Raw genomic sequence first — 57,671 nt, 5'->3', positions numbered from 1 at the left:
GTGCGTTCTGAAACACTTACTTCTAAATTTCCTGAGCCTAATTGATTAACCCCAAAATCTATTCTGCCGGAGCCACCGAAGCCATCACGAGTGCTGTAGAAAAGTGCCAGAGTACTATCATCAATAGTTAATCCAGGTATGGGAATATTCAACGCACCTGTCGAATATTCGACTTGAAATCGCAAATCATCACCTTCCAGTATTATGGAAATCGGAATGTTAGCCAAAAGGGGGATTGTTGGACTGATCTGGCCTTCGGCATACAATCCACCATTGCGCAGTTCGATTGACGGAAAGCTTACTGGGCTGAGGTGCGTAAAACTCGTATTTAAACCTGGAATTTCTCCAGGGGATGCACAGTAGGGACCGACAGCTTTCAGGGGTATAGTGACAGGTTCATCGGTTCTGAAATTGTTGGGTAAATTCCAGGTTGCCTGAATACTACCGACATCATTTCCTTCAACGCCCTGTTCGACGTTGCTGTTCAATTCAAACCGATTGATATTAAGGCCAGCCATCGCCTCTCTTAGGCGTCGATTTGCTGGTTCGAAATTCAAATTTGGATAACGATAACGAGCTATTTCAATTCCACCTGGACCAGAAGCCAAAACAAAATTACCCGAGCTTCCCTCCAGCCGTGTAGCTGGCGCGGGCTCTATCACATCCAAATGAGCCCCTTCCTCTATTTCTGCACGCGTCCACCAATCATTATCATTTCCATCCCTTCCCTCTCCTCGAACCATTTCCGTAAATGTAATGGTATGATTTTGTAAAAATGCTCTCCGTCTGTTTGCTTTAGTTTCGGAAGATAAGGTAGAAAACGCAGGATCTTGCGCCTGTAGAAAACCGTAAACCTTTTCATAAATTTTTGTTTTAATCGTAGCTCCTGAGCTAGCGTTAGGTGCACCCTTTAATAATTCGAGATTGCCAGCGACATTACCCGCGTTCCCTGTCGTGTCCCCATAAACCTGTAGTTCTATCATATGATCAACCTGAAACTTCTGGTCTCGCGCCGTTAGATAGTTCCCTCTCCTGTCCCAATCGGGGATAATTAACTGGTTTCTAATGCCTCGCCACTGTCCGCTAATTACCTGCCCACCCGGCAAAGAAAAACTGACGTGAGCATGAGAGGACGTAGGTATCGTAAAATCAGATTGAGGATCTGCCCTCTGCATTTCTGCACGAATTTTCTGAGCAATAGTATCTTCTGTAAGCTGTACATCACGTTTCCATACGTTTACCTGCTCTTCACTAGTATTTCTACGATAACCAGCAGCCCGTCTTGCACCATGTCCCGTGTATAGCGCGGCATGGCGGTGCTTTATTGGCGGCAACTCAAGCCTGCTCAATTCATTCAATTTTGTTTCTGCCTCAGATCCGGGTGTAACAGCAGGTCGTGGGTTTACCTCTCGAAAAACTTTCCTGGCAACATCGCCCCCCTGCTGAACCACATGCGTCAACTCATGCACCAGCAACTTCCTCCCGGCTTCCGTCGTAGGCGCATATTCACCGGCGGCGAAGAAGATGTCGTTGCCTACGGTGAAGGCGCGGGCGCTGAGTTGTTTGCATAGGGCGTCGGCGTCGCCGCTGGTGTGGATGGAGACGCGGGAAAAATCGGCGTGCAGTTTGCCTTCCATTTCCTGGCGGATGTCGTCGGCCATGGGGTTTCCCTGGCCGCGCAGGGATTCTATTTTTTGTTCAGTTTCGTCGGCGACGACGGGTGTTTCGGGTGATGCGGCTTCTGTATCGGTTTCGGTCGTCGCGGGCTCTTCCTCCTGTCGATAAAGTTTTGTTTGTGCGGTAAGGTCCTCTTCTTCCGTGCGTGCAGCTTTCGTATCCAAATTTTCCGCTTCCGCACGGCACAATTTGGTGTGCGCAGCTTCCGGTTCTTCTTGCATCCGGGAAATTTTGGTTTGCAGGGATTGTGGTTGCTCTGCATTATTCTCTGGCTGGGATGAGCCCGGCGGTGCTGTTTCGTCGACTGCGCGTGCTACACCTTTCGGCATACGGCTGACTTCGTCGGCTACGCGGTCGGCTTCCTGTTCCTGGGTGTCGCCCGGTGTACTGACGGCCATCTTGGTTTGCAGGTAGGCTGAGCGCATCACCTTGCGCTGCGCTGGCGACTCTTTTTTCTCTTCGGCCTGCCGGTTGGCTGTTTTATTGTCGTGGCCGCCGGATTTTCCTGAACGCTTTTTTTGTGCAAGTGTTGCCATGGTCGGCGTCCTTTACTGTGTTGCCAATGATTGCGCCAGATGTTCAAGTTTGGTGGGAATGGCTTTACCCAGTTTGCGGTATTCATCCATCAAGGCGCGCAACAACATAGCAGGAGGAATCGTTTGATTTTCCCTCGTATTGATGTGTGTTGCTGCGGTGAGCACAGCGTTGCGAATAAAGCCGCCGGGCAGTTCTGAATAGCTGGCGAGCAGTTGGCAAAATTGTTCGCCGGGATTTCGCGCACCGAGATGGGATTGCCAGATCAGGTAACGCTCGGCTGCTGCCGGTGGGATAAATTCAATAATGGCATCCAGGCGGCGGGTGAACGCTGAATCAATACGGGAACGGCCATTGCTGGTCAGGATTGCAATGCCGGGATGGGTTTCGATGCGCGTGAGTAGATAATTGGTCAGCATATTAGCAAAACGATCACCCGCGCCACCTGTGTCCGTGCGTTTGCCGAATAACGCATCGGCTTCGTCGAGCAACAATATTGTGTCACTCGCTGCTGCTTCATCTAACAACAGGCCGAGATTCTTTTCTGTCTCACCAATGTATTTGTTCATTACCGAGGCCAGGTCTACCCGATACAAGGGTGCACCGAGTTGTGTTGCAATGTAACTGGCGGCCAGCGTTTTTCCTGTTCCACTTTCGCCGGAAAATAACACTCGAATTCCTAAATTTACCGAGGACTGGGCCGTGCAGCCCAAATCCTGCCATAAGGTTTCGCGCTTTTTACAACGCTGGATTAATTGGTGTATCTGTTGGTTCACGCCCGCTGGCAACACCAACGCATCGCTATCCACCTGACGCAACACGGGCTGTGCCAATTGACGTAACCGATGATTCCCCTGATGAAGACGTGAGCTCAGAATATGCTGACGCTTAAGCGGTTGTTGTTCGCGGGCTGCCTGGACTTGTGCCATCTGTGACAGCGTCTGGATGCTTGAGCCGTCGATCAACGATGATTCCGCCAGTTCCTGCGCAAGCTCTGGCGATGACAAATAGTTCTGCCACAACATCTGCCGCTCCTGCAAAGTAAAGCCGGGAATATCCAGCTCTACCGGCGCTCGCGCCTGCACAATACCCTCGTGGCCACAGAGCATCACTTGCGCCACGGTGGCAGCATCGGGCACTTGATAGATCTCCCCTGGACCAAGCACCGGTTCAATAACGGGAAGCCATTTGCCGTAGGTGGCGGCAAGGTGTAAAGCTTTGTCACGCGCCCATAAATCCGGAGTGATTTTAATTGGTTGAATATTCAGATAACGGGCCAGCTCGCTGGCAACATGGACAGCGGTGGCACGCGCACCACGTAGTACAATTGTATGGGCACGACCTAACCGAATGTGCTGCGCAATGATCGCAAGCGATTGTTGCAAGGCTTCAGGCACCAGCGGCTCATCACTCGTAAGCCGAGTCGTACCGGGCCAGGACACTCTCGCCCCGGTCAATAGCGACCATAATAATCCATCAACCTGCAAATGGCGCAAGGGCCAGGGTTCATCGCCAACGACTTGAAGCAAGCCCGCGTTGACCAGGGGATGGTTAACAAGCTCAATCGGCGAGACATCTGCATCAAATAAATCATTTAACAACTCACACACAAGATGCAGGCGGGGACGCGGATGCTGATCCGGTGTTTGTAGTTCTGCGAGCGCCAGGTTAAGCCAGTAACTGTTTTCTACTTCGCCGCACAAGCCAAGTAAAAACAGATCTGCCAAGCCAAGCTGATAATCCTTCAGTACCTGTTGCAGCGGTTCAGATAACCTGAGGTGCTGAATGCGCGTATGAGAACGCACCGTTGCCCAGTCGTAACGGGAAAGCTGCCAGTAGCTTGCCAATTGTTGCGCGTGTTCCGATTGTGTAAAGGTAATGGATGGCGATGCGAGGCGCGTGCGGCCGAAATCACTGATGCCTGCCAGAATCCACTGAGAAAAAAACGATTCATGCTTTGACCGCGCATCGTGCGCTGGTATGGATGAAATCCTGACAGTGCTGTTCATGGGTTTGGGTCTCACATAGGATTTAACGGTAAGAGATCCGGATCAGTGACATAGTGATACTTGACCACCTGCCCCAGCCAGGGCTGCCACCCGGGATTGATATCCAACCCCAGCAGACGCAAAGGCAGTTGTATCGACGACACATGAAAATACACATTGATGTACGGCAGGCGCTGCTCGATACGCGCACGCAACAGAAAAAAATCCGCATTCCACTGCAGGTGTTGATGAAAACGGTGTATTACCTGCGGCGTCAGCTTTTCGGCAAGATGCGCTGCGGATTGTAAAGCGCCCTCTTCTGCGGGCGTTGCCAACTGGCTGTCGAAAAACTCCATTAACCCCGCATCCTTACCGCACCCCAGCATATGCGCCATATGCTGGATAAGCTGCCAGGGGGCCACCTGGTTTACCTGGATTTCGTCAGTACATTTAGTCAGTAGCAAGGCATTGATCAAGAAAAAAATACCGCCGTATTGGGTCAGGTAAATGTCATGATCCGGCAAAACGATAGTTTCAACATCGGTTAATGAGGCAGATGAACCTGTAGCGTCGGGAGAAAAAACCTGCTGTGCTTGGCCAGCAACATTTTTGGTTGTGATCTCGGCGTTTTCCAATCTGGCAGCGGGAATACAGTTCCCTTCCATCTCAACCGTTTGAGCGGCGTATTGCGTAACGTGTTGCTTATCCACAGATTTTGTATCGTCTTGAATAACGCCACAAAACCATTGTTGCCAACGCACTGAAAAATGTCGATCCGGTAATTTATGCGGGTAAATTTTCCAGGCGCAGATCAATGAAATTAAAGCGATGACATCGGCATTATCCAATGCATCACGTTTGAGCGAGATCAGGGTGTCGGCCCATTCAGAGAAGACCTTCTGGCTCTCTACAGAAAATTGTTCCTGCGAAAAATTATTACTGTTTGATGCGGTGGGCGAATGTCCCTGCCACTGTGTGACAGCACAAAGTCCCCGGTAAATATCGCGAACATTGTCAGCTCCCACTGTTTTAATCAGTGCGGGGAAATAATGCGCACGATTCAGATGGAATAACACATCGGGCAAATCAAACACATTTTCCTGCAAGAGATTACGCAATATAGCTGTGGGCGTTGATGCAGGGTGGATAAATGTCTGCCAATACCAATGCTGATAGTTATTGCGTAAGAGATCCAGACAAAGGTAAACCACTTGTTCAGTGCGGTGACGAAAATAAATAATGTCCGCCGTTTGTGCGTCCGGCTGCGAGATATGCACTGCGTTAGCCACCAGCTGGCGAGCCATGGCGGCAGCATCCGCACCCAATTGCCACCAGGGGCCGCGCACGTCAATGCGCCGGATAACCATCAACCTTTCGTCATCTTCTGCTGGCCAGGATTGTGCTTCCAGAGAGTGCAGCAGCGCCTCCCGGTGATGAATTGCTCCGCTGAGCGTCATACGTTGAATGGCAACACCACGAGCGTCCATTCCACGTTACCTTTTCTTGCCCGGCATCATATAGCCGGTAACGGTGTAAGCCGTGGAAGGTACTGCATCTTGCGTTATCAGTTGGGTCAAGGTGGCTACTGCACCCTTATCATCAAAATCGTCGATCCTCAGCGTGCCGATCAGGACATTTGCCGGGCTCACCATTTGCAATAAAGTACCCGGCAAGGCTTCCTTGTTGAGCGTTAAACGCAGCGCCTCACCGATAACAAAACGTCCCGGCACCGTTGCCAAATTACCACGTAAAATCTGATCGGGATCATCCGCTGCGGCGAGCATCAAGGTCGCGCGAATTAAATTGCGTACGGCGGAATGGCTTGTACTGCTGGCGTTAGTGGTGAGTTGCCGCCACCACCACTGGATTAATTCTACCAGCGTGCGAATACCGTTAAGGTCTTTGGCTTCCGCCTGCCCGATACCCGGCCATTGCGTGGGTTGCTTTACATTAAGCGTATCCAGTTCAGCGGCTTCGGCCCATTGCAAACGGATAGACGGCGCAACCTTACGCAATTCTTTCAACAGCGAGTGGGTAGCCTGGTCCAGTTTATTACGCTGGGTTTCAGCCAACCCCCGTAGCCGATGGGGTGGACCATTCAACAAATCTTCCAGCGAAATCAGTTGTGCAGCATTGCGCTGGTATTCAAGGATGGATGCGCTGGGAATAAACGTTTTGTGAAGTAAGTCGCTCATCAACATCTGGTTCTGGTTGCGCAAGCGGCCCAGCTTTACCGAAACCATCTTGCTGTCTGCCTGGTAACTCTGGTTGATGCGATAACCCAGGCGAGCCTGGCGCACACCGAGCATACGTTGCAATTGCGGACGGGTTGGCAAGAGCGTGTACTGGTTGTGCAGGCTCACCCAATCATTCATGGAAATATCCAGCACCGCTTCCATAAACACCTGGAGATCTTCCGGCAAATCGATGTCTTCCAGGGGATAACCCGGCACCAGGTCATCCAGACTGCCGTAGCGCAGGGGCAAAGGCGTTACCGGGCGGAGGTTGATCGGCGTTTCGCGGACGCGGGCGTAGAACAAACCTTTATGGTTGTTGAGAATACGGGCGCGCTCAGCGTAGGCTTTTTCAACATCGGCCCAGTTTTCGGCCACCAGCAAGCGTACGACTTGATAGTCGCCTTCGCTGCGGATACGTTGCCGGTTCAGGTTAGCGAGCGTCTGGTGGTGTTGGGGAATCTCGGTTTCCACTTTGCCCAAGGCGGTGCGTTTTTCGGCGAGGATTTTTTGTTGGAATTTGTGCAAATTGACCAATTCGCGCCGCAGCCGCTCGATTAACAGAATATCTTTCCGGATAATCTTGCCTGTTGAAAATAACGCGGTATGGTTGTTAACTTTCATTCCTTCAGCTAATGCCTTAGGATCTAGAGGTGGTTTTCCGGGCTCATCGTACGCTTCTAAATTTTTATAACTTTCCCAAGGATCATCCCTTGGCTCCAAGCTCTTGGATACAAAAGAAAAGTTGTAAAAATTATTATTCTTGTAAACCCAGCTATCTTTTATTTCGTCAAAAAACTTTTTTAGTTTCCCGACAATGGTTTCTTCTTTATTTAAATCAAACTCTCCACGTAAATCATCAATTCCATTCTTTGCGTTCAAAAAATTTATATCGGCAACATTAATATGGGAGATCGTACCGAACTTTTCATTCGGCTTTTCAAATACCTCACTGTCAAAGAATTTTGCGGTATATATCGGACTCTTATTTAGTACTCCAATATATTCATTGATACTCTGCCCTTTGTCTGTCGTCAGGTATTTGGAATCAAGGTATTGCGTGGACGCTTTATATTCAAACACCTGAGTGGTTTCAGCTGTTCCCTTGATTGCACCTAACAGCAAATTGTTCTTTTTACTGATTGCCATAACACACCCCTACTGAGGTTCAGGTTCGTCATCTTTAATGAAGGCTTTATAATCAATGCTATCGCTCCAACGCATCAAATTAAGGCCGCTGCCGTCACCGATAACACCACTGGCAAGCCCGGCAAAGGAGACAGTAATCGAATCCAACTGTTGACGTTGAAGCAACAGGAAGTCACTGACCTCATCAATCAACTCAGTACTGCGACTGATAAAGTTCTCAATGGTCTCTATTTCATACAGCAAGTTTTCCCGCTGGCGATACAGGCCATCACTGACTGCTTGCTCTACGGGGAACGCCGGCTCCGGCGATGTCAGGAAAAGCTCGTCCCAATTCTCATCGGATATCCGCGCACTGATAGCACTGTAGGGGCGCGGTAAGACTTCCGATTCTTGCATCTGCAAACGGCGCTGGGATACCAGCTCTGAAAAATAACTGAGGGTGGCTTGCGGCGCCGGTTGGCTGACAGGTAAGTCGGCGAGCCTGCGCTCTTCACTCGTTAAATCAAAATAATCGTTAACGGGTCCGGCGACTTTGTAAATCTGTTTAAGCACCGCTAGCTTATCTTCTTCGGTAAAATCGCTCGGGGTGCGGGTGATGTTTCCATACAACAAAAAATATTCAATGGCCCAGGCGTTGTAATCGGAGGCCGCTTGCACATAGCGCTCGTGCAGCTCATTGAGCAGTGCCATATCAATATCCGGCAGGTCCAGCAAATCAGCGCGGTAATCATCCGGTTCCACCGCGACCATAATGCGGATACGGTCCTGTTGGTTATGTACAAGGTCAATCACCCCGCGATGTAATTCATGCTGGATAACACCGTCAACACTGTTGGCCGGCACCGCCACCAATTCCATTTGCAAATCGCGGGGATTGAAATGCAAAACCGGCCGCTGCCAGAGATTGCTGTCGTCTTCGCTTTCGCGCCCGGCGATATCGGTGATTAAATCCTGGGGAAAGGGGCCGGCAGCAGGCAGATAATCAACGCCGGTAATGGTGGCCAGGTTATCCAGCGTTTCTCCATCCGTATGATCATGACGCAGTTGGCTTTGCAGAACCTGCCAATATTTCAAGATGTTCTGGTAAACATTATCCGCTTCCGCATCGAAGCGCCCTACCCGGTTTTCCGCCCATTGCAACTGGTCGTCGACAATCTTTAGCAGACAGACAGGGACTGCACCGGTATCGATATCGAAGGGTGAATCGGACAGGGAACGAACCAACACGCGCATGGCTGCGCGGTTTTTTTCCATGGCCATCCAGGAAGCCGCCTTGGATATAAAATGTAAATCCAGGGTCGCGAAGGCTTCCAGGCGACTGTCGCGCAATGGATTAGGCTCTGTGCGTGAACAGGGATCAGCGCCTTCACTCTCATCCAGCAATGCAACTTGCCGCTTTACCGTCAGAAAATAAAACCCCTCAACCGGCACCGATTCATGATCTTCCGGTGTAATGCGGTTTTTATATTCGTCAATCAGCGAATTCCAATCGAGCCGAATAGGGAAATTAACATGCACAGCCCGACCATCGCCCCCGACACCCAAACCGGGGCGCACGTTGATATCAATACTCTCGTCCGTTTCGGTGATGCTCACATCAAGGCCGTAGACAATGCCCGGCGGCGCGCTGCGCAATAAATCCTCGCAACGCTCGTCGACATATTGCTGCATCAGGTCAAATTCCTGCTCTGACAGATAACGCCCGGCAAAATAATGCAGGCGCCGGGTATTGTTGTCAGCGATAACTTTATGCAGTTGTAAGCCTTGGGTTTCCATAATCTGCTCCGACGGTTTACTCCAACAGTTCGCTCGTCAATAACACTTGCTAACCACACTATTCCGATTCAGCAAGTTTTCTCCATTGCTCCATCAGCTGTTGATCCAGCTTGAATTGCTCGCCGGTCTTCGCCATCAGTTCAGGCAAACGGGTATCGGGATTTTTCTCGAATAAAGCCAGCAGATCGGACAGTTGTTCTTGTTTTGCCACAATGGCAAGCGTCGGCCAGTTCAGTGCATCGTAGCGGGCGGGCATCACCAGCAAGGCATCAACAATCGCGACCAGCGCGCGGGGGTTATCCTTGGTATTTTCGTGCAATTCCTGCGCAGCTTTCCTGGCTGTATCGTCGTTTACCGGGCGACGCTTGAGAATGTCTTCAATGGACACCGATGGACCGCCATTACCGGATTCCAACTCCTTGATCCGTTGTTCAGCCTCGGCCAGTTTCTTTTCAAGGTTTTCCTGTTCTGCGAGGATATTCTTATTTTCTTCTTCCAGTTGGCTGACTCTTTCGCGCAGGGCGGCGGTTTGATCATCGCCAGTTTCCGCAGCCTCCAGGGCTTCTTCAAGTTCCTCAATCTGTTCATTAAGATCGTCGATCAGAGCCCTGGCTTCGTCGAGACGTTCATCCGGCGTGCGATTCAGTTCCAGCAGCAGGGCTTCGTTGTCTTCCTCCAGTTCATCAATACGTGCTTCCAGTTCCTCCACATCCTGCGGTAATTCAGCATCAATATCCGGCAGGTCTTCGTAGCGTCCTGCTGCCAGAACGATGGCGCTGACCTGGGTCTCTGCCACACGCGTTGGTCGCCTCACATAGAGAATATTTTTGTCACCGGCCCAGATTGCATTCCAGATAGCTGAATCGGTATTTTCCTCGTGCGTAGTTTCGCCATACGCGCGCAGTGCATAATCATCCAGATGGGGCGGGTGGAGGAATTCACGTTCGCTTTCCGACAATGAACGCGTGTGCTGGAGCTGCCGTGCGCGCAAAGAAAATTCGTGGTCGCTCAGCGGCACCAGGATGACGATATCGACATCAGTATCTTTTTGCAGGTCGATGGGTTCCAGCGCCTTGCTCTGCTCAACAATCGCATTGATGTCGTCGAGTCGAACCGGCGCAATACTGACCTCAAAACCTTCGGGAAAGTAACCCTGATAACCATTGACGGGATCGACACAACGTTTGGGGATTGAGCCAAAAGGTGGCATCAGATCAAAGTAATGCGCAGCGGGAAAAGGATCTTCGCGGGTGCTTTGCTGGCGCAACTTTAATACGTCCTGTAAAAGTTCCTCGTAGTGATAAAACAAATCCATTTGCAGGTTGTAGCGCGACTGGGCCGGCCGGTGTTGCCGACGCAGCAGGCCGCGGTCCAGCCATTGTGGCTTGCCATTTTCGACGGCGAGTAATCCCAAGGCTACACCATTCTCGGACAACTCCGCTGGCTGGGTGCGATGCGTCACAATAAAATCCCGCACCAAGGCCGCTCGCGATACCACCGAGCTGTGCAACCGTTGCCCCGAGGATTTGGTTGAATACACGTAGCGGGTGGGCAATGCCTGCAAGGTCAAGACAACACCTTCCGCATAAACATTAAAATGAAACCCGCGCTCTGCTTCCAGGTCGCGCGGATACATTTCCGCACTGCCTTCGCCCTTCTCCGCGTAGGCCAGCACCACGGCATACAATCCCCGTTCCAGATAACGAAAGCCGGGATTCAGTTCGGCCATCTTTGCCGGATCGTAAAGATTAATTTCAAGGGTTTCTTGTTCAAGCTCCAGGATACGCCCGGAGGGAGCAATGGCTAATCCCGGTGTGACCAGCAGCCGTCCTTCGTCAGTGAGTTGGATATCGAGCCCCCGGACAATACCCTGTCCGATGACCCGACCCGCTTCTCGCAGGCGTTCATCCAGATAAAGTTGATCACGAATTAAATCCGAAGCTTTGAGTAAGCGGCCATCGTAATAGTTGGTACGCGACAGCTTGGGATCGATACTGGAAATATTGCGCGCTTTATCTTCAGCCAGCGCAAAATTTACCGGATTAAACGGACTTTGAAAAAAACTCATGACGTAGGCTCCTGTCTGCTCAACCACGCCAGCTGGTTTGCCGTGCTGACGAAAGGACGCACAAGGTTATTAACAGTAATGCGGGCGGGATCGATATCGGGTTGCAGGTCCGCCGTTAGCGGAATGCGTACTTGTGCCAACAAGGTGCGGGATAAATCCTCAATATCACCATCAATCTCCAATGCACGATTGGTCGCTGGAATGGCGTAAATCAGGCGACCCTTGTCCGCATAAAATTGCGCTTCTGACGTATGGGCTGCTTGCATAAACGCCGTTTCTGTCGGTGTGAAATCCGCTTCCGGATCAACCGTTTCCAGATTCAAACCGCGCCAGGGATTTTCTGTACCGGAAGGTGTGGGGCCGGGAATAATTTCCAGCAATACACTGTCGCGTGCACGGCTGGGTTGTACCGGGTCGGTTCCGGCGTTGATCTTGCGGGCTAATACCGGTTGTAATCCAGTGGCGCAAGCGTGGTATCGCATGGTGATCAATAAACTCAATACTGTGTCACCTTCGATAAAACCATCGCTCAATAATTGATTGCCTTCGGGTTGCTCAATCTGCGCCACCAGCCAATCGCGCAGATTGACGCAATAGGGTTCAAAACTCATCACTTCACGACCCAAACCATCAACACCAATACCGGGTGTGACAATCAAACGCACACTGATATTGGCCGGTTCCTCGCCGGGTTCTTCTGTTTCGCTGCCTTCCGGCGGGTCCAGTTTTACGGCAAAACCCACCAGGGTTCCTGCACCGTGAAACCAGTAATTGTGACGATTGATGCGCAAGCGATGGTAAGCCTGTTCCGCGCGCGTCGCATCGATACCTAACAACATCCCCGCTTCAAAATTCACGCGCTCCAGCGGCGTGTGAAAATCGGCGTCCTGTTGCAGGTGTTCTTCAAGTGTGAATTGGCTCATCAGTGTTCTCCCGTAAAACCGCGATTGCCATACAACAGGTCGGTGGGCGATAAGGCCGCATGATTACGCATGACGCCTTCGCGGCCCAACCAGGTATCATCCAGAATAACCTCACGCCAGGGCATGGGATGTTGCAAGTAAGTATCAATGCCCAGCAAGGGCGAGAGCCCCAATACAAACGGCAAGTCACTTTCAATAATTTTCCATTCCAGATGCGCCGGAATCTGTTGCACCAGACATTGTTCAATCACCTTGCGAAGCGGCTGTGCATCGCCGTGCAAGACAATGGACAGGCGATAAGCGTAGCGATCAAAAAACGCTGTAACAGCTTCTTGCTGTTCGGAGGTTTCTGCCAACTCCGGCGCAAACAGCGCAAGGAATTCCTGCGCGGTTTCGTCCGTCAGGATCAGCGATTCACCGACAATACTGTTACCGCTTTGGCCGGTGCCCAGGGTCAGCGGATGATCGTTATCATCCAGGTCAATACCGATAATGGTCGCCAGCGTGCGCCGCAGGCGATAATTTTCCACTGGAATAATCTGGCCGCGACTGACGGCGCCATCGGTGGCGACATCCAGCGCGAGGCAAAGGCCTGCATAGGTGCCTTTGATTTGTTGCAGATAACCTTCCACTTCCAGCCAGCGCCGTTTACGTGCTGTTGGCCAACTCGCGGACATGGTGGATGCGATGGTAGCGCCCAAACGCATCAGGCGTCGTTCCGGTGTGGTTGCCGGATACAACCAACATTCGGCGTTAACGATGGTTTCTTCTATCGGTGTCATCAATCCTTCAAAACTGGCCAGCATTCGTTCACGCACATCGGCACCATTAGCCGTGCGTTGATCGTTAATGTCGATGTTGTCCTGCTGATGAAAATGTTCCGGCAAATAATGCGCTTGCCAGGAGAAACGCGGGTAATACACCCGCATGCTCGCAATGGCTGGTGTATGCCGCCCGTCACCGCGCATGGAAATCTTTAATTTCAGGTAACGACCGCGAATTTGCCGCACGGCGCCGCGCTCGCGTTGTAGTTGAATTTCAAATAGCCCCTCGTGATCCTGATCCGGCTCGAAACGTCCGCGATAAAAAGGTAGTTCAGAATGGCGCGACGACCAGAGCGGTGCTGGCTGTTGTTGCCAATCGGAGCCCTCCTTATCAAAATCATCAAATGCCTTTACAAAAATACGCAATTCGCAACCCGGTGGAATACAGGCTTCCATATACATCCGGTGCCACACCGTATCGTAATTGCCGGAATCGAGCGTTTGATTGAGGATGGCACTACCCTCGCCTTTAAACCGCGCTTGCGACAAGGGATACAATCGTTTGGGCCCCTGCTCCGACAGATAGCGCACCATGCCCCGTTGGCCGGTAACAAAGCGCACACTCTGTTGGCTGTGTTGCGGATAACGGCGCGGTTCAAGCGTAAAAGTGCCACCCTCGTGCAGGAGCATCACTGGTAAATCCAGCGCGGGATCGGCGGTATTTTCCTGCGGGACCATCAGCACGATCTTGTGCGGTGCCAGCACAGCAACGTCAGTAAAGAAGGGTGAATCGGGTAAGTGCCAAGTGGACAGTACCGCAGCGGGGTCATCATCCAGGCTGCGCACCATGAGTAATTGTTTGTCGGTACTCTGATTCATCAGCAACAGGTACAGTTGTTGCTCGTCAGCGCAGACGGCAATAATCCGCAGGTCATCCGGCAGGTTTTGTTGCCAGTGAAGTTGCAGCGGGTGAGGATTTTCCTGCAAAGGTTCAAAGCGATCACGGCGTTTTTGATAAGCCTGGGGTAAAGGTTCGCCCTGACATAACCCCAACCAGTTATTGCCCACAACCCAGATACGATTCAGGTAGTCCACCCACACACGTTGCGCTTCATGTTCGATATCCAGGCGCAATTGCCAGCGTCGTGCAAGATGCACCACTATCAAACCGCGTTGCGTTGCGCCTTGAAATACCAGCGCAACACGGCCATCACCACCCAGATGCACATCCATAAACTGAGTGTTTTCCGGCGCATCCACCGGATCAAGGCTGATAGCAGCAGCGATGTCACCGACGGTACCCTGGCTACTCGCCAGCACAGGGCCTGCTGTTGCGCTTGCATCGCCTGCATCAAATCGCTGTTTTTGTTGCCAATTGAGTGCGTAAAAAAGTTGTTGGCGGTCTTCGCTTAAAAAGCCTAACTGACCAAACGCATCTTCAACTAACGGCCGCGCTTCCTGCCATTGCAAAAATGCGCCGGCGCGATTGATGACCGACACGCGCGGCACCTGCTGAACCGCAAGGCGAAATAAGGCCACGGACTCATCCCAGACACAATGATCAAAGCCGCCGGTGCGAAAATCACCGGCGCTGCTAAGTAATTGAAATTGTGTTCCGTAACTGTCCATTCGTTTTAAACCTTATGAATTAACATAATTCCGGAATGATCGGGACGGCGATTGCATCGTCGTCATCGTCGCTGCCCATGCCGCTGGTGATGGCTGGCGGCGGCGGCAAGGCTTCGCCTTCGTGTGTCTCCACTGTCATCACTTCCGGTAGCTGGTATTTCTGTAACGACAGCTTGTCTGTTTCTACCCAGTCACCCTGTTGTGTTTGATAAAACAAGCGGACATGATTTACCGCCAACACGCCATTCACGCGGGCTGCGACGGTAACCAATTCATTCACTTCCAGCGCGCGTCCCATCGGCCAGCCTTGCGCCAAATGTCCGCCGGGTGCCAAAGCCCACAGGTAAATCAACAGTGCCTGATTCACTGCATTCAGGGTTTCTGTCAGAACACCGGGGTCAATCACTTCGACGCTCAGGGACAGCGCGACAGAAATAAATTCCGGGCTGAGTACATACAATTCGGTGCCGAGCAATTTGCGCTCGTCCATATAGGTGTACACATCGCGCAATAAACCCACGGTCGGTTTGGGCGCAGCAGCAAACGCGGGTAATGCAGGCGGCATGACGAATAAACTGACCACGCCAGGTACATTAAAACGCACGCTGGCCAGGCTGTTGTTTGGCAATAAACCGGGAATCATTTCAGCGCGACCGACAGGGGCAACCGGGTTATCGCGAGCCAGTTGAATAAAATCCTGTTGGGTCACTGCGCGATTGCGATGTTGCAAATGGGCTGGAATACGTTGTTCTGCTTCGGCGACGGTTTCTGCATCCAGGCCGTGAGCGGTGCGCCACTCGTGACGCAATAAAAATTGTGTGCTGGCGGGTGTAATCAACTGCTTGATATTGCCCGCCGGTAAATTGCCTTGCCTGCCGCCACCGTAGCGATAATAAGCCGCACGAATTCGCGCATTGGGTGCGGGACGGCTGCCACGAATACCATCGCCGAATTGCACGGTTCCGGTCGCGCTGTCAAAACGGTAGACGCGGTCGTCCGGCCTGCTCGCTGCGAAATGGGCAACCGGTTGCCAGGGCACATAGGTGCCGTGCTCGCTGACTTCAATCTGTAAGCTGGCCGCGTCTACATCGGTACGATTCAACATCGCCACCTGGCCTACCCGACCATCGCCGATGCCGATCACCTGATCGCGCGCAATCCCTTGGGCAATCACATCGACGGCGTTAATGCCCAAATAACCCAGCTTGAGATCTGTCTCGCCCGGTGCACTTAAACTCAACCAGCACACTATCTGTTCCGGCGGAATATCGGCGGGTTGTTCCGGCGGCGTATTAGCGAAGCCAGCGTATTGTGGATCGCCCGCAAATTGGGATTTCAATACCCCAACGCTTTTAGGCAAACGCAAACGCACCACGCCAGTTTGTCGCCCACCTTTAGAGGTGTCCTGAATCACCTCCAGCGGCAGGTACATGGCTTTACGATCAGTGGCATTTTTTTGCCAGATGATGTGCCACTGTAATGTGCGCGGCGCCAGTGACTCCGCAATCTCCGCCGGTTGATCATCCAGTGGTGCAATACCGATATTAATAATTTGTCCGGCCAGGTTTTCACGGAATTTTTCCATGATCGCCGGCGCCGCGAGCTTTTTATCCGGCAGATGCAATAACAGATAAAAACGTTTGTCCTGGCTGTGCGCCAGGTCCAGTGTGTCCTTACCGGCGCTGAAGCTGCGCGGGCGAAACGCTTTGGTTTTCACACCGTAGATTTCGCGCAAACTGTGCCGCGGTATACCGAGTGAATCCAATTCTGAATCAGAGACGCTCTCTTTGGTCATCACCGCCATCGCCAGAGGCGTGGACTGTAATTCACCGAGCGTGCTGAAGATCACTTCGCCTGCCGCCAGTGTACTTTCGCTGCGCAATAGCGGCGGTAATCCGGGCCCTGTCGGTTTGGTATCAATTGAAACGATACCGCGCGCGGCTTGTGCGGGCCGCATGGGCAAATGCAACAGATTTAAAAAGGCTTGCCGTTGACGTTCGGGAATCAGGTTTGCGCGGTAGATGACGGACTCTGTCATCCATGCGAACACGTCAACCAAGGCCAACATGGGATCGCCTTCGACCAAAGGCTGCATCTCGGGCAAATGCGTTTGCAAACGCCGCCGTGCTTCAGCCACCAGGTCGTCGAAACTTCGATTATCGAGTGATGTAATGGGTATTGGCATCGTCTTAACTCAATTGCAGTCCCAGTTCCAGGTTGTCTTCCTCGGCGGTCATCTTGATTCGGTAACGTAAACTCAAAATAACCTTGTTCAATTGCGCCGGTTCGGTGCTGACGGTTAATTCCAGGATATCGATACGCGGCTCCCAGCGTTGAATGGCTTTGAGCGCCATATCCGCCATTAAACGGCGCGTGGTTTCATTGTTGGGTTTATGGATAAATTGTTTTAATCCTGCCCCGAAATCCGGACGCATCAATCGCTCACCGGGTTGCGTCAACAAGATATTCCAGATCACTTCGCGCACGCTCTGGTTGCCTGTCGACCAAGGCAAACGTTTGTTATCAAAACCGCTCAACGGAAAACTGATGACCGATGGCATCGTCATGATCCTTGCTTGCGACACAAACGCGGCAGTTGCAGGAATGCCCAAGGCAGCCAGAAAAAAATCAGGTTCAACAAATTCAGGATGATCATCAATAAGATCATCGCGCAGATGGTGATAATCGGAATACTGAAACTGATGCTGAAACCGAGGCATGCATCAAGGCGATTTTTTTTGTTTTGTTTTTTGAATTCCATATCCGGTACCACGCTGTTCAGCGCTTCTGCCATGGATCTGGGCGTTAAAAAGGTGACGCCTTTGGCAAAGCCGCGTTTGAGATCCTGGAATTCAGGCAACTGAATCACCACCGGGCGCGCTGCTTCCGCATCCAGCGGACTAGCCACGCGAAAGGATTGGCTCGGGCTACCCCAGGCGATGGCTTCATCACCGCAGTCGTTGCGATAGCGCACAAACGGCACCACAAAGTAATAATCGTCTTTGCCCTGGGTATAGCGTGGCAGCGGCAGGGATTTTTCAATTAATTGTTCAGCTTGCTCTGCGCGCAGCACCAATTGCTCACGCAAATTGGCGGCCTGGGTTTCACGTATGTATAAATCCTTATTGATGCCCGGCAACACAGAAAGCGCAGGTGGAGCCAGATTTTGTTTCGCATGCAGAATGTCTTGTCGATCCAGTTCCGCCAGCCACATAAACAAGTCATCGCAATGTGTCTGCAGGTAATGCAACAGCGTCTCCACTACCGGACGACCTAGTGTCGACGCATCACCAGCCACACCCACATTCACCACAATGCCGTCGTAAAAATAAATCTGGGATAAGAGATAACGCAGGGCTTCGTTGTCTTCAATGGATACATCAAACACTTGATAGCGTTGCATTAGCGTGCGTAACAATCCGACAAATGCGCGGGTCGGTATGCCGTTGTCCACCTGCAATCCGGTTTCCTGGTGCCAGTGGAAATGTTGTGCAATTTCATCAACCACTTCTGACAATTGGCCGCTGCAATCGCAGACAGGTTTATCGTTGTTAACATCCCAACTGCCGAAGGGCCATTCGTGCTCCGCCAGTTGTCCGGCGGCGGACACTTGTGTAGCGCCTGCCGGTGATGTTGTGTTGTCCTCCACATCGCTGGCCAAACTCGCCTCAACAGAACCGCTTAAAGGTAAATAACCAAACAGTAAGGTGTGATTACGACTGTGCTGCTCTGTTTGTTGAGCGACAAGTTGCGTATGCAGCGGGTGAGTTTGTTCGCCACTGTAAGGCGGTGTTTTCGGTTTACTTTTTATAAACCCGCGTTTCAGCAAACGACGATAATGATCCGGTTCCTGCTCATGATCGATGGCATTGGCGGGGCGCCAACCAATGGCCACGCCGTCGCGTACCTGCCAGGTCTGGTAATTGTGTGGTGTGCCTTTGCGCACCACCAAACCGGCAGACACAATGCGCGCGGGATCTAACGCGGGCTGCCCCTGGCGATCACAACTCACCTCGCAGGACACCACATAAAACGTGCGATGAATCGGCAGCCGCAACACCACGCGATCCTTGCCAAAGCGATCATCAGTCAACCAGCGTTGTGCGCTGCGTCCTGCCAGTTTGCCGGTGCTGGCTTCGCGCTGGAAGCGATCAATGAATTGATCATCCAGATAACGGTGCAACATGGTTCCGTCACTGCTGGCAGCGTAATAAGGCGCCGTAACACGAATGCCGTGATGCTTTACCATATGTTTCCTGCTCCCGGTGTATAACTGGTACCGACCACGGAGGTGGCGATCAGGGTATCGCATTTCACCACGCCCGAAAATTGGCTCATCGCCGCGTCCACTTTTACCATTCCCGCACTCACATTCACTTGCGAAGCCTGCACCTCAACCGTTGATGCACTGACAATACTGATGCCCGAGGTAGACAGAGTTACCGACTCACTACCCTTTTCAATCTTGATTTCGCCACCGCTAGCTTCAGTGATCGTCAGGTGATAGCCGCTGCTGGTTTGAATGTTGACTTTCGGCCCATCACTATCATCAAGAATCACCCGCGTACCCTGGGGCGAAATCAAACTGTATTTATCTTCCACCGCTTGCGCATCGCCGGGATGACTGCTGCCACCACTCCAGACAGCGCCCAGCACTACTGGCAATTCCGGACTTAAAAAAGCCAGCACCACAATTTCATCGACCTTCGGTAAACAACTGATGCCATAACCCTGGCCCGCACTGCTGGTCATGCAGGTGGCCCACAGTTGCATGCCGGTATTTAAGATCTCCACCTGCAACCGTCCACGGGTTTCCGGATCACTGTTATCCAGTACCCGCCCGAGGTGTAACGCCTGTAATACACCGGCCTGATGATTCATAACAATTAATCAACCACTCCAGCCACCACGTTGCACTTTCAGGTGCGTGATATAACCGCGCTGCGCATCAAAACAATGCTGGCAATCCACCACTTGATATTTGCCTTGCAAGCGTTGGCTTACACCCTGTAATTCCACTTCGCGACCGACTCGCATACTGGCGATGCCGCTGCATAAAATATCGCCGTATAAAAAACGTTTGGCTTTCTGGTGAAAGCGCCCTTTTGCCCAATCCTGGGCTTCCAGTTGTGTGCGCGCGAAAGGTTGCGGAAAAATCTCCGTTTGTCCCCAGGATAAATCCTGCAATATATCCACCGCCGTGGTGTCACTCGCACCGGGAAATTCATTGTTCTCACTGTCAGAATCCGCATGGGTACCCAGATCAAATCCCCTGACGTGCGCATGCGTGGGTTGATGATTAAGATCAGCGGCAATGCGCAGGTGCTGAATATTATTTTGCGGGTGCAGCGGTTCGGGTCGTGCATCCGGCTCTTCGGCTTTTGCGCGCAACCTGCCATTGTCAATGCGCAGGCTCACATCATAGGGCGCCAGTAAGCGCGCAATAAAAGCCAGGTTGCTTTCATTCATCTGATGCCAGGTACTTTGTAACTGACTGACCTGGATATCCGTGTCCAGCCCAAGGTCGCGCACCAGCGACGTGATTACGTCATCAAGGCTCATGTCCTCAAAGACACGGTTGTGCCGACTCCGCGCCAGGTGATGCAACACATCTTCTGCCAGCAGCACCAGCTGCGGAGCACCGTCACCGTAACGTTCTTCGATAGCGGTTATTTCGCCACTGAACAAGGGTTCTGTATCGCTGTCGCCCGCCAGGATCTCTAAACGGTCGCCGTGTTCGATGGATTGAAAAGCAAAGTCCGCATCGCCGTCCGCACTGTTGCTGCGCCAATTGACGAAGCGCACTTCCGCATTGGCCATACCACTCAAGGGCAAATTAATACGCATATCCAGCAAGGCTGAATTTAATTCCGGGCGCAATTCGTTTTGCAGACGAATACGCGGGCGCGCGTTGACAGTGGCAATATTTTCTTCAGTCAATTTTCAACCGCTCCTCACGTTCCATACTGAGCGCCAGCGCTTCCATCACCTGTTGCTCCGCTTCATCCAGACCGGTTGCGGTTGCCGATTGTGTCGCGTGATCGGCCGGTGCTTCAACGTGGGTAACCAGTTCATTGATAATCAACGGCATGAGTTACCCCTCCAGTTCCGTGTGCGCATCGAGCCGCAGTGTCACATTGCCCTTGATGGTTTTTTCTGTTTTCAATGAAAAAGCGCCGGGAATACCAGTGCCCAGCGCAGCAGATTTTCCCACATGAAAACCGAGCCCTGCATTTGCTGAGATGCCAACACTTGCGCCGAGGCTGACGCCGGGAATTGATAAACCGGACTGAGCACTGAGTCGTGGATTTTCCATGCCATTAAACAACGCGGTCTCGCGCCATTGTTGAGGCTTTTTATTAGCAGCGCGGGTGGCGCTGGCGGCGCTCACATCTTCACCGCCGGGGGCAAACCTGGGTTGGTTACGGCCGCTGGCGGTTACGCTCGGATCAGTTTCAAATTGATAGCGATCTTCTTTGAGCGTCAGTGCCAATGTCGCGCGCAAGGGCACACCTTCCGATGAAAAATAATCCAGCGTTTCGTTGTAGCTACTGACCATACCGACAAAAACAAAAGCACCCCATTGGAACCGGCACCGCTTCGGCGCACTGGGTCGTTCCGCTTCAGGATTCTGCGGTTGCATGAACACATCGGCAATGGCTTTGGTCAACAAACGCACATCGGTGTTGGCTTCATGGTTAGCCTGGGCGGCGCGCGTTTGTGTTTCAGTTTTTGGCTTACCGTTGGCACTGTGTGAACCATTCACCGCCCCCGGCACACTGGTATCAAAAAGTAGCTGCACTGCCAGTGTCGATTCACTTTTATCAATGTACTGCGCTGCACTGGAGGTTTCACCACCGGCATTATCCGCCTTGAGCGTGTTCGACAAGGTCACGCGCAAACTCGTGGGATTAAACTGGACGATGATATGCTGCGTTTCATCGGTTTCCGGTTGATCGCCATTCATAGGAATCAATACGGCTTTGGTCAAGGGTGGGCTAGTACTCATGTTACTGACCCTCCGTTTGCAGCGACAAACCTTCGTGAACCAGATGCAGTTCTTCGATAGCGACCTGGCTGCTGCTGGCCGATAAATCCGGACCTTTAAATTTGGTTGCCATGGCTCGTTCCAGTTTCCAGCTCAACACCGGTTTAATGTCCTGAGTAAAGCGGTTGTTGTCGTACACTTCGATAATGCCGGTCATACGGTAGGCATAGTTCGCCTGGCGAGTCGTCACATCAAACCAGCTGTATAAATCGCGCACCGAGGTTACGCCGCGTTTTAATACGATGGCCGGAAAGGTGGTGTTACCGGCCAACTGGATTTCGCCCCAGTTACGTCCGCCCTCCTTCATTGTTTTGGGTGTCATGGTCGATTCAAAACCGGAGACTTCGCTGAACGCGCCCTGACAAATGGGCGAGTTTTTATCGCCATCAATAGCGTACAAGCTGACTACAAAACGAAACGGAACGAATTCAGCCACGGCTTATCTCCAGGCGATCCTGTTGCAACCGCAAACGAATGGTATCGATAGGAAATGCCGGGGCGATATCAATAGTGAAGATCAGAGTCGAAGGATCGTTGTCGCTTAACAGCCGTTGAATAGTAAATGCCTGGTCAGCCGTCTTGCCACGCAACGCGCCCAGCTGATGTAATCGATTAAAAAAATCCTGTAACACAATTAACGGCTTTGGGTCAGCCGGGTCGACATTGAACAGTAACTGATGACCCAAGCGTTCAAGTTCGCGATACACCCAGCCCAGAAAGCGGGAGATCTCACCACTGCGGGCATGTTCGGTCTGATCGCCAAACACACCACCACACAGGCGCTCATCATCAAGCTCTGTTTTTTGCAAGCGCGAACGCAGCACACCAATCGCTTTGTCGTTGCGCAATACTTCGATGTGTTGTTGCGACAGGCGCGGAAAGGGTTCGTAATGTCCCGCCAGTGGAATGCCGGCAACAGATCGCCAGGCACCTTTACTGGCCACAATTTCTGCCATCTTCCCTGCCAGCAACCCCGTTGCGGTCAACAGGCGACGGCGGTAATCGCGCACGTACGGGTAAATTATCTGCACGCGATGCAAAGCATCCGCGAGTTGGCTTTTCTGCAAATTGTTTACATCCGTCAGCGCACTGCGCGATTCCTGCGGTACCTCGCCAAGTAGCTCGCGATCAAAGGGTAAACTGATCAACAAACGCAGGTCGGGGCGGAAACGGGAAATCGATGCGAGCATAGGCCGCAAGAGTGTGCCGAAAGCACGCGGCTCCGGAGCCTGCTGCATTTCTTCGCTGTTACGCCGCTCGCGCACACCGTCCTCAAGGTTGGTACTGCAGGGTAAAAACTGCGGTACCGGGTTCGCAATGCGCAGGTGTGGCACGCCTTCAATCTGTGCCGGTATTTGTAAACGCTCCAGGTCCGGCATCACCAGTAAACCTGCGCGGGGCAACGCCAGCGCGCGCATAAACGCATTACCCGCACGAGTATCCAGTGTGGTGTTCTGCTCGTCGGGCATGAAGGCATGTTGCGCCAGCATCTGATCAACGTTGATGATCCACAATTTTTTAAGCACATGGCTGCCGCTGTAACGAAAAAAATCTTCAACGGCTGCCGGCAACCATAACTGGCTTCCCGCAAGGCGGCTGCGATACACAGTCGCCGGATTTTCGCGCGGGAATAATTGCAGGAATTCCGCCAGGGAATACAGCGGGATGGGCAAGTTGTACAACGGATCTGGTTGATCGATATCTTTCTTTAGTGCGTCCAGTGGTTCGGCATAACCCAACGCGGCTATCTCCGGGGCCATGGTTTGATGAGCAAACAGGACACGCTTGTCTGCCGCACCGGGGCAGTGTCCGATCATCACTACCTCAAAGGCAGCCTGACGGTCCACCACCGGTTCCGGATCGAGATATATGCGCTTGCCATCAAAATTCATTGCACCCGTTCCCTGCCCGTTTGCACGTTAAATACATGCATGGTTTATATGTTTTAAATCATGCGAACCCTGTGAACACGTATCAGGACTCCTCAATCATCTCCACCGACAACACCAGCTCTTCCATGGCGACATCGCCGCCGCCTTTGGCCGTCAGGGTGGGTCCGGTCCACTTGATGGGGGTAACACCATGCAGTGTCCAGGTCACCACGGTTTGCTGGCGATTTTCGCTGAGCAGTTTAATGGTGATGCCATCGCGCTTGGCTGTTATCTCGCCGTCCCGGGCCTGGTTTAACCATTCCCAGATATTTTCTGCACCGATCACGCCACGTTTGAGCGTCACATCACCGCTTTTGTGGATGCCCAATATTTTGCTGACGTAATTCACTTTGGCATTACCCGCGCGGTATTCTGCCACGGTGACTTCTGCATTTAATCCTGAAACTTCGGAGAATCCGCCGATGACTTCTTCTTCGCCACCGAAGCCGGTATTCACCAAAAAATTAAACGCTGAATAAGGTGTTTCTCGTGAAATAGGCATAATCAATTCCTTTCTAGGGGCTGAAGAAATTAAGCATCAGCCGTTTTCTGGCCGACCCGGAAAACGACAAATTCAGCGGGACGCAACGGCGCCACACCCACTTCACAAATCAGCCTGCCATTATCAATATCGTTTTGAGTCATGGTGCTGCGATCACAGCGCACAAAATACGCGGAGGTGGGTTTGCTACCGAGCAGGCGGCCATTTTTCCATTCATTGAATAAAAAGCTTTCCACCGTAGTGACTACGTTCGCCCAGAGCTTTTCACCGTTGGGTTCAAACACGGCCCACTGGGTGCCTTTATCAACGGAGCGTTCGAGATACAGGAAATAGCGCCGCACGTTCACGTATTTCCATTCCGGATCGCTGGATAAGGTGCGCCCGCCCCACACGCGGTGACCGCGACCGGCGAAGGAACGCAAACAGTTTATGCCGTTGGGATTGAGCAACTCCTGTTGGAATTTATTGATATCCTGCTCGAAGCGCAGTGCACCCAGGACCGGTGTATTGGCGGGCGCTTTGTGCACACCAAAGTCAACGTCGGTACGTGCATAGATACCGGCCATAAAACCGGAAGGCGGTAGATTAATCGTTTGTGATTGTCCGGTAGGATCAGAGGTAACCACCCAGGGTGTATAGAGCGCGAGCCGGGAATCGTCAAAGTTATCGCGGAAGGCGCGCACTTCAGACAAACTCATATTTTCGCGGCTGTCCACCAGCCCGATGCGGTAACGCATCTTCACGCAATGCTTGAGCAATTCGGACACCACTGCCTGGTGATTATCCGGATCATTCGCTGCCGCCGGTGTCATCACAATGGCAATGTCTTCAATCTCCTCCAATGCCGCCAGCCCCGTTGAACCTTGTTGTTCATCGGTCTCACCGGCGTAATCAATGGCAATCGGCAAACTGCCATCGGTGCCACCTTCCAGCACGATGATGTAGCGCGGATCATCGAAGGAATCTTCGCCGGGGTTTAATAAATCGGAGTTAAATAAAGTGAAGAGCGCAGTGTGTAACTGCTCAACAGTACCTTCAGCTTCCACGGCAATCGGTTGGGTTAATCCATCCAATTTCTTTTCCGGGTTTTGACGCAGCACTTTGGAGACGAAATTTTTTTTATCGCTATCGAGCGACAAACCAGCGGCCCGATAAACCACCTCACCTTTACCGGGAATCCCTTCATCCTCAACACCGATTTTACGGCGGATAACGTCGAGGGAGAACTCCCGCAGGACGTGCAACGACTTCACCGCGTTAGGCGCTATAGCAAGTACGGCAAGGTCAAACGAATTATTTTCTGACTCTATATCCGGCAGAGTGAAAACCAAACCATCCGCATCCACCAATCCGCGGATAATTCTGTTGCCGCCCAGATTAAGCCCGGTAAATCCGACAATATCTACCGCCTCATTAAGCACTAGCTCGGCTGGCGTATTATCAGCTAAAGGGCCACTGGCAGGCTGGGCTGCATAAGTCACCCTGAACTGATCAAACCGCGCGGTAGCGACGCTATCGGTAACACCGGTTCCTAAATCAGCTACATCAATAAATTCAGTCACCGGATCGGCATCTCCTGCCGCTGCATTGGTTACTTGCGCGCTGGTATCCTCAAGAAAGGTAAATCCCGTTGCCGTTTTTTCAGCTAGTACTCTCAGTCGCAGCAACGGAAAATTCCCACCGTCGTGAGTAACGGTTCCCTGTAACTGACCCGCCTCTATATTTTCCAATACCAATAAACCGATTGAACCTTCGGGGATTTCATCGACGTCTGGATAATTTCTACTTTTCAGAAGATTCTGCGCATCTTCCCAAATCACCTCGACATCAAAGTTGCCGCCTGAACCGGGAAAGCGTGCCTCAATATCCAAGCCGCCCTCTGCAACACCAGCTGTTCCTGCCGAACTGCCGGAACCATTAGCGTCGGTATCGTTACCGCCGTTAACCACGCGGGTAACAAACAATTGCTTGCCGCCGTTTTCAAAGAAAGCGCGTGCGGCCAGGGCGGTATAATTCAGATGGGTTTCGTCACCAAAGGTCAGGGAACCGGGGTCACCGTATATCCGCTCAAACTCGTTGTAGCTGGTGATAACTTCCGGCGTACCACGCACAGGACCATAACGGGTTGGCCCCGCGATGCCGGCCACACTGGTGCCTACACCTTCGATAGATTTTGAACGGAAACTGACTTCTTCGACAAACACTCCAGGAGCAAGATATTCCGGCATGACCAGATTCCTTTTGCGTAGGTTAATGGGGCCGTAACGGCATGTTCAGGTAAAAAATGTCTAACCTTGTCTGAGCACAACAAAGGGTTGATCCCGACTGACAATTCGCATCGTGTTACCCGGTGTTATGGCGAACTCGATGGACGGTAAAAAAGTCCCGGCGTCAGTAAAACTTTCAATGTTTGCATCAATAACTTGATCCGGGTCTATCGCTGTTATTTCGCCAGCAGTCTCGGCTTGTTCTTCAACCTGTTCCGGTATCTGAACCGTCAACACGGCAGCATAGTTCGATGCAGGTGCGTCTTTAGCCAGGGCCGGCATACGGTTTAATGGCAAGATAAAATCGCCGTGCGCATCCGCCTGTGCGATGAATCGTAGCGGGTTACCTACTGTCGGTGTAACCACTGCCGTGACCAAAGCCCAGGCGGCGGGCGTAACAGGTTGATCATCCTCTGCATCAAACATCAGCGTGCCGGTCAGCGCACCGGCAGACGGAATTGCTGTACCCGAAGGTGAGCGGTAAAGCGCTAGCCAATGTCCTGCGCCCTGCCCTGCATTGATGGTAAAGCGCCGCGGATTAAAATAACGGCGGACCGGCGAGATGAGTCCACGCAATAAATAAGTGTCGGTAGCGGGCCGGGTAAAATCTGTTTCATCCTTTTTTGCAATGCGTTGCAGCGTTTCCGGTTCCCGGCGAAACAACGTAGCTTGATGCGCTTTGTGAAGCACGCGTAAATCGCGTGGTGCCTGATGCAAGGTGATTGCCCAGTTATCATGCACCATGGGGCGATGATCCGGCGCTGAAAAACCGGTGGCGTCGTAGCAGTGAATGTAATCACTACCATGGCGCAGGGGAATTTCGAGCAATTGCGACATCAACATAAAAATTCCTTTCAAGGATTCCGCTTTTGTCTTCAGGTACGCCAACCTTTTTTTCTTAATCAGCTGCCTTTTATCACATGCATCGGCGTGACAAGGGTTTGTACCCGTGGTCCGTTGACTCGTTCCGGCACCGGCAACAAGCGCACCGTCTTCACCAGAAAAGGCACTGATAATTTGTAGCTTCTTGGCAAGCCATCCCATATGCGCAGCAAATCTTCGGTGCTCATTTCTTCCGGAATAATCTGCACATTTTCATGGTCCTGCCAAAATTCATCCGCACCGCCGATATGGGAGATATCCAGCTCCAGCGAGGCACCTATGTGTTGCAAGCCCCAACTGATCAACGCACTTTCGTTTTCACCGGTATCGGTCCAGGCCACCAGCAGAAAATGCAAATTGATCGGTAGTTCCGGCTGCATGGGCTTGGTGGTGTTAGTGGAATTCAGGTACCGGTTCCTGCCGAATGGATCTACCGAAACACGGTGCAAATAAATGCCGAGATGATTACCCGTCGGTTCCGCATCCAGTTCTTTGGTCCCCAGGATGACAATACCTGGCGAGGTAATGAAGCTGGCAAGATCTGCTTCTGCGCGCAGTTCCAGGAAATTCCTTAACGCTTCCAGAATGGCTGGAACGGCTCTGAACGATGCCACTCTGTGATGCCTCCACTTCCCGTGAATTTAACCTTTGTAATCCATTGAGCAAGCTCTATGCCAGTTGAAATGTGTTGAATAACCCATTGAAAATTAAGTTATTTTTTTGTTGGCGTGATGTAAGGCGGGTAAAAAAATACGCACCAGGTTCTGTCCGATAACCGGCGGAAAACCCTATGGTTACTGTGTGCGGCAGCACACGAAGTGATGGGTTATTTTGGCCCGCGCGGGTAAAAAATTACCCGCTTTTATGGGCACATTCGTGCCGCCAACAGTAAAGCCGATAGTTTGTACGGGAGCACGCACCTCCTTACACGAACCTCCTTATTAAGGTGGGCACGCACGTCTTGTAAGATGAGTACGCAACTGCGGGCCACAAGAAAAGCTTTTGTCCTAACATAAGATCGGGTAAATTGGCACAGCAGCATTTCGGTAACCTCATTCGCCTCGCATTACGACTAATGATTGAGAGGAGTTTGTTATGTCCCATGACCTGTCTACCTTTCAAAGTACGCATTTCTCTCCCGAACAATCCAGCCTGCATCAATTGATCTCCGAGCTTCTGGAACAGGCTGATATCAAGATCAACGGTTCTCGTCCCTGGGATATCCAACTACTGGCCCCCGGTGTTTTTGAACGCGCGTTTTCACAAGGTAACCTGGGTTTGGGCGAAGCTTATATGGATGGCGATTGGGAGGTTCAGCAGCTGGATGAATTTTTTTGTCGGTTGTTGCGCGGACGGGTTGCACAACGGGTCAAACCGCACAAGTTGATTTTCCATGCACTGCGTTCGCGTTTACTCAATCGACAAAATACCAAACGCGCCTGGCAAGTGGGTGAAGTGCATTACGATTTGGGCAACGATTTTTACGCAGCGATGCTCGATCCGCGCATGACCTATACCTGCGGGTATTGGAAAGATGCCGATAATCTTGCCCAGGCCCAGGAAGCCAAGCTGGATCTTATTTGCCGTAAATTGCAGTTGCAACCGGGTATGCGGGTATTGGATATCGGGTGTGGCTGGGGCAGTTTTATGGGCTACGCTGCTGAACACTATCAAGTGGAGTGTGTGGGGGTTACGATTTCCAAAGAACAGGTCAAACTGGCGCAAACGCGCTACAGCGGATTACCGCTGGAATTTCGTTTGCAGGATTACCGCGAAGTTAATGAAAAGTTTGACCGCATTGTCAGCATTGGCATGTTTGAACATGTGGGTCACAAAAACTATCGCACCTATATGAAAGTGGCCCATCGCTGTTTAGTGGATGACGGCCTATTTTTATTGCACACCATCGGCAAGAATCGCCGCCGCACCACGCCAGATCCCTGGCTTGATCGTTATATTTTTCCGAACAGCGAACTGCCGGCAATCAGTCAGATTGACGAAGCGCTGGAAAGTTATTTTATTGTGGAAGATTTTCATAATTTTGGTGCAGATTACGATAAGACGCTGCTGGCATGGTACAACAATGTGGTAAATGCCTGGCCGCAGTTTTCAGCCCAACTTGGCGAACGTTTTTTACGAATGTGGCGCTATTACTTATTGTCGTGCGCCGGTTCGTTTCGTGCACGCAATATTCAATTGTGGCAGTGGGTGCTCAGCAAACGAGGCATTCCCGGCGGTTATCATCGGCCGGAATGAGAAGTGCAGCTTATCTCCATTTATCTGTTATAACCTCGCCATACTCTGGCGTGCCGGGGAAATTTTTATACAAAGGGTGATGGTGCGAATCTGTTTATTGTGATATTTTTCACACGAAATAAACATTGGCGCATAAAATAATCTAAAGCGGAACTCAATACCGAAAATAATAGCCAAGCTGAAGTAATATCTATCATCACCATCAATAATAAACGTGAACAGAGAAAATTTTTCGCGATGTATTAAGGGGCTTTCTTTTAGTTTTACCTTTTAATTACGACTAAAAGATTATTGATACATTACGATTTGAAGTAAGGCAAACGGAAAAACACGCAACTATAAGCAAGTTCAACCGTACACTAGCAATGTGAAACAATAAGTAAGTAGCAGTAAATATTTTATATATAAAAATCAATAATAAACGCAAGTTATCAGTGCGTTCCACACAGTTCACATCGACGTAAACCACGGCCACTGTTCGATATTTTCGAATAGCTGCGGTGAGTTTTATTTTTTCTTTGTTGCCTGTCAGCCAGGTACATCACGCCTGCCCTGCTGTCGTCTGACGACCGCGCTACGCCGTGTTATCGCTGACTCGCACCGGAGAACCCTCAACATTGAACAAATTCAAACGCCAGCCTGATTCATCAGGGTGGCGTTCGTCTGCCATGGAGCGACCAACAGGCCGCGCAGCCTGAAAAAGACAACAGGGAAGACACAAGCACGTAATGAGGTCCCGCAGCTCTAGGGTATTGCGTGTGAACACACAAAAAAGAGCATGAGCCATAACTTCTTAAATCATAAATAAGATAGGAGCTAACAAATGTTAACGGCAAATCCAAAGGGCTTAAGCCTGGCAGTGGCCGCGCTCAGCATTGGTATCGCTGCGGCGGGTTACGGCAACTCTGCCGAGGCCGCCGTGTGTAGCCATGTCATTAGTAACGAATGGAACAGCGGCTACACTGCCGCCATTCGCATTACCAATGATGGCAGCACCGCGATCAATGGCTGGAACGTGAGCTGGCAATATAATGCTAACCGCGTGACCAGTTCCTGGAACGCAAACCTCAGCGGTAGCAATCCTTACACGGCAACCAACCTCGGATGGAACGGCACAATTCAGCCCGGCCAGACCGTCGAGTTCGGCTTCCAGGTTAATAAAAATGGCGGCAGCGCTGAGAACCCTACCGTTAACGGTGCGGTTTGTGGCAGCAACGGCAACCAGTCATCCGCTGCGAGCAGCACCGTGAGCTCCGTGGCCTCCAGTTCAAGCCCCAACAATAATACGGGCGGGCAATGTAACTGGTACGGCACCTTGTATCCCCTGTGTACCACCACGCAAAGTGGCTGGGGCTGGGAACAAAATCGTAGCTGTATCTCCCTCAGCACCTGTAGCAGCCAGCCGGCGCCTTACGGTCCGGTTCCGGGAGGCAATTCTTCCAGCGTGGCGTCCAGCGCTCCTTCAAGCGTTGCATCAAGTGCACCTTCAAGTGTGGCCTCGAGCGCTCCTTCGAGCGTTGCCTCAAGTGCACCGTCAAGTGTTGCGTCAAGCGCACCCTCGAGTGTTGCTTCAAGTGTCGCTTCGAGCGTTGCCTCCAGCGTGGCCAGTTCTGTCTCATCCAGCACGCCCACCAGCGGCCGCTGGCGTGTAGATTCAACCGGTAAGATCACCAAAAACGGCAGTATCTTCCCCGTTCAGTGTGGTGCCTGGTTCGGTCTTGAAGGTCAACATGAGCCAAACGATGCGGAAAACAATGCAGGCGGCGCGCCGCTGGAAATGTACGTCGGCAACATGTGGTGGGCAGACACTGGCCGTACCATCCAGCAAACCATGACGGAAATCAAAAACGTTGGTATCAATGTGATTCGTGTGCCTATCGCACCACAAACACTTGATCCGACCGATCCGCAAGGTATCGGTGATATCCGTGCTGGTGGCGTATTGAAAAACCATCCTTCTGTACGTCAAACCAACGCTCGCCAAGCGCTTGAAGATTTCATCAAGCTGGCGGATCAGAACGATCTCGAAGTGATCATCGACATCCATTCCTGCTCCAACTATGTGGGCTGGCGTGCCGGCCGTCTGGATGCAAACCCACCTTATGCGGATGCGACTCGCGAAGGGTATGACTTCACCCGTGAAGAGTACTCCTGTGGCGGTGGTGCACCAAATGATGATCCATACAACGAGCAACTCTGGCTGGAAGACCTGCGTACCATTGCAGCGTTTGAGCAGTCTCTCGGCGTAGACAATATCCTCGGTATCGACATCTTCAACGAACCCTGGGATTACACCTGGGACGAGTGGGCTACCCTCGCTGAAAGCGCTTACCAGGCGATCAACGAAGTTAACCAGAACGTCCTGATCGTAGTGGAAGGCGTAGGTTCCGTGAAATCTGACGGCACTGAAGTTGCCCACGGCAGCATGGACTACAACCCGAACTGGGGTGAAAACTTCTTCGGTTTCGCTGAGCGTCCGCTCAACATTCCGAAAGAGCGTCTGGTACTGTCTCCGCATACTTACGGTCCATCGGTATTCGTTCAACGTCATTTCATGACCGGCGAATGTGCTGAGCTGGAAGGTGATGAAGCGGGCCGCGCTGACTGCCAGATCACGCTTGATCCAACCAAGCTCGAAGCTGGCTGGCAAGAGCACTTCGGCTACTTGCGTGACCAGGGCTATGCGATGATCATCGGCGAGTTCGGTGGCAACATGGATTGGCCACAAAATACGCGCGCTGCCGAACAGGAAATGTGGAGCCACATCACCACTCCTGTGGATCAACAATGGCAAAACGCGTTTGTTGATTACATGATCGAGAAGGATATTGAAGCCTGCTACTGGTCCATTAACCCGGAATCTGCCGACACCGGCGGTTTGTACGAGCACTCGCACATTCCAGAGGTGAACGAATCCGGCTGGGGTACCTGGCTGAACTTTGATAGTAGAAAAACCAGCTTATTACAACGCTTGTGGAACGGTAACTAATCATTCGGCGGGATCACCTGATTGATCCCGCCACACAAGTTGAAAATTAAGCCAAGCCTTACGGGGCTTGGCTTTTTATTTTTCAGGCGTTGTGCAAAACCCAACGACAAGCGGAGCAGCAGCTGCAAAAGTAAATATTACAAACCTTTGTAAATTTATGATTACAGATGTTGTTAAACGCGCAATCACGTCCTTCCTGCTGCTGTCATTTCTGCTCATTCTTCTATCACCACACAAGATCCCACAGCGCCTTTGACGAGTTCAATGCCGTATTAACGAATTGGCATGGTTATGGCTCAAGGATATGGGCTGTACTATCAGCCTTTTAGTTTTATGCACATACATGGTTAAAGCTAAAAAGCAATAAGCGCAACGGTAAATCAACAAAGGGAGTTCAAGGGTAAACGCCGTGATGTCGTTTGCGTGGCAAAAGCACAGACATCGGAATCCTGATGAATACCCGGAAAATTGCTGATGTTCTGTGTTTACGATTGATCTCCCTGTGTTGAGGACTACCAATGAAACATTCAATGAGCAAACGCATTCTTGTAGCTGGCGGTGGCGGATTTCTGGGTATTAATTTGTGCAAAAACCTGCTGGAAGAAGGCCATGACGTTATCTGCCTGGATAATTTTTCGAGTGGTAGCAAATCCAATCTTGAGCTTGTTTCTTCATTCAGAAACTTCACGCTACTGGAACAGGATGTCACCGATCCTATCAATGAGAATGTAGATGAAATCTACAATATGGCCTGCGTTGCCTCCCCGGTACAATATCAGGCTGACCCTTTGCAAACTATTCGTACCAGCACCGAAGGGATCAACAATTTACTCAAGCTGGCCGTCGCCAAAAAAGCGCGGATTTTCCAATCATCCACCAGCGAGATCTACGGCAACCCCCATGTGCACCCGCAACAGGAAGATTACTTCGGCAACGTGAATCCCATCGGCCCACGCGCCTGTTACGACGAAGGTAAACGTTGCGCCGAAACCCTGTGCATGGATTACCACCGCATCTTCAATGTCGACATCAAGATTGCACGCATCTTCAATACCTATGGCCCTTATATGCAACCGAATGATGGCCGGGTGGTATCCAACTTTATTGTGCAAGCCTTGATGAATCAGCCGATCACCATCTACGGCGACGGCAGCCAGACGCGCTCTTTTTGTTATGTCGATGACATGATTGCCGGCATCAAGGCGTTGATGAAGACACCACAAACGGTTGTAGGGCCGGTCAATCTTGGTAATCCCGGCGAGTTTACCGTGCTGGAACTGGCGTCCAAGGTAATTGAGATGACTGATTCATCATCGCGGATTCAGTTCTATCCCCTGCCGCAGGATGATCCGATCAAACGTCGGCCGGACATTACACGCGCTAATCGCCTGCTCAACTGGCAACCGCGTGTGAAACTGGAACAAGGCCTGGCCGAGACCATTCAGTATTTTGAGAAATTACTGAACAACAACGCGTTGATTGCGGCCACCCACTCTGCCTCAGCAAATCCACATGTCAATATGGAGCGTTGAGATGAAAGAACGAATTCTGATTACCGGCGGCGCCGGTTTTGTGGGGTCACACCTTGCGGACCAATTACTGAAAGAAGGATACGCCGTAAGGGTTCTGGATAACCTGACACAACAGGTACACGGCGACCAGGAATGGCCGGACTATCTGAATCAATATGTCGAGCGTGTTGAAGGCGATGTGCGCGACGCGGCAAAGGTGGAAGAAGCCTTGCAGGACGTGAGTGCCGTGTATCACTTCGCGGCTGCTGTAGGCGTTGGCCAAAGCATGTATCAAATCAACCATTACACGGATGTCAACAATCGCGGCACGGCGGTATTACTCGAAGCACTAAGCAAGCGACCGGTAAAAAAACTGGTGGTTGCATCAAGCATGAGTCTATACGGCGAAGGTTTATATCGCGATGCCAGCGGCAATATTTATTCGCCGCCGGAACGTTCGGTAAAAGCATTTGCTGAAGGGCAATGGGATGTATTTTACGGCGGCGAAGCACTGCAACCTGTCGCCACACCGGAAACCAAACTGCCCTCGCCGTCTTCTGTGTATGCCTTGTCAAAATACGACCAGGAGCGGTTATGCCTGATTGTCGGTTCCGCCTACAACATCCCCGTCACAGCTCTGCGTTTCTTCAATATTTATGGGCCGCGCCAGGCGCTCTCCAATCCTTACACCGGCGTGCTGGCGATCTTTTCGTCGCGTTTTCTCAACAACAAGCCGCCGATTATTTTTGAAGACGGCAAACAGCGCCGCGACTTTGTGAGTGTGCATGACATTACCCGGGCATGCGTGCTGGCGCTGGAAAACAGTAACGCGGATGGGGAAGTCTTTAATATCGGCAGTGGCGAAAACTACAGTATCGCCGATATCGCCACCAAGGTTGGCCAGGTGTTGGATAAGGCACACATCGCACCGGAAATTACCGGTGAATATCGGGTTGGCGATATTCGTCACTGTTTTTCCAATATCGATAAAGCGCGCAATCTGCTCGGCTATCAACCGCGTGTTTCACTGGAAGATGGCTTGGAAGAACTGTCGCAGTGGCTCCAGGGTAAAGCATCCTTTGATCGCGTTGACACCATGCGCAACGAATTATTCAGCAGAGGATTGAGCTTATGAGCATCAATTACCGAAAAACTGCCCAGCAGCGATTAGGTGTGATCGAATGGCTTCGTCCCGGTGAATATCAACGTGCAGAAGATATGCTGCAAGACCTGCAAACGCTGGATATTCCGCGGTTGCGGACCGGATTATCCTGGGCGGACTGGCACACGCCGGAAGGCCAGAAATGGTTTGACTGGTTTGTGCCCAAGGTGGCTAAAACAGCCGAGTTATTACCTTGCTTTACCTACACACCACCCTCCCTGGGAATTGAACCAAAAACCTCTTCGCCGCCGCGCAATCCGAAAGCCTACGCTGATTTTCTGGATGTCATGATCAGCCGGTACGGACGTTATTTTGAGTGGGTGGAATTATGGAATGAACCCAATAATCTGAACGATTGGGATTGGCACCTGGACCCGGACTGGAACATCTTCACCGACATGATTGGTATGGCCGCGCATTGGGCGAAACAGCGCGGCAAAAAAACCGTATTAGCCGGCATGTGTCCGACCGATCCCAATTGGCTGGACATGATGTGCTCACGTGGCGTCATCGGTCTGATGGATGCGATAGGCATGCACGGTTTTCCCGGCACCTGGGAATTTGATTCCCATGACTGGGGCAACAAAGTCAGCCAGCTTCGCACGCTCCTGGACAAGCATCACCTAGCGCCGGAAATCTGGTTAACCGAAGTGGGCTACTCCACCTGGCGCCACGATGAAATTATTCAGGTGAAAAAATTTATGGAGGTGTTGGATGCACCGGTGGAACGTGTGTACTGGTATTCCGGCTACGACCTCCACCCGCACGAATGCCATCAGGATGGCTTCCATGAAGACGAGCGCCATTATCATTTTGGTTTAAAGGCTGCCGATGGTACGCCCAAATTACTTTACCGCGTATGGGCCGAATCCGGCTTGCAAGGTTTGCGGCATTTAGCCGAAACCGTATTTCATAGTGGTGCAGGATTATCCCGGGAGCCCTCCACCGTCCTCGGTGAAAAAGGTCTCACCATCGTACCACCCAGTTCGCGCAAAAAGCCCAATCTGATTACCGGCGGTGCCGGTTTTATCGGCACCAATCTGGCCGCGCGTTTATTGGAGCAAGGTGAGTCTGTGCTGATCTTTGACAACCTCGGTCGCGCGGGTGTCGAGCGCAACCTGGAGTGGTTGTGTGATACCTACGGCAGCGATGTGCAACTGGAAATTGCGGACATTCGCGATGCTCATCTGGTACGGGATGCGGTCCACCAGTCAGCGCGGATATTTCACTTTGCCGCCCAGGTTGCGGTGACCACCAGCATTGATGCACCACAAAAAGATTTCGATATCAATGTGCGCGGCACATTAAATATTCTGGAATCCATGCGGCAAATGGACACCCCGCCCTCACTGCTATTTACATCGACCAACAAAGTTTACGGCGCGCTGGACAATGTTGAATTGACACGTACCCACGATCGTTATCATCCCACCGATCCCGATTTTTCCCAAGGTATTAGCGAACAACAACCGCTCGATTTCCACAGTCCCTACGGCTGCTCCAAGGGCGCAGCGGACCAGTATGTGCTGGATTACGCGCGCACCTATGGCATTCCTGCCGCAGTATTCCGTATGAGTTGCATCTACGGACCACATCAATTTGGTACAGAGGATCAGGGCTGGGTCGCGCACTTTTTAATTCAGGCAATGAAAGATTTACCCCTGACACTTTATGGTGATGGCCGCCAGGTGCGCGATATTTTGTTTGTGGACGACCTGGTTAACGCAATGCTGTTGGCACAGGACAACATGACGCGTGTGTCGGGTAAAGCTTTCAACATTGGCGGCGGTGTCGAGAACAGCACCAGCTTGCTGGAAATTCTCGCACGTATTGAAGCACTGACCGGACGCTCCTGCCCTTATGCATTTTCCAGTTGGCGTTTGGGCGACCAAAAATATTATGTCACGGATACGCGTTTGTTCCGCGAACTAACCGGCTGGAAACCCAAAGTGGATATCAATACTGGCCTTGAGCAACTTTATCAATGGATCTCCGCTTACCTCCTTAACCACCACACAGAATTTAATCATTCCGCTGCATCTTCAAAGGGTTTTACACCCTCCAATGATTTTACAAAAGGAGCGATGAGTCATGCCTATATCCGGTAATCTCGCTGTTACAGATGACTACCAGACTGTGCCTGCCCGTCACACCGTTGCCGTGCTATCGGCGGCAAAACAATTTGTGGTCCAACAACAACCGACGCCGCAGTGCGGCCCGAACGAGATAATGATTCGCCTGGAAGGCTGCGGCGTGTGCGCGTCCAATCTTCCCGTATGGGAAGGCCGCCCCTGGTTTGAATATCCCCTGCCCGCCGGCGCACCAGGACATGAAGGCTGGGGCCGCGTGATTGCGGTGGGTGATCAGGTGGAAACGTTTTCTGTCGATCAACGTGTTGCCTGTCTTGGTGATCGTGCCTTTGCTGAAACCATGTGTGTGCCTGCCGAAGATGCCGTGTGCTTACCCGAAGAACTCGACGATATCCCCTTTCCCGGCGAAGCCATCGGCTGTGCAATGAATATTTTTAAGCGCGCCGATGTACGGCCCGACCAAACCGTCGCCATCATCGGCGCCGGATTTTTAGGCTTATTGCTCGTGCAATTAAGTATCGCTGCCGGCGCACGGGTTATCGCGATTTCACGCCGAGCGGAAGTCCGCCAACTGGCTGAGCAACTGGGTGCAGAAATCAGTTTTGACACCGAAGACTGGTGGGGCAATGCGCAAAAGGTGATTGAGTATACCCAGGGTCGCGGCTGCGATCGGGTTATGGAAGTCACTGGTATGCAATTCGCTCTGGACATGGCCACCGAGATGATCGGCGAATATGGCAAGCTGGTTATCGGCGGTTATCACCAGGATGGCTTACGCCAGGTCAACATGCAGAAATGGAATTGGCGTGCTATCGATGTCATCAATGCCCATGAGCGTGATCGTCATCGGTATATCCAGGGAATTCGTGAAGGCATCAGTGCCACCATCAGCGGACGTATCAGCCCGCAAACATTATTAACCCATCGTTTCAGTCTCGAACAATTAAACGACGCTTATCAAATGATGTGCGATCGTCCTGACGGTTTTATTAAAGGTTGGATTGAACTATGAACACTGCCACAGCACATATCTTCGATACCTACGTTGTACCTGCCACACCACGGTTAGGATTTATCGGCACAGGCTGGATCGGTCGGATGCGAATGGAAGCTCTACTCAACGAACACATCGCGGACTGTTGTACCGTGTATGACCCGTCACTGGACGCTGCCACCGAAGCCGCCGCATTGCAACGCGGTATCCGGATAAGCAAAAGCCTTACGGACATTCTTTCACAGGATCTGGACGGCGTTGTAATTGCAACGCCCAGCGCATTCCATGCCGATCATTGCATTGCTGCCTTGCGTACTGGCAAAGCAGTCTTCTGCCAAAAACCCCTGGCGCGCACCTGTGAAGAAACCCAACGTGTGGTGGAAGCAGCGCGCGCCGCCAATAAACTACTGGGTGTTGATTTTTCTTATCGTCACCTGGCGGGTGTAGATACATTGAAGCAAAAAATATTTACCGGCGAACTCGGTGAAATTTATGCGGCGGACCTGGTGTTTCATAACGCTTACGGCCCCGACAAGTCGTGGTTTTACGACGTCAGTTCTGCCGGTGGCGGTTGTGTGATGGACCTGGGTATTCACCTGGTAGATCTCGCGATGTACCTCTTGGGTAATCGCCCCGTCAAGCAGGTATCGAGCAATTTATTTCACAAAGGCAAATCCCTGTTACCGCCGTACAGCGTGGTAGAAGATTACGCAACCGCTGAATTTATGCATGGCCGCACGCGCACGCGCTTGACCTGCTCATGGAATTTGCACGCCGGGCGCGATGCTGTGATTGAAGCGAGTTTTTACGGTACCCATGGTGGCGCATCGATTACTAACGTCAATGGTTCTTTCTACGATTTTGAGGTACATCAGTTCACCGGCACCACGCGCGAAAAACTCGCTGGTTATCCCGACGCCTGGGGCGGTCGCGCGCTGATTGATTGGGTAAAAAATCTCAGCCACAGCAGTGCGTTTGATCCGGATGTCGAGCAAGCCATCCAGGTAGCGGACGTCATTGACCGGATTTACTGCCGATGAAAATATTGATGACCACAGACACACTCGGCGGCGTCTGGAGCTATTGCATGTCGCTATGCGCGGCCTTGAAACCTCACGGCGTTCACGTGGTGCTGGCCACTATGGGCCGGGCTTTATCTTTGGAACAACGCAAGCAAGTGGATCAACTGGACAACGTGGACGTGCATGAAAGCACCTGGCGTTTATGCTGGATGGAAGAGCCCTGGCATGACGTCGCCCGCGCCGGTGACTGGTTGTTATCCCTCGCACGTCGCTACCGGCCGGATATCATTCAGTTAAATGACCTCGGCCACGGCGATTTGGCCTGGCCGGCTCCGGTGGTGATGGTCGGCCATTCCTGCGTGTTGTCCTGGTGGGATGCGGTAAAAAAACAATCTGCACCCCGGGCGTGGCACGAGTACCGGGAGCGCGTGAGTGCGAGCCTTAAAAACGCCGATTTAATTGTTGCGCCCACACACGCCATGTCCAAAGCACTCGCGCATCATTACGGACCATTTAACCGGCTTTATCCCGCGCCCAGTGTTATCTACAACGGCAGCAACTTTCCCGCGCTGGCGGACTCGCCAACGGATAAATTCAATCAGGCCGAACCCTTGATCTTCGCAGCAGGCCGCCTATGGGATGAAGCAAAAAATATTGCCGCACTATCAAGCATAGCGGCAGATGTGCCGTGGCCTGTGTATGTCGCCGGCGAGGTTGATCAACCCAATGGCAAAGGCAAGGCGCCCGACAATCTTCATTGCCTGGGATTTTTGCATAACACAGAGATGGCGCGCTGGCTCGCGCGCGCGTCGATTTATATTGCGCCCGCGCGCTACGAACCTTTCGGTTTAGCGATTCTGGAAGCTGCCCGCGCCGGCTGTGCATTGGTGCTTGGCGACATCGAGAGTTTGCGTGAAGTGTGGGGCGAAGCCGCCGAGTATGTCGACCCTGACAATCCTGCCGAATTACGTCGGGTGGTTAATCAGTTGATCGATGATCCGCAGCGCCGCCAGCAATTGAGCGCGCTGGCCTGGGACACGGCGCAATCCTATTTTGCCGAACAAATGGCCAACGATTATATAAAAGCCTACGAGGCCTTAGTAAATCCCGCTGTCTTCACCCGCCCCCGTTCCGTTGCATCTTTATCAGGAATGCCTATATGAAATTCAGTTTGTTTTACCATTCATTAGTGTCCGACTGGAATCACGGCAACGCCCATTTTCTGCGCGGTATCGTCAGCGAACTACTTGACCGTGGTCACCAGGTCCAGGTGTATGAACCGGCCAATGGCTGGAGTAAACAGCAGTTAATTGATACGCACGGTCTGGAACCCATCAAGGCGTTTCACCAGGCGTATCCGCAACTGCAAATGCGCGGTCAATTTTATGACCAACACACACTGGATCTTGAACAGATCGCTGAAGATTCCGATGTCATCATTGTGCATGAATGGAATGAACCCTGGTTGGTCAACGGCTTGGGTGAATTGCGTAACCGGATTCAATACGGCAGCAATCGCGGCCAGCCCTTCACCCTGCTGTTTCATGATACGCACCACCGCGCCGTGAGTGATCCGGAATGGATCAAACGCTTTAACCTGGAATGTTACGACGGCATCCTTGCCTTCGGCGACATCCTCACCAACGTCTACCGCGCCCACGGCTGGAGTGACACGGTCTGGACCTGGCACGAAGCAGCAGACATTCGGGTATTTTATCCGCGCGAGCCTTCAGCGGATTTTCCCCGTGGCGATCTTGTGTGGATCGGCAACTGGGGCGACGATGAACGGACCCGTGAGTTGGAAACGTTTCTGTTTGAACCGATTCGCAACCTGGAATTAAACGCCCATATTTACGGCGTGCGTTATCCGCAACTGGTGCTCGATCAACTGGAAGCAGACGGCATCCACCACTGCGGCTGGTTACCTAATTTCCGTGCGCCGCAGGTCTTTGCCAATCACGCTGTCACCGTGCATGTGCCACGCCGTTATTACGCGGAAACCTTGCCCGGTATTCCCACCATCAGACCCTTTGAAGCCATGGCCTGCGGTATTCCCTTGATCTCCGCGCCCTGGCAGGACAGCGAAAATCTGTTTACGCCGGGCGAGGATTTTCTGGTTGCGCGCAATACCGAACAGATGGAAAAACATTTACGCACCATCCTCAATGACCGGGATTTTGCCCGGCATCTGGCCAATCAGGCTCGCAGCACCATTTTATCGCGCCACACCTGCGGTCATCGCGTTGACCAGCTGTTAAATCTGATCGGCGATGCAGGAATAGGCATGCGCGTGACCTACCCCCAAAGTAACACGCAGGTACAACACATCGGGAGATAAGTCATGTATCAACAGCGTTTAAAGATTGCGTTTTTTGGTTCCAGCCTGGTGTCATCCTATTGGAACGGCGCAGCAACCTATTATCGCGGCATCATCAAAGCCTTGGCCGAACGCGGTCACGAGATTACATTTTACGAACCCGATGCGTTCGAACGCCAACAGCATCGCGATATCGACGATCCGGAATGGGCTGAAGTCGTGGTTTACCAGGCGGATGAGACCAGCGCAAAAGAAGCACTGGAATCTGCGCAGAATGTGGACGTGATCGTTAAAGCCAGCGGTGTGGGCGTATTGGATGAGTGGCTTGAACGGGAAGTTATTGCGCACTACAAAGATACACCTAACATGATAAAAATTTTCTGGGACGTGGACGCACCCGCGACCCTGGAACGTATTCATAACAACCCGCAAGATCCTTTCCGAGAGCAGATTCCCCACTACGATTTTATTCTCACCTATGGTGGTGGCCAGCCAGTCATTGATGCATATCAAGAATTGGGTGCGCAACATTGCCAACCGATTTACAACGCGCTGGACCCGGATATTCATCACCCGGTGCCCGCGGATGAAGCTTTTTCAGCGACGCTGAGTTTTCTCGGTAACCGTTTGCCAGATCGGGAAGCGCGCGTACAGGAATTTTTCTTCAATGCGGTATCAGCCCTGCCTGATAAAAAATTTATTCTGGGCGGCAGCGGTTGGGAAAGTTATTCACCACAGTTCCCGAATTTACATTACCTGGGGCATGTTTATACCCGCGACCACAATCAATTTAATTGCAGTGCGCTGGCCGTGCTCAATATCAATCGTGACAGCATGGCGCGCAATGGTTTTTCTCCGCCAACGCGCGTGTTCGAAGCCGCCGGTGCCGGTGCGTGTTTGATCATGGATTATTGGGAAGGCGTTGAACAATTCCTCGAGCCCGACAAAGAAGTCCTGGTAGCGCGCAGTGGCGATGATGTGATTAAACACCTGCGTCACCTCACGCCGGAAAAAGCCAAACGAATCGGTGCCGCAGCCCGCGAGCGTATGCTGGCTGAACACACCTACCGGCATCGGGCCAGCGAATTTGAAGCCTTGATGAACGCCGACTATCCATCCGCTGCCATTGCATAGGACACCTTCAGGACACCTCATATGAAAGCACTCAATATTGTTATCTTCGGTTTATCGATTACATCCTCCTGGGGCAATGGCCACGCAACCACCTACCGCAGCCTGATAAAGGCGCTCGCCCAGCGCGGCCACAAGGTTACTTTTTTTGAAAAAGATGTACCCTGGTACCGGCAGCATCGCGATTTACCCAATCCGTCTTTCTGCGAAACTATTTTGTACCACTCCATCGTAGAGATTGAAGATTATCGTCTCACGCTGGCCAAAGCGGATCTGATAATCCTGGGCTCCTATGTGGCGGACGCCGAGGTGCTGGCCAATCGCGTTCGCGCGTTATCATCCGGTTGCTTCGCGTTCTACGATATCGACACGCCGGTTACCCTCGCTAAATTACAACGGGGCGATTATGAATACCTGACGCCGGCAATGATTCCCTTGTTTGATATGTATTTGTCGTTCAGCGGCGGGCCGGTCCTGAAAATTCTGGAAGAGCAATGGGGCGCACAACGTGCACGGGCGCTTCATTGTTCGGTTGATCCGGATTTGTATTACCCCACGACGGACGAGCACCCCAGTTACGATTACACCCTCGGTTACCTCGGTACCTACAGTGAAGATCGCCAGCCAACGCTGAACAAATTTTTATTAGAGCCCGCGATCACCGAACGCGAGATGGCATTTTGTGTTGCGGGGGCCCAATACCCGTTAACAATTTACTGGCCTGATAATGTGACCTATATCGAACACATTCCACCGCATCAGCATCGCCAGTTTTATCAAAGCCAAAAATTCACCCTGAACATCACCCGCAAGGACATGATAGAAGCCGGCCACTCACCCAGCGTGAGATTATTTGAAGCTGCCGCTTGCGGTACGCCAATTATTACGGATGAATGGTCAGGCCTGGAAAATTACTTTACACCGGGCAAGGAAATTTTGGTCGCACGGACGTGCCGGGATGTGCTGGATTACCTGCAAATGTCTGCTGTTGAACGCACGGCTGTTGCACGGCGCGCGCAACAAAAAGTATTGCGCTTTCACACCGCCGCCCACCGCGCCGCAGAACTTGAACATTACTGGGAAGAAACCTTTACACCAATGCTGGCGCAAGCACTTTAACCTTCCCGTTGCTAATCCGGAGGAGAAATCCTATGCCCGAAGCTGCCATTGTCGCTCAAGTCGAAGCGTTGCAACCCTGGTTTCATAATTTGCATCTACCCGATGGTACGCAAACGGCGCCGAATCATTTCCTGGGCGATTTCCCACGTTATAAGTGGCAGGAAATTGCAACGTCGTTGCCCGATGATCTGCAAGGAGTCAGCGCACTGGATATCGGTTGCAACGCTGGCTATTACAGCTTTGAATTAGCCAAACGCGGTGCCCGGGTCACCGCCATCGACATCGATGAGCATTATTTACAGCAGGCATCCTGGGCAGCGGATACGCTGGGTTACCGTGAGCAAATTACGTTTCGCCAGAGCACGGTTTATGATCTGATCCACGATAACCAACAATATGATCTGGTGTGGTTTATGGGCGTGCTGTATCACCTGCGCCACCCGTTATTAGCACTGGACATTATTCGTCAGCGTTGCAAAGGCAAGATGGTTTTTCAAACCATGACCATGCCCGGCGAAGAGGTTTTTCCCGCGGAACAAAATTACACCCTGCCCCAGCGGGAAGTCATGACCCACCCCGGCTGGCCAAAGATGGCATTTATCGAACACCGTATCGAAAATGACCCAACCAATTGGTGGGCACCCAATCACGCCGCCATTGAAGCCATGTTACGCGCCGCCGGGTTTGGCAATATCAAGAAGCTGGGGCACGAGATATATCTCTGCGAAGCCATAGGCGAACCCTCCTCTTTCGCCCAAGCCGAACTCACCGCCTTCACCCAAACCCGTAGGTCGGATTAGCGCAGCGTAATCCGACAATGAAGGCGAGACATCCTGAAGACAATGGACCGGTTTTTGCTGTAATCAGAATAACAAAAAACTTGGGATTAAATCGTTGCAACCCATGCCAAATACTGTAAGAGCGAAAATAACATTGCAAGGTTTACAACGTTCAATATGCAATGCCCTATCTTATGGAGTCACCTATGAATAGCGTCTTTATTGATCCCCGCACTAAATACCCCACTCCCAATTTTCCGGTCGAGCCACAGTCCATTCCTGGCACTGAACGGGAGATGGACCCACCGGCAGACCACGGTGAACAAAGCTACCATGGCAATAAAAAACTGAACGGTGCTGTCGCCATTATTACAGGTGGCGACAGTGGCATAGGTCGTGCCATTGCGGTGGCCTATGCACGCGAAGGCGCTCATGTAGTATTTACTTATCTGGAAGAAGAAAGAGACGCACGGGAAACTGAACAATTGGTGCGGGAATGCGGCGTAGAGGTGATGTCGATCAAGATGAACCAAGCGGATCGCGCCGCCTGCGAACGCGTGATAGACGACTGCCTTGAACGCTTCGGTCGTCTGGATATCTTAATCAACAATGCAGCATTCCAAAAAACCTACTCTTCCATCGAAGATATTCCCGACGACGACATTGATTACACCTTTCGCACCAATATCGAATCCTTCTTTTTCTTTTCGCGCTATGCACTGAAATTTATGTCTCCCGGTGGATCGATCATCAACACCACCTCCATCCAGGCATTTTCTCCCAGTGCGCAACTCGCGCCTTATGCAGCAACTAAAGCAGCGATTGCCAACTTTACGCTGTCGTTGGCGGAGGAAGCGATCAAGAAAGGTATCCGCGTAAACGCCGTCGCACCGGGGCCAGTGTGGACACCCTTGATTCCCTCCACCATGCCAGAAGAAAAAGTCAAAACTTTCGGTTCCAATACGCTGTTTGAGCGCCCGGCCCAGCCGGCGGAATTGGCTCCGATCTATGTATTTCTTGCGTCGGAAGACGCAAGTTATATCACCGGAGAAATTTACGGCGTAACCGGTGGCCGGCGTCAGCTTTAATGATCAACATGATAATAAATCAGGAGAATGTAAATGGCTGCTCATTATCAAAATTATCTTGATGATACTGACAACTATAAATCACAGCGTATGCAACGCATGTACCGCAAAAAGTTTTCCACCAACGCGGACCCTGCATCACCCCGACATCATCACAAATACTCACGCTATGAAAAGTGGTCGCGCTACGACCTGGATCAAAAGGCCATGGAGTTCGGCATTGAAAATGCGGGGAAGATGAGCAAACAGGATTTGATTGACGCCTTGTCAGAATATTGATGTCGGCCAAGCGGTAGATCTGGTTCAAACCACGATCTACCGCGTTTATAATTGTGTTTGTACGGCAGAAATTTATACGGTGCTTACTAACGCGCGGTAGCGAAAATCTTGCAACTGCACCTTACCCTTTCCAGCACAGTAGATCCCTGCCCTCAAACTCAAAAACCCGCCGAAGACATTGTGATTCAAACCAGAGACTTCCATCCGCGTTGGATGACGTGTCCAGGTGCGGCCCGCATCTTGCGAATATTCATAGGTTATCACCTGGTGGTCATTGGTAATGCGCATTCGCAGGCTGCGTGTTTTTAGCGGGATACGTGCCCAGGCTTGTTCTTCAGCGTATTGAAAACTTTTTAGGGCTTCTGGCGTAAAACCCATGCCGACAAACGCTTTGTGATTATAAAACAATAACAGACCGGCTTCGGCATCGCCGATTAGCGTCAACCCTATTTCCACCTGATAAGCGCGATCCACCACGCCACAGGTCAATGGCGCGCTGTCCACTGGCGAAGTTCCTTTTGCACTCAATTCAAGGCGGTTCTCCCCATATGCTACCCGCGCCATTTCATCCGTACCGGGGTTGTGGAAATTCCACTGTAAGCCGAATTTATTGTTTGAAAAATCATCGGACAAAGCTGCGCTATGCGGGCCGGCTTTGCCTTGGCGCGATTTGCGCATCGGCTTTGATAAATCGCCGCCCGTCGCGCGAAACCAACCATCTTCTGTCCACTCAATCGGCTCCAGTAAGGCCTGCCGCCCCAAGGTGCGAAAACCGTTTTCATAACCGTGATATACCATCCACCAATCACCCGCTGGACCTTCAATCAATGTGGCATGACCTTTTGACCACCAGGGTTCATCATCGGATAAAGTGCGCACCAGGGGATTGTGTGGACAATGTTCCCAGGGACCATGGATTGAGCGTGAACGCGCCGCAATAACCATATGGCCTGTTACCGGGCCGGCAGTACCGCCAACGGCAGTGACCAGGTAAAACCACTCACCCCGGCGCAATAACTTTGGGCCTTCCGGGGCAAAATTTTCTACAATCCAGTGGTCAGGGTAACGCCAGGGATCATAGGCGTGTTCGAGTTCACCATCGGTGGCCAGTCCGTCGTCGGTCAGGCGAATTTTGCGGATGCCGTTTACAAATAAATAACGCTTGCCGTCTTCACCTACCATGTGACCGGGATCAATGCAGCCGTCAATCTTGAGGTCAATCGGATCACTCCAGGGCCCGTTGATATCATCCGCCCATATCGCATAAATGGACCAGGGTTTACCGTCTGTGAGCGCGGGAATATATATGTAATAACGGTCGTTGTGTTTACACAGATCCAGCGCCCACACGGTGCCGATATTGCGTTGCAAAGCCGCGCCGATGGGTGCCCAATTCACCAGATCGGTTGAATGCCATAGCACAATGCCCGGATAGGAATTAAATGACGAAAATGTCATGTAATAGTCCGGGCCATCTTTCAGGATGGTGGGATCAGGATGATCACCCGCAATAATAGGATTGAGGAAAGTCCCATCACCCAGATCGGCTTTGCGTTGCCCTTCTATGCCGGTGTTCCATTGCATCGTTGCAAGATTGCATTTAACTGCGGGTTTTGTTGGGGTTTTGGCCAGAAGCGTTAAAGGGGATACCGCAGCGCCCGCCAAACAGGCTTTAAATAAATTTCGACGTGTTACATCCGACATAAGTAAAAAATCCAGACACGCTAATGAATCAAGAAAGATTTATCGCAGTAGTTTTCGACAGCGTTCCCTGGGACTCCGCCACCAGGATTTTCCGCCGGCCTTTCAAGCTGTAGATCTCGGAGTAATACATCGCATGCCAGGCGTGCGCCGTACCAATGCGGGCTCTGACAAACAGTTCTGGCGATGAAGGTTCGGCGTGCATGGTCATCTCACATTCGGACAAGACACACTGGCCGATACTGGCATAACCGACCGACCGTGCCGCGCAGTCAAACACGCAACCAAACATGCCCTGGAGCTCTTTGTTAACCAGCGCATCCTGGGGTGTTAGGCCGAAGGTCACTTTCTTCGCCGTACACTCCAGCAGGTCCACCTGGAAAAAGGATTTGAGCATATGGTTATTCACCATGTCCTGGACGGTTTGCATAGATTCTCCATCGATCAGTATGTCTATTATTGTGTTCCCGTAGCGGGGCTTCTCTTAGTGGGGCTTCTCATAAGCAGAGCTTCGCACAGTAAAGCTCCGCAAGAAGTGTGCGTGGAAAAGAGGATGGGTCGATATCTATTGCGGGAAAAAATGTATCAATTTGCAAATAATTGAAGTTTTTTTCATTAAAGTTAAAGTCACCGGCTCAGGCATCCGGGGTCGCCGTCTTTTCGCACAGCACTTTGAACGCTTTGGGTGGGCAACCGTATTCTTCCTTGAATAATTTATTGAAGTAAGACACGTTCTTGTAACCAACGGAATAGGCAATTTCAGCGACGTTGGCATCCTCCCCTTCCTTGAGCAAGCGGGCAGCTTCCGTCAGGCGCAGTTTGTTGAGATAGCCGGTAAAGGTAAAACCCAATTCAGATTTCAGGATGTCATTGATCTTGGTGCGACTGACGCCGATGGATGAGGTCATGGTGTCCAGGCTTACATCCGGGTTCGCGTATTGCGTCGCCATAAAATGCAGGATTGCACTGCGATCTTTGTCTCTGTGGGTTTCCACCGAAAGCTGCTGATAGGCTACCAAAGGACGGTCCCGTTGAAATTTACTGCGTAAGTCGTCTACCAGGGCCGCTGTATGCTGCCTGAAAAACCAGAAAGCATAGCCGCCCCACACAATGATCAAAAAGCCACCCAGCACGTACAGGTACATCCAGTTATGGCCGACCAGGGCTATCTCACTCAAATGGACATTCGACTTCACGGCAAAGGGACTTTGCGGACTGCTGCCAAAACTGAGCTTGGACACTTTGTCGAGTTCGTAGGCTTTTCTGGACAGGTCAACATTAAACATGTCGAACCACCACTGCGCGGTCTCCAGTCGGGTCAGGTCCAGCTCGACATAGTGCCAATCCTCGTCGCAGGAAAAGAAGGTTGATGGAGCGCGATAGCTCAGGAAGTCATTCTTGTTGGATACTTTTTCATCAAAGGTCAACATGGAAAAACTGAGCGTGTTGGGGATGGAGCATTTCACATTGAAGGAAAGCGTATCGAACCGGGATAAATCCACCAGGTCCGGGTTGCTCGTATCCTCGCCGAAAACCAGGGTGAAGGCGGCATAAGGATAAGTAGCTGCGCGTGACATGGTGATATCAAAATTCAGACTGAAACGGTCGTCGATAATAGTCAGGGCCGACTGCCCACCTTGATGTGCATCGGTATTCTTCTCCGTGCGCCACGGGAGGTCGCTCTTGGTGACCGGGAGCAATGAGATCTTGAGGAAGGTGTTGTCCACACACAGATAGCCGACCAGGCAGCTCACCAGAATCAGACCGATAAAACCGATCAACGCTTTATTATAAAAATCCTGCATTTATGTATTGCCTGTAACCTGGCCACAATTCACAGGCGCCATAGTAAAGGAATTCAGGTGGGTTATCGATGCGGGGTGCGAGGGCGCAGCTGAAACCCTTGATGCACAAGGGTTTCACACTGGCGTAGACAGGAAAATACTAGTTGGCTTGGGCCACTTTCCTGGACAGCTTTGCGGCTACTTGCGCCGCATCGGCCACCGGGCGCAGTGCCGGCTTCGGCTGTTGACGCGCCTGCGGTGAACGCAGCAGCTTGTCCAGTGCCTGTGCTGCCTCAACACTCATGTGTTCCAGCTCGAGCCCCAAACCCGCGTCTGCCTTGCGAATTACGCGTGTCGTGTATTTATAGCGCTCGGGGTTGTGCGGCCCCTGCTGCAGCAAGACTTCAATATCCAGCGGTTGCAGGACATTAATATCGGCAAAATCAGTTTCTACAAAGAAGCCCAATTTACTGCCGTTTTTCAAACGCCCGATAGCGACCGGTACACCCAATTTGTAGATCAACACTTTCAAGTCTGTTGTTACGCGTTCGCTGCATCTGTGTTCCATAATGCCGTCCCGTTAGTTAATGAATGTATATAGTCGGTGGTGAGTCTGTTCGGCTGACAACCGACGCGAAGTCATCACATTACCTGGCCAAACGACCATATAAAGCCAGGAGCTTGTGTACCTTCACGGCAAGATTCTCCGGTACCTGCTCCCAACTGAAACGCCATGTCCAATTTTTATCTGTCGTCCCCGGCATGTTCATGCGATGCTCGCTGGATAACTCCAGTAAATCCTGCATAGGCACAATGGCCATTCGCGAGACCGAAGCAAAAGCCGCTTTGATTAACAGCCAGGGCATGGTGTCCTGTGCGTGAAAAAAATACTCATCAATTTGCTGACGCGCTGTCTGGTTCAGGGATTCATACCAACCCACGGTGGTGTCGTTATCGTGGGTACCGGTATAAATCACGTCGAGCAAACTGTGGCGATGCGGTAGATGTGGATTTTCAGCGTTGCCGTCAAATCCAAACTGCAATACCAACATCCCCGGCAATGAAAAATCCTGACGCAACTGTTCAACTTCATCGGTAATAACGCCAAGGTTTTCCGCTACCAACGGCAGGCTGTGATATTCCTTGAAACAAGCTGCCAATAACGCTTTCCCTGGTGCTTTAACCCAACGTCCCTGCCGTGCGTCCTTCACCTTACCTGGAATTTCCCAAAAGGCTTCGAAGCCACGGAAATGATCCACACGGATCAGATCGAATAAATTCAATTGCGAGCGCAGGCGTGCCAGCCACCACTGGAAACCGTCAGCTTCCATACGCTCCCAGTCGTAATGGGGATTACCCCAATGCTGGCCGAACTCGGAAAAATAATCCGGCGGCACACCGGCCACGGTTAATGGGTTACCTTCGTCATCCAGACGAAAATTATGTTGCTCGGCCCAGACATCGGCACTGTCGTGGGCAACAAAGATCGGCATGTCGCCAAAGAAATAAATATTCTTTTTACGCGCGTACTGGCGCAGATCATGCCACTGCTGGAAAAACACAAATTGTTCAAAACAATAAACGCGAATCTCTTCAGCAAAGTCTTCGCGCGCTTTCTCCAACGCAGCGGCGTCGCGCCGTATAAATTCCAGGGGCCACTCATTCCAAGGCTTGCGCTGAAAATGTTCGCGCAATGACAGAAATAACGCGAAGTCATCCAGCCAGGCTTTGTGGTCTTTGCAAAAGCTGTCGTACTGGTGTTGTAAATGCGTATTCTCTTGTGCCGCCGCAAAGAAGCCCTGCGCCGCGCGCTGGCGTCCCACCTGCCGTTCACGGCGCTCCTTGCTGTGGAGTGCGGGGTCGTTCGGCGACATCCAACCGCGTTCAACCAAAGCTTCCAGGCTGATCAACTCCGGATTACCCGCATGCGCCGACAGCGATTGATAAGGTGATAAATCGCCGTGGGTCGGCCCCGTCGGCAGCATCTGCCAGATAGAGAAACCGGCATCCGCTAAAAAATTAACAAAATGGTACGCCTCTTTTCCCAGATCGCCGGACGCAAATCCGCTAGTTGATGGTAACGACGTGGGATGTAACAACACACCGGCACAGCGATTGGCAAATAATGCAGAACCTGTAGATGCCTTTCCGTTTTCAGTCACTCTTTTACCCTTACGCCTCGGCGTGTCCTTGACGCATCACGCCGCCCGCTGCCGGTGAACCACTGCCTTTACTGATGGTTTGACAGAGATAGTCCGGGGCTGGCTGATCGATCAATGCGTATAAATTAATTAAATGGCGGCGATACAAATATTCAAAATCGCTGACGCTTTCGGCCGGGTTGTAATCCCCAAACCACCAAAACCAATCAGAGCCTTCGCACAGCGCGAGTTGTTTTTCTACCTGTGCAACCTGCTCTGGCGACAGGACATCTTTGGCTAGCACCTTGTCCACTTGTTGTTTGGCTTCACACAACATATCCCAGCCGCGATTTTTATCCCGATCACCGATCCAGGTCGAAAAGGTGCCATACACCCAACTGCCGGCAACCATATGCGCCAGAGCCACCGGTGCAGGTTTTTGTTCATCCAGCACGCGGCTGTAGGTGGATAATTCCAGCGCAGGATGCTTACTCAGGCGTGCGTACAAGGCATCGAGAAAATAGTAGGCATTTTCAGGAAAATATTCCCAGGCATTTTCACCATCCATAATGATGGAGATCACGGCATCGTTAGAAAATTCACTGCTCTGCGCAATATTTTCCATGTGCTTGATCAGATCATCCACCGCATGGTCCGCATGCCAGGTGGCGTACTTGAAACCGATCAAATCGGAGAGGCCGTCATCGCGAAAGAAACAGCAGGTGGACGCATTATTGAATTGATAAACACGATGCACCGCGCCGCCATTTTGCTCGTGTAACACCTTGGCGGCATGGTGATTGGTTTCATGCCCCAGGCTGTTGTGTAACACAGAGTCTCCGGTGGCGGCCCAATCAAAATTAAAATCGTCCAGCAGGTGAAAGGTTGCATCGCTCAACGAACCTTCAGATGCCCAGCAACCGCGCGGGCGGAAACCGAAAAAGCGTTCAAAGGTTTGCAAGCCGTGGGTCATATGCCAGCGGGCGCGTTCGTCACCGCCGGGATATTTGCTCGCATGGGGCAGCGCCACATCGGGCATGGCTTGCCGTGCACTTTTTAAATCCAGCAGCAAAGGCACAATCGGGTGCGCATAGGGGCTCATGGAAATTTCAATTTGCCCGCGCTGCGCCAACTGGCGATAACGCGGCCCCAGCGAACTCAATTGCTCGCCAATAATGCGCAATAATTCCCGCCGGTCATCCAGGGTGTAACTGCCCTCTTTCTCTTGCAGTCGCTTCACACGCGAGTCGGTGCGACGTACCGTCTCTCCCATCCAGCCCAGGTGGTACCACACCAGTAAATCCACCAGAAATTGTTCATTCACGTAACGCAGGTTGCCCGGCTTTTCTTCAAACATGGCGACCGCGTCGGCAAGCTCAGCGTAAGCGGGAAAACGGTTGATGATGCGCTCACGGTTGGAGCGCAAACATTTATGGGTCAGCTCCGCAAAACCGGGCGTGCCTGCCGCCGGTAATTTCTCGGCGACCAAGGCATTTAACAAGGCATCCTTGATCGGCTTGCCACGCATCAGGCACGCGTCGATCTGGTGAGCATAGTCTTCCAGTTGCTCCAGCAGAATCGGTGCGAAATTAAATACCGCGTGTGCCTCCGGATACCGTTCCAGATGCGCCACCATATCCACGTAATCCTTGATCGCGTGCAAATAGGTCCAGGGAAAATAATATTCGCCGGTCACAAGGTCACGGTAGTCAGGCTGGTGCATGTGCCAACAAAAGACAACTTTCATTTTGCGTTTGGCTGCATCACCTTTAACTGACATGCGGGAAATCCTCGTCCAGCATTTCCGGTGTTACCAGCACAACGCCTTTTGGTGAAACGTGGAAGCGCCTGCGGTCATCTTCTTCGTTATAACCAATGACCGTGCCATCTGGAATTTTGCAGTAGCGATCAATCAAGGCTTTGCGAATTTTACAGTTGCGCCCGACTTCAACATTCGGGAACAACACCGAGTCGGTAATCTCACAGTAGGAATGCACGCGCACGCGGGGAAACAATTGTGAATGGCGTACCGTCGAGCCGGACACAATACAGCCGCTGGCGATCATGGAGTCCACTGCAAAGCCGCGGCGGCCATCATCATCAAACACAAACTTGGCAGGCGGTACCTGCTCCTGGTACGTCCAGATCGGCCAGGCTTCGTCGTACAGATCCAGCTCGGGGCTGACGCTGGTTAATTCCAGGTTGGCTTCCCACAAGGCATCCACGGTGCCCACATCGCGCCAGTAGGCTTCACCGCCGCTGACCGGGTCGCGAAACGGAAACGCCATCACCCGGTGAGAGTGAATCAGCGAGGGAATAATGTCTTTACCGAAGTCGTGGGACGAGCCCGGCAAATCCTGATCGCGCAACAATTCGCGGAACAGCACCTTGGTGCTGAACACATAAATTCCCATCGATGCCAACGCATGATTCGGGCGACCGGGAATGGATTCCGGTTTGGGTGGCTTTTCCGTAAAGCGGGTAATCTTGAGATCGGCATCCACATCCATCACGCCGAACGCGGTCGCCATCTCCAGGGGCACTTCAATACAACCCACAGTTATATCAGCACCACGCTCAACATGAGCCGCGAGCATAGTACCGTAGTCCATCTTGTAAACATGATCGCCCGCGAGGATCAACACATATTCAGGATTGTGGCGGCGGATAATATCCAGGTTTTGCAACACCGCATCGGCGGTGCCTGCATACCAGGATGTTTCCAGGCGCTGTTGCGCCGGCAACAGCTCAACAAACTCACCCAGTTCACCACCAAGAAAACCCCAGCCGCGCTGGATGTGACGATCAAGAGAGTGGGATTTATATTGTGTTAATACACTGATGCGGCGAATGCCGGAGTTAACACAATTGGATAACGGGAAATCAATGATGCGGAACTTGCCGCCGAAATGTACGGCGGGCTTCGCACGCCAGTTGGTCAATTGATGCAATCGAGATCCACGCCCGCCGGCGAGAATAATTGCCAGGGTTTCGCGCGTGAGGCGACTAACAAAACGGCCAGATGTCTGGTGAATAGCCATTAAAACTCCCTTACTGTTGAATCGAAAATTTTTCTTTCAAAGATTCCAACTGACCAATAGAACCTGATAAGACCCAAAAAGATTCTGTTGCGGCACCACATCATTAAATTGTGTGGAGCAATATCGGTGCCAAGGCTGAAATTCATTCTAAACCCGGTAATAAACCACCCGCTTGATTTACATCAAGCGGCTTTTTAAACATGCGTTACGTTAGATCCCGAACGGTGGAATAACCAGTGTAGCCACAAGAATGGCACCGAACCTGCTACAGCCACCTTAAGATGAAAATATTGGCGCTCCAATCGGTGTAACAAAACTGATAGGCATCCTGTGTAACTTTTTCATCAACGCCTCATGAGTTTTTATCAACGTCTCATGAGCTCTTCTGCTTTTACAGGGGATGCTGTCGCATGATTTAATTTTCTTATCGCTAAACAAGCAGAAATGCGTTCAGCAAAAACTACATAATTCCGTTACAGTAACGCCTAATAAGTGAATTTTTTATGACAACAGGAATACCCTCAATGGTGAATTTGCAACAAGGACATCCTATTTCCGACGCAATTTCCGATGCGATGTTACGCATTATCAACGCCCGGCACCACGATCCTTTTGAAGTCCTTGGCAAACACGGGGCGATCCATCCCGCCCGTCATGAAACCGATGATCCTACCGCGCTCGACACCTGCGTGCGCTGCTTCCTGCCCGGCGCCCGCGCGGCAAGTTTGGTTGTTCAGGGTAAACCAGTCGCCATGAGCCGTGTTGAGGGTACTGATTTTTTTGAATGGTACGGTGCGGCAACCAACATAGATGCACATTACGAGGTGGAATGGCGCGACAGGTACGATCAACTGCATCGGGAGTACGATCCCTACAGCTTTGCACCACAAGTGAGCGATTTTGATTTACACCTGTTCGGCGAAGGTCAAAATTGGAGCATCTACAACAAGCTCGGTGCGCACCTGCACCAGGTTGATGGCGTCAGCGGGGTTTTGTTTGCAACCTGGGCACCCAACGCCGAGCGTGTCAGCGTGGTGGGTGATTTCAATGCATGGGACGGTCGCCAGCATCCCATGCGAGTGCGCGGCGGCAGCGGCATCTGGGAATTGTTTATTCCGGGGCTCAGCGGCGGCGACCTGTACAAGTTTGAAATACGCAATCGCGCCTCAGGCAAAGTCTTTTTGAAGACTGACCCCTACGGGCAGATGTTTGAACACCGCCCCAAAACCTCCTCCATCGTCACGCCGCCCTCACAACACCAATGGCAGGACAGTCAATGGCTGGAACAACGCGCGCAATGGAACTGGCAACACGCACCGCTCTCGGTCTACGAAGTTCACCTGGGTTCATGGCGCCGCGGTGCCAATGGCGAGTTCCTTAACTATCGCGACCTGGCCCATCAGTTAGTGGAATACGTCAAACCGCTGGGCTTTACTCATATCGAAGTACTGCCACTGACCGAACACCCGCTGGATGATTCCTGGGGCTACCAGACCACCGGCTACTACGCGCCCACCAGCCGATTCGGCACACCGGATGACTTCCGCTATTTTGTCGATCACCTGCATCGCCATGGCCTTGGCCTGATCCTCGATTGGGTGCCGGCACACTTTCCGAAAGATGGCCACGCCCTCGCCCAGTTTGATGGCACCGCACTTTATGAACACGCCGATCCCCGCATGGGCGAACACCCGGATTGGGGCACCTTGATTTACAACTTCAGCCGCAATGAAGTGCGCAATTTTTTATTGGCCAACGCGCTCTATTGGTTGAAAGAATTTCATATCGATGGCCTGCGCGTGGATGCAGTGGCGGCGATGTTGCACCTGGATTATTCACGCAAAGACGGCGAGTGGATTCCCAACAAATACGGCGGTAACGAAAACCTGGAAGCCATGAGCTTCTTAAGCGAGCTCAACGTGCTCTGCCATGGCCAGCACCCCGGCGCCATTGTGATTGCCGAGGAATCCACTGCCTGGCCGCAGGTCACTCGTCCTACCTGGGTGGGCGGCCTGGGCTTCTCTATGAAATGGAACATGGGCTGGATGCACGACACGCTGGAGTATATGTCCAAAGATCCGATCTTCCGCAAATACCACCACGACCAATTAACCTTCGGCATGATGTATGCCTTCACCGAAAACTTTTTGCTACCGTTTTCCCACGATGAAGTGGTACACGGCAAAGGCAGCATGATCAATAAAATGCCCGGTGATAATTGGCAGAAATTTGCAAACCTGCGCTTGCTCTACACCTACATGTACACCTACCCCGGTAGCAAATTATTATTTATGGGCAGCGAGTTCGGCCAGTGGAGCGAGTGGGCTCACTGGAAACAACTGGATTGGCATTTACAGGATGGGCACTTCCATCAGGGTTTGCTGAACCTGGTGAAGGATCTTAATCACCTTTACACCGCGTCGCCATCGCTTTATGAACGCAGTTTTCAACACGATGGTTTCGAGTGGATTGATTGCCATGATAGTGAGCAATCGGTTATCAGTTATATTCGCAAGGGTGGCGATGAGATGACGGTTGTGGTGCTCAATTTTACGCCGACGCCGCGGGAACATTATCGTATTGGTGTGCCGGTGGCGGGTGGATATCGCGAGTTGATGAATTCGGATTCTGAGTTTTATGCGGGGAGTAATATGGGGAATGGTAGCCCGATTTATTCGTCGCCGGTGCCGTGGATGGGGCAGCAGCAGTCGATTGAGATTAGGTTGCCGCCGTTGGGGGCGTTGGTGTTGAGAGTCGAGTCTTGAATTTGTGCTTCGAATCCGTTTGTCATTAGGCCTGTTGTTTCGAAAACGCATACATACATCCCTGTAGCTCCTTCAAGTCGTCCCTGACTTGAAGGTTTCGAAACAACAGGCCTAACGCCAAACTCGCATT

Annotated in this window: 43 protein-coding genes (1 of these 43 running past the window's edge); 15 read left to right on the top strand and 28 right to left on the bottom strand. The window is 51.8% G+C overall.

What is annotated here, in order from left to right; translation table 11 throughout:
• From ACSV5M_RS03010 to ACSV5M_RS02910, 21 genes are all read right to left on the bottom strand, one after another.
• Positions 1-2,213 carry the 5' portion of an eCIS core domain-containing protein gene (locus tag ACSV5M_RS03010; RefSeq protein WP_439174085.1) on the bottom strand. The gene continues 1,345 nt to the left of window position 1, outside the view, so 2,213 of the gene's 3,558 nt are visible here — the first part of the coding sequence; the start codon lies at positions 2,211-2,213; the stop codon falls past the left edge of the window.
• Between the two features lie 12 nt (positions 2,214-2,225).
• Positions 2,226-4,220, bottom strand: a complete 1,995-nt coding sequence (locus tag ACSV5M_RS03005) for an ATP-binding protein (protein ID WP_439174084.1) — start codon at positions 4,218-4,220, stop codon at positions 2,226-2,228.
• 11 nt (positions 4,221-4,231) lie between these two features.
• The gene (locus ACSV5M_RS03000) at positions 4,232-5,686 is read right to left on the bottom strand and encodes a hypothetical protein (RefSeq protein ID WP_439174083.1); all 1,455 of its coding nucleotides are present in this window, start codon (positions 5,684-5,686) and stop codon (positions 4,232-4,234) included.
• Between the two features lie 6 nt (positions 5,687-5,692).
• Entirely contained in the window at positions 5,693-7,582 is a 1,890-nt protein-coding gene (locus ACSV5M_RS02995) for a hypothetical protein (protein ID WP_439174082.1), read from the bottom strand.
• Positions 7,583-7,591: 9 nt separating this feature from the next.
• Positions 7,592-9,358, bottom strand: coding sequence for a hypothetical protein (locus tag ACSV5M_RS02990; RefSeq protein WP_439174080.1), 1,767 nt, complete (start codon positions 9,356-9,358; stop codon positions 7,592-7,594).
• Positions 9,359-9,416: 58 nt separating this feature from the next.
• Entirely contained in the window at positions 9,417-11,426 is a 2,010-nt protein-coding gene (locus ACSV5M_RS02985) for a hypothetical protein (protein ID WP_439174079.1), read from the bottom strand.
• Complete coding sequence (locus ACSV5M_RS02980; protein ID WP_439174078.1) at positions 11,423-12,349, bottom strand: hypothetical protein; 927 nt, start codon at positions 12,347-12,349, stop codon at positions 11,423-11,425. The genes ACSV5M_RS02985 and ACSV5M_RS02980 overlap by 4 nt, the downstream gene beginning before the upstream one ends.
• Entirely contained in the window at positions 12,349-14,742 is a 2,394-nt protein-coding gene (locus ACSV5M_RS02975; protein WP_439174076.1) for a hypothetical protein, read from the bottom strand. The genes ACSV5M_RS02980 and ACSV5M_RS02975 overlap by 1 nt, the downstream gene beginning before the upstream one ends.
• A 19-nt stretch (positions 14,743-14,761) precedes the next feature.
• On the bottom strand, positions 14,762-16,927 hold the full coding sequence (locus tag ACSV5M_RS02970) for a putative baseplate assembly protein (protein WP_439174075.1): 2,166 nt from the start codon (positions 16,925-16,927) through the stop codon (positions 14,762-14,764).
• 4 nt (positions 16,928-16,931) lie between these two features.
• Positions 16,932-17,303, bottom strand: coding sequence for a GPW/gp25 family protein (locus ACSV5M_RS02965; protein WP_439174074.1), 372 nt, complete (start codon positions 17,301-17,303; stop codon positions 16,932-16,934).
• 2 nt (positions 17,304-17,305) lie between these two features.
• The gene (locus tag ACSV5M_RS02960; protein ID WP_439174073.1) at positions 17,306-18,991 is read right to left on the bottom strand and encodes a hypothetical protein; all 1,686 of its coding nucleotides are present in this window, start codon (positions 18,989-18,991) and stop codon (positions 17,306-17,308) included.
• Positions 18,985-19,623, bottom strand: coding sequence for a phage baseplate assembly protein V (locus tag ACSV5M_RS02955; RefSeq protein ID WP_439174072.1), 639 nt, complete (start codon positions 19,621-19,623; stop codon positions 18,985-18,987). Before ACSV5M_RS02955 ends, ACSV5M_RS02960 begins: the two co-directional genes overlap by 7 nt.
• 9 nt (positions 19,624-19,632) lie before the next feature.
• Positions 19,633-20,682, bottom strand: coding sequence for a phage late control D family protein (locus ACSV5M_RS02950; protein ID WP_439174071.1), 1,050 nt, complete (start codon positions 20,680-20,682; stop codon positions 19,633-19,635).
• Positions 20,675-20,833, bottom strand: a complete 159-nt coding sequence (locus ACSV5M_RS02945) for a hypothetical protein (protein ID WP_439174070.1) — start codon at positions 20,831-20,833, stop codon at positions 20,675-20,677. Before ACSV5M_RS02945 ends, ACSV5M_RS02950 begins: the two co-directional genes overlap by 8 nt.
• Before the next feature lie 3 nt (positions 20,834-20,836).
• Entirely contained in the window at positions 20,837-21,751 is a 915-nt protein-coding gene (locus ACSV5M_RS02940) for a CIS tube protein (RefSeq protein WP_439174069.1), read from the bottom strand.
• A gap of 1 nt (position 21,752) precedes the next feature.
• Positions 21,753-22,226: a phage tail protein gene (locus ACSV5M_RS02935; protein WP_439174068.1), complete on the bottom strand. Its 474-nt coding sequence runs from the start codon at positions 22,224-22,226 to the stop codon at positions 21,753-21,755.
• A complete protein-coding gene (locus ACSV5M_RS02930; RefSeq protein ID WP_439174066.1) occupies positions 22,219-23,682 on the bottom strand; it encodes a hypothetical protein in 1,464 nt (487 codons plus the stop codon). The genes ACSV5M_RS02935 and ACSV5M_RS02930 overlap by 8 nt, the downstream gene beginning before the upstream one ends.
• An 82-nt stretch (positions 23,683-23,764) precedes the next feature.
• Positions 23,765-24,223 carry a phage tail protein gene (locus ACSV5M_RS02925; RefSeq protein ID WP_087465587.1) on the bottom strand — a complete coding sequence of 153 codons (459 nt, stop codon included), beginning with the start codon at positions 24,221-24,223 and terminating at the stop codon, positions 23,765-23,767.
• A gap of 29 nt (positions 24,224-24,252) precedes the next feature.
• Complete coding sequence (locus ACSV5M_RS02920; protein WP_439174063.1) at positions 24,253-26,451, bottom strand: phage tail sheath family protein; 2,199 nt, start codon at positions 26,449-26,451, stop codon at positions 24,253-24,255.
• Positions 26,452-26,511: 60 nt separating this feature from the next.
• Positions 26,512-27,333 carry a hypothetical protein gene (locus ACSV5M_RS02915; RefSeq protein ID WP_439174061.1) on the bottom strand — a complete coding sequence of 274 codons (822 nt, stop codon included), beginning with the start codon at positions 27,331-27,333 and terminating at the stop codon, positions 26,512-26,514.
• Between the two features lie 59 nt (positions 27,334-27,392).
• Complete coding sequence (locus tag ACSV5M_RS02910) at positions 27,393-27,986, bottom strand: DUF4255 domain-containing protein (protein ID WP_439174060.1); 594 nt, start codon at positions 27,984-27,986, stop codon at positions 27,393-27,395.
• A gap of 481 nt (positions 27,987-28,467) precedes the next feature.
• On the opposite strand from ACSV5M_RS02910, the gene cfa reads away from it, so the two are divergent.
• The 14 genes from cfa to ACSV5M_RS02840 all read left to right on the top strand — a co-directional run bounded on the left by cfa (position 28,468) and on the right by ACSV5M_RS02840 (position 46,109).
• Positions 28,468-29,628 carry a cyclopropane fatty acyl phospholipid synthase gene (cfa, locus tag ACSV5M_RS02905; RefSeq protein ID WP_439174059.1) on the top strand — a complete coding sequence of 387 codons (1,161 nt, stop codon included), beginning with the start codon at positions 28,468-28,470 and terminating at the stop codon, positions 29,626-29,628.
• A gap of 823 nt (positions 29,629-30,451) precedes the next feature.
• Positions 30,452-32,617 carry a cellulase family glycosylhydrolase gene (locus ACSV5M_RS02900; RefSeq protein WP_439174058.1) on the top strand — a complete coding sequence of 722 codons (2,166 nt, stop codon included), beginning with the start codon at positions 30,452-30,454 and terminating at the stop codon, positions 32,615-32,617.
• Between the two features lie 518 nt (positions 32,618-33,135).
• Positions 33,136-34,149 (top strand): UDP-glucuronic acid decarboxylase family protein, encoded by a 1,014-nt coding sequence (locus ACSV5M_RS02895; protein WP_439174056.1) that lies wholly within the window; start codon positions 33,136-33,138, stop codon positions 34,147-34,149.
• Position 34,150: 1 nt separating this feature from the next.
• Entirely contained in the window at positions 34,151-35,263 is a 1,113-nt protein-coding gene (locus tag ACSV5M_RS02890; protein WP_439174054.1) for an NAD-dependent epimerase/dehydratase family protein, read from the top strand.
• Positions 35,260-37,398 (top strand): GDP-mannose 4,6-dehydratase, encoded by a 2,139-nt coding sequence (locus tag ACSV5M_RS02885; RefSeq protein WP_439174053.1) that lies wholly within the window; start codon positions 35,260-35,262, stop codon positions 37,396-37,398. Before ACSV5M_RS02890 ends, ACSV5M_RS02885 begins: the two co-directional genes overlap by 4 nt.
• Positions 37,382-38,392 (top strand): MDR/zinc-dependent alcohol dehydrogenase-like family protein, encoded by a 1,011-nt coding sequence (locus tag ACSV5M_RS02880; RefSeq protein ID WP_439174051.1) that lies wholly within the window; start codon positions 37,382-37,384, stop codon positions 38,390-38,392. Before ACSV5M_RS02885 ends, ACSV5M_RS02880 begins: the two co-directional genes overlap by 17 nt.
• Complete coding sequence (locus ACSV5M_RS02875) at positions 38,389-39,414, top strand: Gfo/Idh/MocA family protein (RefSeq protein ID WP_439174049.1); 1,026 nt, start codon at positions 38,389-38,391, stop codon at positions 39,412-39,414. Before ACSV5M_RS02880 ends, ACSV5M_RS02875 begins: the two co-directional genes overlap by 4 nt.
• The gene (locus ACSV5M_RS02870; RefSeq protein WP_439174048.1) at positions 39,411-40,559 is read left to right on the top strand and encodes a glycosyltransferase family 4 protein; all 1,149 of its coding nucleotides are present in this window, start codon (positions 39,411-39,413) and stop codon (positions 40,557-40,559) included. The genes ACSV5M_RS02875 and ACSV5M_RS02870 overlap by 4 nt, the downstream gene beginning before the upstream one ends.
• A complete protein-coding gene (locus ACSV5M_RS02865; RefSeq protein ID WP_439174046.1) occupies positions 40,556-41,734 on the top strand; it encodes a CgeB family protein in 1,179 nt (392 codons plus the stop codon). The genes ACSV5M_RS02870 and ACSV5M_RS02865 overlap by 4 nt, the downstream gene beginning before the upstream one ends.
• A 3-nt stretch (positions 41,735-41,737) precedes the next feature.
• Positions 41,738-42,847 carry a CgeB family protein gene (locus tag ACSV5M_RS02860; protein ID WP_439174044.1) on the top strand — a complete coding sequence of 370 codons (1,110 nt, stop codon included), beginning with the start codon at positions 41,738-41,740 and terminating at the stop codon, positions 42,845-42,847.
• A 21-nt stretch (positions 42,848-42,868) separates the two neighbouring features.
• Complete coding sequence (locus tag ACSV5M_RS02855; RefSeq protein ID WP_439174042.1) at positions 42,869-43,963, top strand: CgeB family protein; 1,095 nt, start codon at positions 42,869-42,871, stop codon at positions 43,961-43,963.
• A 32-nt stretch (positions 43,964-43,995) separates the two neighbouring features.
• Positions 43,996-44,763, top strand: coding sequence for a TIGR04290 family methyltransferase (locus ACSV5M_RS02850; protein ID WP_439174041.1), 768 nt, complete (start codon positions 43,996-43,998; stop codon positions 44,761-44,763).
• Between the two features lie 185 nt (positions 44,764-44,948).
• Complete coding sequence (locus ACSV5M_RS02845; protein ID WP_439174039.1) at positions 44,949-45,830, top strand: SDR family oxidoreductase; 882 nt, start codon at positions 44,949-44,951, stop codon at positions 45,828-45,830.
• Between the two features lie 33 nt (positions 45,831-45,863).
• Positions 45,864-46,109: a Rho termination factor N-terminal domain-containing protein gene (locus tag ACSV5M_RS02840; RefSeq protein ID WP_439174038.1), complete on the top strand. Its 246-nt coding sequence runs from the start codon at positions 45,864-45,866 to the stop codon at positions 46,107-46,109.
• A 72-nt stretch (positions 46,110-46,181) separates the two neighbouring features.
• On the opposite strand, the gene ACSV5M_RS02835 is transcribed toward ACSV5M_RS02840, so the two are convergent.
• The 7 genes from ACSV5M_RS02835 to glgC all read right to left on the bottom strand — a co-directional run bounded on the left by ACSV5M_RS02835 (position 46,182) and on the right by glgC (position 54,776).
• On the bottom strand, positions 46,182-47,813 hold the full coding sequence (locus tag ACSV5M_RS02835) for a family 43 glycosylhydrolase (RefSeq protein WP_439174037.1): 1,632 nt from the start codon (positions 47,811-47,813) through the stop codon (positions 46,182-46,184).
• Between the two features lie 28 nt (positions 47,814-47,841).
• Positions 47,842-48,240, bottom strand: a complete 399-nt coding sequence (locus ACSV5M_RS02830) for a hypothetical protein (RefSeq protein ID WP_439174036.1) — start codon at positions 48,238-48,240, stop codon at positions 47,842-47,844.
• A 205-nt stretch (positions 48,241-48,445) separates the two neighbouring features.
• Positions 48,446-49,615 (bottom strand): helix-turn-helix domain-containing protein, encoded by a 1,170-nt coding sequence (locus ACSV5M_RS02825; RefSeq protein ID WP_439174035.1) that lies wholly within the window; start codon positions 49,613-49,615, stop codon positions 48,446-48,448.
• Between the two features lie 139 nt (positions 49,616-49,754).
• The gene (locus ACSV5M_RS02820) at positions 49,755-50,162 is read right to left on the bottom strand and encodes a hypothetical protein (RefSeq protein ID WP_439174034.1); all 408 of its coding nucleotides are present in this window, start codon (positions 50,160-50,162) and stop codon (positions 49,755-49,757) included.
• Positions 50,163-50,241: 79 nt separating this feature from the next.
• A complete protein-coding gene (gene malQ, locus ACSV5M_RS02815) occupies positions 50,242-51,756 on the bottom strand; it encodes a 4-alpha-glucanotransferase (protein ID WP_439174033.1) in 1,515 nt (504 codons plus the stop codon).
• A gap of 10 nt (positions 51,757-51,766) precedes the next feature.
• A complete protein-coding gene (locus tag ACSV5M_RS02810; protein ID WP_439174031.1) occupies positions 51,767-53,515 on the bottom strand; it encodes a glycoside hydrolase in 1,749 nt (582 codons plus the stop codon).
• A complete protein-coding gene (gene glgC / locus ACSV5M_RS02805) occupies positions 53,505-54,776 on the bottom strand; it encodes a glucose-1-phosphate adenylyltransferase (RefSeq protein WP_439174030.1) in 1,272 nt (423 codons plus the stop codon). The genes ACSV5M_RS02810 and glgC overlap by 11 nt, the downstream gene beginning before the upstream one ends.
• A gap of 524 nt (positions 54,777-55,300) precedes the next feature.
• Here glgC and glgB point away from each other — a divergent pair.
• The gene (gene glgB, locus ACSV5M_RS02800) at positions 55,301-57,541 is read left to right on the top strand and encodes a 1,4-alpha-glucan branching protein GlgB (protein WP_439174029.1); all 2,241 of its coding nucleotides are present in this window, start codon (positions 55,301-55,303) and stop codon (positions 57,539-57,541) included.
• Positions 57,542-57,671 lie beyond the last annotated feature (130 nt).

The sequence above is a fragment of the Cellvibrio sp. ARAG 10.3 genome, assembly GCF_051846955.1.
Classification (GTDB): Bacteria; Pseudomonadota; Gammaproteobacteria; order Pseudomonadales; family Cellvibrionaceae; genus Cellvibrio.
The sequence above is the reverse complement of the archived record's forward strand: the minus strand, read 5'-3'. Positions and strand labels throughout refer to the sequence as shown.

Excerpts from the sequence above, each read along its gene's own strand:
- ACSV5M_RS03005 (WP_439174084.1), bottom strand. The coding sequence starts at position 4,220 with ATGAACAGCACTGTCAGGATTTCATCCATACCAGCGCACGATGCGCGG.
- ACSV5M_RS03000 (WP_439174083.1), bottom strand. The coding sequence starts at position 5,686 with ATGGACGCTCGTGGTGTTGCCATTCAACGTATGACGCTCAGCGGAGCA.
- ACSV5M_RS02995 (WP_439174082.1), bottom strand. The coding sequence starts at position 7,582 with ATGGCAATCAGTAAAAAGAACAATTTGCTGTTAGGTGCAATCAAGGGA.
- ACSV5M_RS02990 (WP_439174080.1), bottom strand. The coding sequence starts at position 9,358 with ATGGAAACCCAAGGCTTACAACTGCATAAAGTTATCGCTGACAACAAT.
- ACSV5M_RS02985 (WP_439174079.1), bottom strand. The coding sequence starts at position 11,426 with ATGAGTTTTTTTCAAAGTCCGTTTAATCCGGTAAATTTTGCGCTGGCT.
- ACSV5M_RS02980 (WP_439174078.1), bottom strand. The coding sequence starts at position 12,349 with ATGAGCCAATTCACACTTGAAGAACACCTGCAACAGGACGCCGATTTT.
- ACSV5M_RS02975 (WP_439174076.1), bottom strand. The coding sequence starts at position 14,742 with ATGGACAGTTACGGAACACAATTTCAATTACTTAGCAGCGCCGGTGAT.
- ACSV5M_RS02970 (WP_439174075.1), bottom strand. The coding sequence starts at position 16,927 with ATGCCAATACCCATTACATCACTCGATAATCGAAGTTTCGACGACCTG.
- ACSV5M_RS02965 (WP_439174074.1), bottom strand. The coding sequence starts at position 17,303 with ATGCCATCGGTCATCAGTTTTCCGTTGAGCGGTTTTGATAACAAACGT.
- ACSV5M_RS02960 (WP_439174073.1), bottom strand. The coding sequence starts at position 18,991 with ATGGTAAAGCATCACGGCATTCGTGTTACGGCGCCTTATTACGCTGCC.
- ACSV5M_RS02955 (WP_439174072.1), bottom strand. The coding sequence starts at position 19,623 with ATGAATCATCAGGCCGGTGTATTACAGGCGTTACACCTCGGGCGGGTA.
- ACSV5M_RS02945 (WP_439174070.1), bottom strand. The coding sequence starts at position 20,833 with ATGCCGTTGATTATCAATGAACTGGTTACCCACGTTGAAGCACCGGCC.
- ACSV5M_RS02940 (WP_439174069.1), bottom strand. The coding sequence starts at position 21,751 with ATGAGTACTAGCCCACCCTTGACCAAAGCCGTATTGATTCCTATGAAT.
- ACSV5M_RS02930 (WP_439174066.1), bottom strand. The coding sequence starts at position 23,682 with ATGAATTTTGATGGCAAGCGCATATATCTCGATCCGGAACCGGTGGTG.
- ACSV5M_RS02925 (WP_087465587.1), bottom strand. The coding sequence starts at position 24,223 with ATGCCTATTTCACGAGAAACACCTTATTCAGCGTTTAATTTTTTGGTG.
- ACSV5M_RS02920 (WP_439174063.1), bottom strand. The coding sequence starts at position 26,451 with ATGCCGGAATATCTTGCTCCTGGAGTGTTTGTCGAAGAAGTCAGTTTC.
- ACSV5M_RS02915 (WP_439174061.1), bottom strand. The coding sequence starts at position 27,333 with ATGTTGATGTCGCAATTGCTCGAAATTCCCCTGCGCCATGGTAGTGAT.
- cfa (WP_439174059.1), top strand. The coding sequence starts at position 28,468 with ATGTCCCATGACCTGTCTACCTTTCAAAGTACGCATTTCTCTCCCGAA.
- ACSV5M_RS02900 (WP_439174058.1), top strand. The coding sequence starts at position 30,452 with ATGTTAACGGCAAATCCAAAGGGCTTAAGCCTGGCAGTGGCCGCGCTC.
- ACSV5M_RS02895 (WP_439174056.1), top strand. The coding sequence starts at position 33,136 with ATGAAACATTCAATGAGCAAACGCATTCTTGTAGCTGGCGGTGGCGGA.
- ACSV5M_RS02890 (WP_439174054.1), top strand. The coding sequence starts at position 34,151 with ATGAAAGAACGAATTCTGATTACCGGCGGCGCCGGTTTTGTGGGGTCA.
- ACSV5M_RS02885 (WP_439174053.1), top strand. The coding sequence starts at position 35,260 with ATGAGCATCAATTACCGAAAAACTGCCCAGCAGCGATTAGGTGTGATC.
- ACSV5M_RS02880 (WP_439174051.1), top strand. The coding sequence starts at position 37,382 with ATGCCTATATCCGGTAATCTCGCTGTTACAGATGACTACCAGACTGTG.
- ACSV5M_RS02875 (WP_439174049.1), top strand. The coding sequence starts at position 38,389 with ATGAACACTGCCACAGCACATATCTTCGATACCTACGTTGTACCTGCC.
- ACSV5M_RS02870 (WP_439174048.1), top strand. The coding sequence starts at position 39,411 with ATGAAAATATTGATGACCACAGACACACTCGGCGGCGTCTGGAGCTAT.
- ACSV5M_RS02865 (WP_439174046.1), top strand. The coding sequence starts at position 40,556 with ATGAAATTCAGTTTGTTTTACCATTCATTAGTGTCCGACTGGAATCAC.
- ACSV5M_RS02860 (WP_439174044.1), top strand. The coding sequence starts at position 41,738 with ATGTATCAACAGCGTTTAAAGATTGCGTTTTTTGGTTCCAGCCTGGTG.
- ACSV5M_RS02855 (WP_439174042.1), top strand. The coding sequence starts at position 42,869 with ATGAAAGCACTCAATATTGTTATCTTCGGTTTATCGATTACATCCTCC.
- ACSV5M_RS02850 (WP_439174041.1), top strand. The coding sequence starts at position 43,996 with ATGCCCGAAGCTGCCATTGTCGCTCAAGTCGAAGCGTTGCAACCCTGG.
- ACSV5M_RS02845 (WP_439174039.1), top strand. The coding sequence starts at position 44,949 with ATGAATAGCGTCTTTATTGATCCCCGCACTAAATACCCCACTCCCAAT.
- ACSV5M_RS02840 (WP_439174038.1), top strand. The coding sequence starts at position 45,864 with ATGGCTGCTCATTATCAAAATTATCTTGATGATACTGACAACTATAAA.
- ACSV5M_RS02835 (WP_439174037.1), bottom strand. The coding sequence starts at position 47,813 with ATGTCGGATGTAACACGTCGAAATTTATTTAAAGCCTGTTTGGCGGGC.
- ACSV5M_RS02830 (WP_439174036.1), bottom strand. The coding sequence starts at position 48,240 with ATGCAAACCGTCCAGGACATGGTGAATAACCATATGCTCAAATCCTTT.
- ACSV5M_RS02825 (WP_439174035.1), bottom strand. The coding sequence starts at position 49,615 with ATGCAGGATTTTTATAATAAAGCGTTGATCGGTTTTATCGGTCTGATT.
- ACSV5M_RS02820 (WP_439174034.1), bottom strand. The coding sequence starts at position 50,162 with ATGGAACACAGATGCAGCGAACGCGTAACAACAGACTTGAAAGTGTTG.
- ACSV5M_RS02810 (WP_439174031.1), bottom strand. The coding sequence starts at position 53,515 with ATGTCAGTTAAAGGTGATGCAGCCAAACGCAAAATGAAAGTTGTCTTT.
- glgC (WP_439174030.1), bottom strand. The coding sequence starts at position 54,776 with ATGGCTATTCACCAGACATCTGGCCGTTTTGTTAGTCGCCTCACGCGC.
- glgB (WP_439174029.1), top strand. The coding sequence starts at position 55,301 with ATGGTGAATTTGCAACAAGGACATCCTATTTCCGACGCAATTTCCGAT.